Raw genomic sequence first — 57,671 nt, forward strand, 5'->3', positions numbered from 1 at the left:
GCCATGTTCATTGCCGGCTCGGACGCAACACGCAGTCCCTTCTGGTCGCAGTGTTAAACTGTCCCCATTGCGGTCTTCAAAGGTATACATTTCTTTTTCAACAATATCGGTGACTTCACCAATAGAACGTTTAAATAAATCCGTACTTTCAACAATAGGCGTGCGGATTTCTTGATATCCGTAATTAGCCACTACTTGGCGTATATTAGCCTCGACAAATTGCCAAACTCCAGTTTGTGAAGGTAAGCAGTCATTCATACCTCTGATTGCTTGAATATTCTTTGCCACGCTCGTCTCTATTTTGTTGAAATCAGCGCGACATTATAAGGATTTTGTTGGGCGGGGTAAAACATACATAAGGGGTTTTTGCGTGTTTTCACCTTTTTTTTCGTGCAAACACGCATTGATTGAATATATTCGGACTATTTAGCGAGGTTTGTTACCTGAATTCGATTATTCTCATCCAACTGCGCCGCTTTTGCTCGGATACGTTTTTCCAACTGTTCGACTAAATCATCATTAGATAATCGCTCTCTTTGGCGTTTACCATCAAGATAAAAACCACTCATATTGCGAGCGCCAGTTAAACCAAGATCAGACACTTCGGCCTCACCGGGTCCGTTCACCACACAACCGATAATCGATACGTCCATAGGGGTAAGAATATCTTCTACCCGTTCCTCTAAGGCATTCACTGTCGATATCACATCAAACTCTTGACGCGAACAACTAGGACAAGCAATAAAATTGATGCCGCGCGAACGAATGCGCAAAGACTTGAGGATATCGAAACCAACTTTGATTTCTTCAACTGGATCAGCTGCCAAGGAAATACGGATGGTATCACCAATACCATCAGCTAAGAGCATGCCTAAACCTACTGCGCTTTTAACCGCTCCTGCACGGAAGCCACCAGCTTCGGTGATACCGAGATGGAGTGGTTGCTGAATCTGTTTGGCCAATAAGCGATAAGCGCCTACAGCAAGAAAGACATCAGATGCCTTAACACTCACTTTAAATTGGTCGAAATTGAGCTTATCCAGAATATCAACATGTCGCATAGCTGATTCAACAAGTGCTTCTGCTGTTGGTTCTTTATACTTTTCCTGAATTTCTTTCTCTAAAGACCCGCCATTTACGCCAATACGAATTGGAATATTCTTATCTTTTGCGCAGTCTACAACAGACTTCACTCTTTCCATGTTGCCAATATTGCCGGGGTTAATGCGCAAGCAGTCCACCCCATACTCTGCAACCTTTAGCGCAATACGGTAATCAAAATGAATGTCGGCCACTAATGGCACATTCACTTGTTCTCGTATTTTTTTGAAGGCTTCAGCTGCGTCCATCGTAGGTACGGATACACGCACGATTTCACCACCAACGGCCTGAATTCGCTTTATTTGCGCAACTGTTGCAGCAACGTCGGTTGTTTCGGTATTGGTCATAGACTGAACGGCGATAGGAGCGCCGTCGCCAATAGGCACATTGCCTACATTGATTCGAGTAGATTTACGACGAACAATTGGAGAATCAGAAAACATTATTCACCTGTTACAGATAATTCAAACTTAACTGGGACACCACGTCTATATTCACTTAGGTCGACGTCTTTACCAGCAAAATTAATTTTTACGGTTTCTGGCGGGCACATATTCACTGAAATAGGTGGTACGCCGCTGACTGGCATCACTCTGCCTTTTACTTTTACGCCTACAGCCATAACTTCGTCATTTGCGTCAGTCACCTGTAACCAACAGTCTTCTGAGAAAGTAAAAACAAGGTCTACAGTGCCATCGGAGTTCACTTCGTAGTCGCCATAATCGCTTGAGTCAAAAACGGCGATATCACCACTATCTAGTACCGGATCATCATTACTGAAATCATCAGCCACTTTTTCAATTTGATCTTGCGCAGTTTCAACACCCTCGGTCACAAGGGCTGCTGCATCGTCTACTATTGGTTCTGCTATATCTTCAGCTTCAGAAATGAAATCTGACGTTGTTGGACTTGTGTCGGTACTTTGCTGCACAACTTCTTGCTCGGTGACTTCTAACTCATCTGGTAAATCGGCAGGAGGAAGCGCTGGCTCTTGCTCACGACTGAGGACATCCACTAATTCCCCCTCTTGCGCGCTAGCGTCTTCAGAGCTTGCAGACGTGAACCAAGAAAAGCGTTCTAAAAATGGTTTATCCGAGGTTTCAGATTGTTGGAACCACCAAATAACCAAAGATGCTAAAACAAGAAAGATAATCAGGTAGGTGACCATCATCCACCTATCGTCGTTAGCTTGCCTAGCGACACGTTGAGAAAAACTCTGCAGTTTAGCTGGTTGTTTTTCCCCTTGGTGAAGTATATCAAAGGCTTCTAGCAAGGGTTCTGATGGCATACCTAGTAATTTGGCATAAATACGCACGTAGCCTTTCGTAAAGGTGATTGATACGCCGGGTTTGTGAGTATCACTCTCGATATCTTGAATATTGTTTAGACGTAAATGAAGTCTATCGGCAACTTGCTGTTGTGATAGCCCCATGGCTTCTCTGCCTTGGCGCAGTTGCTGACCTGGTGTAGCTTTTGTCGACTCTGTCGCCGCTTCTTGTGTATTGCTATTTTCATCAGTCATTCGATTTTGGGTCCTTTACCCGCAGCTTCGTCCCTATTTGGATAGAAGATGCATCGTCTAGTTTGTTCCATTGCATAAGATACTTCATTTTAACGTTATATCTAAGTGAGATTTGATACAAGTTTTCCTTAGGTTTGACTATATGATAAACAGGTTTGTCTGCATCATCGCTATCACCCCTCTCTACAATTTGCGTACTTTCGCTTGCTGTCTCGTTTTGACTTTCAGCGACATCGGTAATCACCTGCTTTGGTTCACTTTTTTCAAGCTCAGCAAGAGGCTCACTTGGCACCACTTGCGCAGGCTCTTCAACTGCTTGCTCTGCATTATCAAATGCGGCTTCTAATTCGGCTTCACGTTTTGCTACTTCCTCAGCACTTAAGCTTGGCTTAGTCATGGCAGGAGCAGTCTTGGCAGGAACAGTTGCGGCAGGAGTACTTGAAGTGCTTTCCACATTATTTTTAAGATCTTCCTTAGGGCTTTGCGTTGCTTGTGTAGCTACTTGCGCTGCCACTTCTTCTGACTCGGCAGTCTCTTCTGTCGTAATCGGCACCTCAACAACCGCGGTTGGTGCTAATATCATCGCTTTCTTTTTCGGTGGCTCTGGGTTCGACTTTTCTTCTACTTGCACTACTTCAGCGGCGCCATCCTCAGCTTGAGTCACTGCTGCACTTGGCTTATCTTCAACTTGCACTTGATTAGGTACAGGATCTGCCGTTCCTGCTGGGCCTGTTGGCTCAACGCTAACGCGTCTCTTTGACTTTACAGTAGCAACCGGCTGGAATTTACCCATTTGCTTCTTAAATAGTGCTGTATTGGGATGGTCAGGATACATACTCTTCATAATCTCACCGTAAGACAGTGCAGATTTTGTGTCACCTAGGCCTTGCGCAATCTCATAGGCTAACCATAAGGACTGAGGCGAGACTTGTGAAACACGTTCATATTTCCATAAGGTTTTCTTTGCATCACCAAAATTCCCTTCTTGAGCCTGTAATTGGGCTAGCAAATAAAGACTCTTTGAGCGTGTAGGTTGATGGTTTAAGGCAGACTGAAAATAAGTCAGAGCCTCATCAGACCGACCTTGATCTTGGGCGCATATTGCCAGATTCTCATAGGTTTCTGCCGTTGATACATAACTCTTATTATTTACCGCGCGAAGGAAGTAAGACTTGGCTCTTTCGTATTTCCCTTGCTCACATAAAAAAGCACCATAACTGTTAATAATATCAGCGTTCTCCGGGCCATATTTCAGTGCGCGATCGTAATATTCATTGGCCAAACCCAGTTCATCAACTTGCTGGTAGTAAAAAGCCATCGCAAAGTTAGCATTTGCCGATCTGGGAGAGAATTCCAGAGCCTTATCTAGGTTAGCTTTCGCTTGCGCAAAATTCCCGTTATTTAAATAAGTGAGTCCAAGACTGACGCGTGTCTTTGCCGCTTCGTCGTTATTAATTGCTTCGGCGCCCGCAAAGGCAGGGTCACGAGGTTCAGATACACAGCCCGCTAAGGTCGCGCATACAACAAACATTGCGATCAATTTTTTCAACATGTTAATCTCTTTGTTTTCTTATTCAGTCATTTTTACCGAAATTGGCAATCCATTCATCTGTTTTTTCAACAATCTTTTAGTCCGGTCTACAACATCACCCACCAACTGGCCACAAGCTGCATCGATATCATCTCCGCGTGTTTTTCTGACTACAACAGTAAAACCATATTCCATGAGGACTTTAGCAAACCTATCCATTCTTGAATTACTTGAGCAAGTATAAGGTGATCCTGGGTAAGGGTTGAACGGGATCAAATTAATCTTGCTTGGTGTATCTTTTAACACTTTGGCCAACTCGTGCGCTTGGTCAGTACTATCATTAATATGACTCAACATCACATATTCTACTGTGACTTTGCCTTGGTTCGCTTTTGATTTCGCTAAGTAGCGACGAACACCCGCTAAAAACTCCTCAATTGGGTACTTTTTATTTACTGGCACTATTTCGTCACGCAAAGTGTTATCTGGTGCGTGCAAGGATATTGCTAGCGCTACGTCGATTTGGTCACCCAGCATATCTAAAGCAGGAACTACGCCAGAAGTACTTAAGGTCACACGACGTTTTGACAAGCCAAACCCAAAATCGTCCAACATAATACGCATAGCTGGAATAACATTTTTAAGATTGAGCAGCGGCTCTCCCATTCCCATCATAACGACATTCGTAATAGGGCGTTGAGAGGTGTCTTTGGACAAACCAATAAAGGTAGCAACTCGCCACACTTGGCCAATAATTTCCGCTACCGACAGGTTGCGATTAAACCCTTGTTGTGCAGTCGAACAAAAAGTACATTCTAAAGCACAGCCGACTTGTGAAGACACGCACAGTGTGGCGCGGTCAGTCTCTGGGATCCAAACTGTTTCGACCTCTTGCCCACCGTCCAGTAGCAGAGCAAACTTAATTGTTCCGTCAGAGGCTTGTTGATGCTGAGAAATGACAGGCGCTTCAATATGGCAACGACTTTTTAATTTTGCGCGAAGGTCTTTATTAAGGTTCGTCATTTTATCGAAGTCAGATTCACCCGCTTGGTAAATCCACTTCATTAACTGATCGGCCCTGAATGGCTTTTCATTGATAGAAGCAAAAAAGTCACGCAATCCCTGACGATCAAAGTTCAATAAATTGACTTTTTTGTCTGTTGCTTCAATAACTTCATTTTGGGTGCTTGCGGACATTTTATTACCTTGAATTTAATTGCATCACTGTCGAGCTGTATGGCAAAACAAATCACTATGTTTCTACTATGAGCCCTTAATTACCATGATATACGTATTCGACAAAATTTCAGAGTTTAATCGACTATAATTAGCGATAAACTAAAAAAGGGAGCCGAAGCTCCCTTAGTATAACACTTCGTTTGCTTAGCGTGTGCGTGGGCAAATTTCTTCGTCAGAGAAGAAGTAAGCAATTTCGCGGGCTGCAGACTCTGGCGCATCAGAACCGTGACAAGCATTCTCGTCAATTGATTCTGCGTAATCAGCACGTAAAGTACCAGCAGCTGCTTCAGCTGGGTTAGTTGCACCCATTATTTCTCTATTTTTCACAACTGCGTTGTCGCCTTCTAAGACTTGAACCATTACTGGACCAGAAGTCATGAAGCTGACTAAAGCGCCAAAGAAAGGACGTTCGCTATGTTCTGCATAGAAGCCTTCCGCTTGCTCTTTGCTCATATGAACCATTTTTGAAGCAACGATGCGCAAGCCCGCAGATTCGAAACGGTTGTAGATAGCGCCGATAACATTTTTTGCTACTGCGTCAGGTTTAATGATTGAAAAAGTGCGTTCTAAAGCCATGGTTAATTCTTCCAGTTTGCTATATTTTAAAAATTCGCGCGATTATAAAGAAGATAGACGTAAAAACCTACCCCTTCATTTAAATTTCATTTACTTGTTGTAAGCGATAGTGAGCACACTTGGTGACCAAAGCTTGGAAAAAGACAGCGAGAACAGTGTGATAAGACCATACAGTAGATACTGAAACTGAACTAAAATACTTAGCTCGAGTATAAAGTTTTTTAGGGACATTGGGCACTCACAGTGAAATTATTGTTTTTAATCATAATGGCCGGTGCGCTTGCGTTTGATAGCAATGCGAAGAACACTCGCGCAGAAAACACGTTGCAAGGGGAAACTTCGAGTATGGAAACATCTAAGACCACAAAAAGGGTGAGTCAGATATTGTTTCAGAGCGAAAACGACATTGCAGCGTGGCGCAGAGTCAATGACTCGGTGATGGGCGGTGTTTCGCGCTCAAGTATGACAAATGAAGGCCAATATGGGGTATTTTCTGGCACTCTTTCTTTGGATAACAATGGTGGCTTCGCCTCGGTGAGAAGATTATGGACGCCGACTGAAAAGGTGCCTAACACTGAACTTGGAACGAAAGGCAAACTCACTTTAAAAGTGAAGGGTGATGGTCAGTACTATCAACTTCGTTTTAGAACCAACCGATACTTGGATGGCGTTTCATATGCTAGTGGCTTCCAAACTAAAGCTAATGAGGTAACCGAACATAGCTTTGATTTAAACGATTTTGTGCCTGTATGGCGTGGGCGTCAGTTAAGAAATGTAGAAGCGCTAGCATGGGAGGATATTGTTCAAATTGGCATCATGATCACTCAAAAACAGGAAGGTCCTTTTAAGCTGATGATTGATTCTGTGTCACTCGAGCTTCACTAAACTATCAACTTAAAAGCTATAAACCTAAAAGTGATAGTCAACGTTTAATGCGGCTTGAGTGCGCCTAAGCTGGCCGATAGATGAACTCTCTAAGGAAGCGCTTACCGTAAATGGCTGAGCAGATGGACTCCACGAGAACTCTCCTATCATCGTCTGTAAGGGTTTACTATTTTGAGTATCCAACTGATATGTGTATTCAACATGCAATTTGGTATTACTCGCTAAATTAAAAATAGTGCCAATACGAGGTTCAATTGCAAATCGACCTTTATCTAGGTTGAAACCTAACGCCGTATCAAGCATGCCAAAAACCATCACATCACGATGCAGTTTATAGGTTTTACCAAGTCCACCGGCAAGGGTGACAAACCCGCTATCATCTAGATAATCATTATACTCTTGCCTGTAGCCTAAGAAAAAATTGCCTGACAACTCTGAATGCATACTGGTGCTTGGCACAAAAGAAGAGACTGAATACAAGGAGAATGAGCGCAACTCAATGTCACTGTTATCGAGTCCTATTCTTAATGTGGCTTCTGCTATCTTCAACTCAGACTCAGAAAAGAACTGTTTATTTCCAGTTCGCATACGGTGACTGGCTGGTAAATAACTCAAATCAAGATATTTTGTTCTCTCGTTTATTTTCTTATTGTCGATTACAACCAGCGAGCTGGTAAAGACTGAGTCCTGTTTGGCATCAATCGGATTTTTATATTGACTAAAATCAATCGCTAGCTCGGCATCAAGTTCCTGCTCATCTCGATATATTTGTAAGGAGCCTAGCGCACTGCTCGCTTTCTCAGTAGCCATCACTCCTTGGCTTTCTAAATGTGTTATTACACTCTCGGCATATTCCAGTGACAAGGCTTTAAGCCTGGTATCTTGAATATTATCGATAGATGAGATTAATTGTATTTCAGATTGAATATTAGCTGAAACCTCTTGGCTAATCTCGTCACCCAACTCTTGTTGTAAGAGTTTGGCTTCCCATTTATTTGCCAAGGTAACTGTTGTTGATAGCACTAAATCACGCGCATTAATCGCTTTTACCACGTCACTTGGTGTCACAAATAAGCTTTCTGACTGTTTAAGCTGACTATCGCCTAATGAAAGAATGTATAGAGTTAAGGTGGCACAGTTATAGCTTTGAAAAAGGTACTTTATATCAATACCTTTCAACTCCCAGATATGCAGCTGAATTAACTGTTTAGAAAAGGCATCATATTCTATCTTGTACTCAAACACATTTCGCTGCTCTTGTGCTGAATAAATAGCAAGGTCTTGTTCATACTGACGCACAATGAAAAAACCATCCATGCCCCCGATAAGCCCGTCATACACAAGTCGGAGAGGGTTAAATGTGTCATATTGTGTAAAAAACGAAACAGAATGGGCAACCTCATTATTGTTGTCGTTTCGTCCTTCTGCTTTCAAAAATACATGACCCATCATACTAGAGGCTGATGAGAGAACTTCACTAGCATAAATGACAGATAGCTTGTCATAAGGCACCTTATCTAAATACCGCGCAAATTCAGTGCATCGCAACGTGGCATCTTTAGGCGTAGATAAGGAAAAAAATTGTGATAAAAATAAATGACGCGCTGGAAAACGGCAGTAAGACTCTAGTGGCGCTGAGCGAAAGTAGCGCAAGCTTTCCTGCATTTCGTTTTGGAGACTAAAGTTTTGGTAGCTCAATAAAAATGATGGGTCACTTATACGCTGGTGACTATTGCTAACATGTAACAAAGTAGCCCAAGTGTCGCTTTCCGCTACTTGATTTATAAGGTCTTGTGAATCGATAGGCTCTTTTGTTGCCGACTGTGTCTTAAATGAAACGAAAAACAGGAAGACTAGAAAACAGAAAGCTGGCAAAAGCCAGCTTTCAGGGTGCAATATCTTAGGCACGTATTATTCAGCGCAAGAAATTTCTACTGAATCTGCGTAGTCCCACATTTTGCCAGTTACGCCGTCAGTCGTTGAACCGAGAAGTCCACCGATTACGATGTTACCGAAAAATACAGGTGTTACGCTCTTTTCTACAACTGTTGCGTTATCACAACCAGCAGTTTTAGTTTTTACAACCTTGTCTTTACCATCGCGCAATACAACAACCATTCCTGGTGCAGTAACAGTCTTATCATCAATAGTTACTTCAGCAGGCTTATTGTTTGAAGTAGTTACGTTGATTGATTGTGATTCTGCAGTCATGACGCTTGCACAGCCTGAAGCCATCATTGTGGCACAAGCTAAAACTAATAATTTTTTCATTCTATTCCTTGAGTATGTATATCGTCGAGAACTTCGACCCACAGGAAAATAATAGTTATGTAAAATTATGTCAAGATGATTTGTAAGATTAGTATGGCCTTGTGCAGTTAGCGCCTACTTATTGTACGAAAACGCTAACAACGTAAAGTGCACCTTTGGGTTCTTGCAAACCTAATGGTCTTCGCTTGCGTGATTAATAGTGTATTTCGGAATTTCAACCACTAGGTCTTCGTCTCGAATGATTGCTTGGCAACCTAAGCGAGAATCTGGCTCCAAGCCCCATGCTTTGTCGAGCAGGTCATCTTCCAGTTCATCCGTTTCACCTAAAGAGTCAAATCCTTCACGAATGATTACGTGGCAGGTTGTGCACGCACATACTTTTTCGCAGGCATGCTCGATGCCAATACCATTCTTCAGTGCAACATCAAGAACAGATGTTCCTTTGTCACCCTCAAGTACTGCACCATCTGGGCATAATTCGGCATGAGGTAAAAATATAACTTGTGGCATGTTTTCTTATCCTAATCTAAATATCATCAACTGAGTGACCAGACAGCGCTTTTTGAATCGACTTGTCCATTCTTCTTGCAGCAAAATCTTGGCTAAGCTTGTCAACCTTGGTTATTGCTTGTTTAATCGCTTCAATGTCGCCAGCTTTGGCGGTATCAACTAGCGCGAACAAAGAAGCTTCAATCGCGCTGCGTTCTTCGTCATTGAGTAATTCGTCTCCGTCTTCTGCCAAAGCGCCTTGCATCGCTTCAAGCACTCTACTCGCTTCTACCTGCTGCTCTTTGAGCATACGCGCTTGCATGTCATGCTTAGCATTCTGCATGCTTGACTGAAGCATGCTCAAAATTTCTGACTCTTCCAAGCCATAGGAAGGTTTAACTTGAATCTCTGCTTGTACACCGGTCGATTTTTCCATCGCTGTGACGTTAAGCAAACCATCCGCATCAACTTGAAAGGTAACGCGGATATGCGCTCCACCAGCGACCATCGGTGGAATACCAGTAAGCGTAAACTTGGCGAGGGAGCGACAATCTTCAACTAATTCTCGTTCACCTTGTAACACATGCACCATCATAGCCGTTTGGCCATCTTTAAACGTAGTAAATTCTTGTGCTTTTGCTACTGGGATTGTGGTATTTCTTGGAATAATTTTCTCAACTAAACCGCCCATAGTTTCAATACCTAAGGATAATGGCAAAACGTCCAGTAGCAACATGTCACTATCGGGTTTGTTTCCAACCAAGATATCGGCTTGTATACCAGCACCTATCGCAACGACCTTATCTGGGTCAATAGAAGTCAATGGAACTCTCCCGAAGAAGTCAGCAACCTGAGTTCTCACAAGAGGAACACGAGTAGAGCCACCCACCATGACCACATTATTAACGTCATCTATCGACACATCTGCGTCTTTCAAAGCACGTTTGCAGGTAGCGATCGTCTTTTTCACTAAGTCTGCAATGAGTTCGTTAAACGTTTCTAGGCTCACCGTGATATTACTCTGAACAGTTCCTCCTGACGCCTGAAGCAGCTGAAGCTCACCATTAAACGTAGTGTTATCGCTCAAGCATTCCTTGGCTTGTTTGGCTATATTCATCAAACGTCTGTGATTTAGCTTTTGGGAAGCGTCGTCTAAGTGCAAAGTATTGGAGACATAATCGGCTACGAGATGATCGAAATCATCCCCACCAAGAGCCGAATCACCGCCGGTTGCGAGTACCTCAAAGACACCTTTGTTCAATCTTAGAATAGATACGTCAAATGTACCGCCACCTAAATCGTAAACTGCAATAACGCCTTCTTCTTCGCTATCTAATCCGTAAGCGATGGCAGCCGCTGTGGGCTCATTCAACAGGCGTAATACGTTCAAGCCGGAAAGCTGCGCGGCATCCTTAGTCCCCTGTCGCTGAGCGTCATCAAAATAGGCAGGAACGGTGATAACCGCACCCGTAATTTCCTCTCCCATACTCGCTTCAGCTCTCGTCTTAAGCGCACTTAGAATATGTGAAGATACTTGGATTGGATTGAACTCACCTTTCGGCGTGATAAAACGAGGAGACGTCGTTTCTGACGAAAACTGATAGGGCAACTGGTGCCAATGCTGAGTCACATCAGCTAAGGTACGCCCCATGAATCGCTTCACAGACATAATGGTATTTGCAGGATCGGCGTTTGAATTATCTCTGGCATGAAAACCGACATCAATAGAATCAGTTGCATAATGTACGACCGAAGGCAGAAGGTGGTGACCTTGTTCGTCAGCAAGCGTCACACACTGACCACTTCTCACTGCGCTGACTAAGGAGTTTGTCGTTCCTAAGTCAATACCAATGCCGATTTTTCGCTCGTGCGGAGCAGCACTTTGCCCGGGCTCCGCGATTTGTAATAAAGCCATGTAAATTAGTACCCTTTACGCTTCTAATGTGTCAATTTTTGCATCGATCTCTGATGCTAGTTTTAGCATGAATTTCATTTTACGCAATTCATCTGCTGCTTGTTTATTATCACTTTCAGTATTTTTTTCTAAGAGAGCGCGAATAGTCGCTTCTTGTGCGTCAACTTCACTCTTATTTTCAACGGCCAATTGATTTAGTGCATCAACGGAGTCAGCATCTTCAAGCGCTTCTCTCCATTCCATTTGTTGCATCAAAAAGTTTACATCACCAACGGTTTCTTGTTCATTCGCCAATTCAATGCCACGTAATCCCAACAAATGCTCACCACGACTAACAGGAGACCGAAGAACGGTATACGCGTCGTTGACCTGTGCGTTTTTGGTTAAATACATACGTTTTTGTTGCTCACTCGCACTAGCGAAGCGGTCTGGATGAGTCAATTTTTGAAGAGTTTGATAGTGTTGTTTGAGCTTGCTTAAATCAATCTCAAACTGTGCTGGAAGATTGTATAACTCAAAGTAATTCATGCGAAAAAGACCTTGATGGTTGGCGTGTTATGTCTTGTTTTCCAGTATCTGTAATATGGTAGATACTGGAAAACAAGCCGGCGATGACGTTTTACTGGGAATGAGTATTCACGCCTTAAACGTTGAAACTTTCTCCACAACCACATTCACCGTTAGCATTCGGATTGTTGAATTGGAAACCTTCATTTAAGCCTTCTTTGGCAAAGTCTAACTCGGTACCGTCTAGGTAGGCTAGACTTTTACCGTCAATAACAATTCTAACACCGTTATCTTCAAATACTTCGTCGTCCGGATTCAATTCATCAACAAACTCAAGAACATAGGCTAAGCCAGAACAACCAGTGGTTTTAACGCCCAAACGCAATCCTAGACCTGTTCCACGCCCGTCCATAAATGCTTTTGCTCTTGATGCTGCTGCATCAGTGACCTTAATACCCACTAAATTGCTCCTCGTGTTAACTTGTTCTTGTGCTTGCAGCATTGCAGCGAAGCCACAATGCTCAATGATATCAACTTACTTCGCGTGCTTCGTTTTATAGTCAGCTACAGCTGCTTTGATCGCATCTTCAGCGAGTATTGAACAGTGAATTTTCACTGGTGGCAAAGCTAGCTCTTCCGCAATGTCAGTGTTTTTAATTGATGTAGCTTCATCAATGCTTTTACCTTTTACCCACTCAGTCACTAATGAGCTAGAAGCGATAGCAGAACCACAACCGTAGGTTTTGAACTTCGCATCTTCAATAATGCCGTTTTCGCCCACTTTCAATTGCAGCTTCATCACATCGCCACACGCTGGTGCGCCAACCATGCCAGTTGCAATACTAGGGTCATTTTTGTCAAAACCGCCCACGTTACGTGGATTTTCATAATGGTCGATTACTTTTTCACTATAAGCCATAACAATTGCCTCTTAATCACTATCAACGAGTTACGTCGTAGTATTTTCGCTAATGTATCTAATGATACCAATTCAACTTAGGTCGAATCCAAGAGATTCAACCCTCAATTTCTAATTTAGTGCGCCGTCCACTCTACTGAGTCTAGGTCGATACCTTCTTTATACATATCCCATAATGGCGACATCTCACGGAGCTTGTCGATTGCATTACGAATCACTTTAATCACGTAATCAATTTCTTCTTCCGTTGTGAAGCGACCAATACTAAAACGGATTGAACTATGTGCTAATTCATCATTTAAGCCAAGTGCACGCAGAACATAGGATGGCTCAAGGCTGGCAGAAGTACACGCAGAACCCGAAGAGACAGCCATGTCTTTTAAGGCCATAATCAAGGACTCGCCCTCAACGTAAGCAAAGCTCACATTTAAGTTGTGCGCAACGCGATGTTCTTCATCACCGTTTAAATAAACAGCTTCAATGTCTTTGACGCCATTGTACAATTTGTCACGTAGCATCTTCACACGTTCATTCTCAGTTGCCATTTCTTCTTTGGCAATTCTAAATGCTTCGCCCATACCTACAATTTGATGAGTTGCTAAGGTACCTGAACGCATACCTCGCTCATGACCGCCACCGTGAATTTGCGCTTCGATACGTACTCGTGGTTTACGTGATACGTACAATGCACCAATACCTTTCGGACCATAGGTTTTATGGGCAGAAAATGACATTAAATCCACCGGTAAAGCTTGCAAATCGATTGGCACTTTGCCTGTACTCTGTGCAGCATCAACGTGGAAAATAATCTTACGTTCGCGACAAATATTACCAATCGCTTCAATATCTTGAATGACGCCGATTTCATTGTTTACATGCATGATGCTGACTAGCACAGTGTCATCGCGCATTTCAGCCTGAAGCTTGTCTAAATCTACCAGTCCGTTCGGCTCAGGCATCATGTAGGTCACTTCGAATCCTTCACGCTCTAACTGACGCGTTGTATCTAATACAGCTTTGTGCTCAGTTTTTAAGGTAATGATGTGTTTACCGCGTTTCTGATAAAACGTTGCTGCACCTTTAATCGCCAAGTTGTTTGACTCTGTAGCACCTGAGGTAAATACAATTTCTCTCGGGTCCGCATTGACTAAGTCTGCGATTTGATTTCTTGCAATGTCCACCGCTTCTTCTGCAACCCAACCAAATTGATGAGAACGTGATGCAGGGTTACCGAAATTACCTTCATTAGTCAGGCACTCTTTCATTTTTTCGGCGACACGAGGATCAACAGGGGTCGTTGATGAATAGTCTAGGTAAATGGGTAATTTGATATTGCTCATTATCGCTCCGCTTACAGTTGCATACTGATTTCTATGTCGCTAACTAAATTTTTAGCTGCCGTTTTGCTTGAATCTTGACGGCCAGCTACTTCTTTTACTTCATTCTTTGTCATCAATTCACCAATGGTTATGCCATTCAAAAATTGACTAATTCGGTCACTTAAGTCTTGCCATAAGGTGTGAGTTAAGCAGCGCTCGCCGCCTTGACAGTCTGACTGTCCTTGACACCGTGTTGCGTCGACCGACTCATCTACTGCCCGAATAACGTCGCCAATTGCAATTTCACTTGGTGCTTTACCTAACTGATAACCACCGCCTGGACCTCGAACACTAGATACTAAGTTCTCTTTACGTAAACGAGAAAATAATTGCTCTAGATAAGACAAAGAAATTTCCTGCCTTTCCGAAATATCTGCCAATGGAACCGGGCCTTTTCTCGAGTGCAAAGCAACATCTAACATTGCTGTTACTGCATAACGCCCTTTAGATGTTAGCTTCATAATGTACCCGCTCCGCTTAAGTGTTCGCGTGTGTCTGAACACTACTGATGGCAATTGATATTTGCTATTGATGATGCGGAGAATTGTATATACCTGAGTAATTTTGTCAAGTATATACCTGAGTAAATTAGTAGGTTATTTATTCCTACCTTATAATCTCAGCTAATATCACCTAAATGTGTGGGTCGAAGGCTTCAACTGCAGCCTTCTTTAACACAGGCGATATGCCGGTTTCAGCAAAATCTTCTATATCCAGTCTAGGAATTGAATCAGTGCAAACGTCACCACCTAACGATTGAATGACTTTACACATTTCTTCGACTTTCGTGTCCATTTGATGCACATGTTCAAGCATAATGCCCATCGCATTTGCTACCGGATCGGGGTTTTCTTCGCTCACCGCATAAGCATCAAAACCATATTTCTTTGCAATTGCTTGTCGTTTTTCACTCACATGTTCGCGTTTATCACTTGATTCTTCTGCGCGCTGTAAGATGATTCGGCCGGGAATACCAACACAGGTTGCGTTTGCCGGTACATCTTTAACGACAACACTGTTAGAACCGACTCTCGCGTTCTTGCCGATCGTAATAGGACCTAGTACCTGTGCACCAGCACCTACTACTGAATTATCTTCCAGCGTTGGATGACGTTTGCCTGCTTGCCAACTCGTTCCGCCCAGCGTAACACCGTGGTATAAAGTAACATCATTGCCCACAATAGCCGTTTCACCAATCACAACGCCCATACCGTGATCAATAAAAACACGACGACCGAGTTGAGCTCCTGGGTGAATCTCAATGCCTGTTAAAAATCTGGAAATATTGGATAGAAAACGGGCCAACCAATTCAACCGCCAAGTCCATAGCTTATGACTAAAGCGATGGATCCACACAGCGTGCAGACCAGGATAATTGAAAATGACCTCAAGGGAGTTTCTCGCCGCAGGATCACGGTGGAAAACACTTTTTATATCTTCGCGAATTCTACTAAACATTCGTTTGCTTTCTCGTTTACTTAACTGTATCTGAACTGTCTGTTGAGCTCTTATCAGTGTCATCGGTGAGCTTTGTATCTCTACCGGTCACTTTATCAATAGAAGATAAAATACCTCTTAGTATGTTCAGCTCTTGCTTTTCAGGCCTGGCTCGATTGAATAGTCGCCTTAACTTCGTCATAACGATGCCTGGGTGATTCGCCACTATAAACTGAGTTTCTTTCAGCGTGGCCTCTAAATGTGTATAAAACCGCTCTAAATCTTCATTGCGAGGGTAATCTGCTTCTTCCGACGGAGGGAATTTTGCCGCCTCAATATCAAGGTGATTCACACGAATTTCGTAGCACAGTGTTTGTACTGCTGCCGCGATATTCAACGAACTATAATCAGGGTTAGCGGGAATACAAACATGAAAATGGCATTGCTGAAGTTCTTCATTACTTAGGCCATTATTTTCGCGTCCAAACACTAAGGCCACAGAATATTTTTCAGATTCTACAACCAGTTTTTCACCGCACTCTCTGGGCGTTAGCATCGGCCATGGTAAAGTGCGTGAACGAGCTGAAGTTCCAACGACTAAACCGCAATCACTCACCGCTTCTTCCAAGGTTTTTGCCGTTGTCGCATTCGCTAAAACATCGCCAGCGCCAGCAGCCAACGCACTCGATTTTCCGTCTGGAGGCGATACCGGGTCAACTAAATACAAAGAGCTTAGGCCCATTGTTTTCATTGCTCTGGCAGCCGAACCAATATTACCTGAATGGCTGGTATTAACGAGGACGATTCGAATGTCAGAAAGCATGCGTTATTAACCTTGATATAAAAAATGTACAGAGTGTCTATTTGCCTTTACTACCCACGGATTCGGATTGTTTATTCCGCTATGTGAGGTGCAAATTTATGGGGCGAGAGTATATCACCATCGAAGTTGCGTGTCTGTTGAAACTAGTTCAAGTTTTCTAGGTGAGTAGCATCGCTTTCGTTTACTTGAGTTGACCTTTCTGTTAGTATGCGCACGTTTTTTAGCCAGTCCATGTATATTCATGGCAACAGGCTTTCCGTTCTTTTTACAAATTGGTGGTTTTAATATGCATCCTATGCTCAATATTGCTGTGCGTGCTGCGCGCTCGGCTGGAAATGTGATTGCTCGTGGTTTCGAAAACGGCGACGATCTTCAGATAGAACAGAAAGGCGAGAACGATTTTGTGACTAAAATCGACAAAGAAGCAGAGCAAGCGATTATCGCGAAAATTCAACAGTCTTACCCAGATCATACCTTTGTGGGTGAAGAAGGCGGTTTAATTGAAGGCGATGCTGATTTTAAATGGATCATCGATCCATTGGACGGAACCACTAATTTCATCAAAGGCATTCCTCATTTTGCCGTTTCAATTGCTCTACAATATAAAGGTCGACTCGACCAAGCTGTTGTATTTGACCCTTTACGTGGCGAATTATTTACTGCAAGCCGAGGCAATGGCGCACAATTAAATGGGCACCGTATTCGTGCCAGCCAAGCGCGCGAGCTTGGTAGCACAATCCTAGCAACCGCATTTCCGTTTAAAGCAAAAGAATCGTATGACGAATACATGAAAAGCTTCACAGCGATATTCGCCAAAAGTGGTGATATCCGTCGTGGTGGTTCTGCAGCCCTAGATATGGCCTATGTTGCTGCTGGACGTTTTGATGGTTATTGGGAGCGTGGCATTAAACCTTGGGATATTGCTGCTGGTGAATTATTGGTGCGTGAATCTGGCGGTTTGGTCACTGACTTTGCTGGCGGAAATGATCCATTACTTAGCGGCGAAATTGTTGCTGGTAGCCCTAGAGTTGTGCAAGCCCTAGTAAAACATCTTAAGTAAACTCAATAAAGTTAAAAAGGGCGGTCAATATGCATTGACCGCCCTTTTTTGTTTCAGATATCTAACGCCTTTATCAGCTTACAAAGGATCTAAATCTTCACCTTCTTTTTCTACTTCTGTCGGCATTAGATCTTCTTTACTAATACCTAAAGCTAAGCCAACGGCACTCGCGATATAAACAGAAGAGTAAGTACCAATAACGACACCAAATAGTAATGCAGTCGCAAAACCATGGATCAACGCACCACCTTTATAGAACAAGGCAACCAATACCAAAATCGTCGTTAAAGACGTAATAATCGTACGATTAAGTGTTTGCGTCAGTGAGATATTGATAATTTCCTCAGGTTCAGCGTTGCGAATCTTTCGGAAGTTTTCGCGAATACGGTCCGACACAACGATAGTATCGTTGAGTGAATAACCGATTACCGCAAGCACAGCCGCGAGTACTGTTAAATCGAACTCTAGTTGCAGAATTGAAAACAAACCCAGCGTCAGAATCACATCGTGCCCTAAAGCAGCAACTGAACCCAAAGCAAAACGATATTCAAAACGCATCGCAACGTAAATCAATATGCAGATCAACGCAACTAACATCGCCAAACCACCTTGCTCGGTGAGCTCTTCACCCACATTAGGTCCAACAAACTCTATTCTGCGCATATCGACTTCAGTACCGTCTTCACGAAGTGTTTTCATGACCTCGTCACCAATCTCAACAGCTTTAACGCCATCTCGTGGTGCTAAACGGATAAGCACATCTTGACTGCTACCAAAGTTTTGTACGACAGCGTCAGAGTAGCCTCCAGCATCCATTTGCGCTCGAATAGCTTCTAAGTCCGCGGCTTCTTTATAGCCCACTTCTATCAGCGTACCACCAGTGAAATCTAAGCCCCAATTTAATTGGTTAATGGCTAATGATGTTATTGAACCGATAATCAATAAAGTCGAGAGTACCATTGCTGGCACTCTGAGCTTCATGAATTGAACAGTACTTTTTAATTTTAATAATTGAAATCCCATGTGACTCTCCTATATCGCTAACTTAGTCACACGTCTACCGCCCCACACGCTATTTACTAGCACACGTGTTACGATAATCGCTGTAAACATTGATGTTGCGATACCAATCATCAATGTAATAGAGAAACCTTTGATAGGTCCGGTACCCACTGCAAACAGAATCATACCGGCAAGGAAGGTCGTTATGTTGGCATCTAAGATGGTCGAGAACGCGCTGTCATAGCCAAAGTGAATTGATTGCTGTGGACTTCGACCTTCTCGCAGCTCCTCTCGGATACGCTCAAATATAAGTACGTTCGCATCAACCGCCATACCGACTGTTAACACAATACCCGCCATACCAGGCAAGGTAAGTGTTGCCCCTGGTATCATCGACATAATACCGACAATCATCACCAAGTTGAGTACTAGGGCAATATTTGCGACGATGCCGAATGCTCTGTAGTAGATCAGCATGAAAACGAGCACTGCGGCTAAGCCCCAAATAATCGCCGTCATACCGAGTTCGATGTTTTCTTTACCCAGACTCGGTCCCACCGTTCTCTCTTCAACTATTTGAATAGGCGCAATAAGTGCACCGGCTCTCAGTAGCAAAGACAGTTCACGCGCTTCGCTAGGTGAATCCAAACCAGTAATTTGGAACGACGCACCTAATTGACCGCGAATAGTCGCAACACTGATAATTTCTTCTTTCTTCTCAAAGATCAATTTGTCATTCGCATCACGCTCACCAGTCGCCTTGTATTCGATGAATACAGTCGCCATCGGTTTACCCACGTTTGCTTTAGTTGCTCGTGACCATTTAGCGCCACCCTTCGAGTCAAGGTCGATGCTGACGTTTGGCACACCATATTCATCAACACCACTATTAGCATCAATAATATGAGAGCCCGTTAACATGACCTGCTTTTTCAGCAAATAAGGACGACCATCTTTGTGTAACAACAATTCCGAGCCTGCTGGCGCTCGGCCGCGCTGGGCATCTCGAACGTCATTTTTATCGTCGACCATTCTAAATTCGAGTGTTGCTGTCGCGTTTAAGATTTCTTTTGCTTTTGCAGTATCTTGAATACCCGGCAACTGCACTACGATTCGTTCTGCACCCTGCTTTTGCACCAAAGGCTCAGCCACACCCAGTTGGTTAATACGGCTACGAATGATAGTAATGTTCTGTTTCACTGCAGCGTCGCGTATCTCAAGCAATCGAGCCTCAGAGAAAGTTGCTCTGAGCATCAAATTATCGCGTTCAGTAATACTAAGGTTACCGAATTGGTTGCGTAAGAAGAATTGCGCTTTATCCAGGGTGTCAGCATCTCTGAAGAAGATATCAACAGAATCTGTATTTTTTGTTATTGAGCGGTAGCGAATGTCTTCTTCACGCAAACGCGTTTTGAAGTCACCTTCAACGTCTTCGTATGCTTTGGTGGTTGCGCTATTCATGTCAACTTCCATCAAGAAGTGAACACCGCCACGCAAATCTAAACCTAATTTGATGGGTTCAGCGTTAAAGGCTTTGAGCCAATCGGGAGTATCTGGTGCAAGGTTCATTGCTACCACATATTCATCATCTAATTTTCTATCGATAAGCTCTTGCGCGATTAACTGAGCATCTGAATCCAAAAGACGAACAAGAAGTTGGTCGTTTTCCATATCGATACGCTTGATTTCGATATTCTCGGCCAGTAATGCGTTTTCAATTCGTAAAGACAACTCTTCATCAATCGGCGCATTTTTGCTAGCGGAAATCTGTATTGCGTGATCTTCGCCGTAAAGGTTCGGGGCTGCATAAAGCGTTGTCAAACCGACAACAAACAGCACTAGTATATATTTCCAAAATGGAGTTTGATTTAACACAACGTTATCCTACAAAATAAAATAGCACCGGAGTGCTATTCTATTTTTTGTTGATGGTTCAAATTGATTTCATTGTGCCTTTTGGCAAAACAGCACTGACCGCTGTTTTTTGTACCACAATGTTATTCCCTTCGTTCAAAGCAACTTCGATGAAATCTTTGTCATCGCTTACCTTCGTGATTTTACCCACTAAGCCGCCTTGAGTTAGCACTTCATCACCTTTTGATAAAGAAGATACCAATGTTTTATGTTCTTTTACGCGCTTCGCCTGTGGGCGATACAGTAAGAAATAGAAAATCAAACCGAACACCGCTAGCATGATCAACATACCAAACTCGCCACCAGGTTGAGCGGCAGCTGCGTCTTGTGCATGTGCACTTGAAATTAAAAAGCTCATATACGTCCTCGTTTACTTTTATATTGTTATTGTTGTTTTAAAACTTTATCTCAGAACTGCTGACTGACGTGGTCAATCGGCCTACTCTTCAAGAGCAGGTACTGGCATTCCTTTTTTCTCATAGAAATCAGCGACAAAAACCTCTAATTCCCCCGCAGCTATCGCGCTACGCAAACCGTCCATCACACTTTGATAGTATCGAAGGTTATGAATCGTATTTAACCTTGAGCCAAGTATCTCATTGCACTTGTCTAAATGATGTAGATATGACCGAGAATAATTTTTACAAGTGTAACAGTCACAATTTTCGTCCAAAGGCCCTGTATCTGTTTTGTGCACTGCGTTGCGAATTTTGACAATGCCTTCGGTCACGAACAGATGTCCATTTCTCGCATTACGTGTTGGCATGACACAATCAAACATGTCGATGCCTCGACGAACTGCTTCAACAATATCTTCCGGTTTACCCACACCCATCAGGTAGCGTGGCTTATTTTCTGGAATTTTAGGCGCCGTATGATTGATGATGCGGATCATGTCCTCTTTCGGTTCGCCTACCGACAAGCCACCAATGGCGTACCCGTCAAAACCGATATCTTCCAAACCCTGCAGTGAAATATCCCGCAGATCTTCGTACATACCACCTTGGATAATACCGAATAACGCAGATGGATTATCACCATGTGCATCTTTGCTGCGTTGTGCCCATCTTAAAGACATTTCCATGGAATCGGCCGCTTCTTTCTCTGTCGCTGGGTAAGGCGTACATTCGTCAAAAATCATGACGATGTCTGAACCAAGGTCGCGCTGAACTTCCATTGACTTTTCAGGTGTGAGAAGAATTTTTTCACCGTTGATCGGAGAGCGGAAAGTGACGCCATTTTCAGTAATTTTGCGCAAATCACCCAAAGAGAAAACTTGAAAGCCGCCTGAATCAGTCAAGATGGGCTTATCCCAGTGCATGAAATCATGTAGATCACCATGCTGTTTGATAATGCTGGTACCAGGACGAAGCATCAAGTGAAAGGTGTTGCCTAAGCAGATATGAGCACCGGAGTCAGAAAGTTCTTCAGGTGTCATCCCCTTCACTGTTCCGTAGGTTCCCACTGGCATGAATGCGGGTGTTTCTACGACACCTCTATCAAATACAAGTTGGCCGCGACGAGCTTTGCCGTCAGTTGCCATGAGATTAAATTTCATTTACTAACCCAATTTCTTGACCCGCGCTTGTTGCCATGCCAATCAGCGGTAGAGTCTACAACGCATTGTTACAGAGGCCTAGTATTAGACCTCATTTCACTCGCGGAAGTTTGAATTCGCGTAGCGGCTAAACATGCGGGCTAGTCGCTACGAATTTTGGCGCGCAGTATAACAAAGTTTATAGCTTGGCTCATAGGTTTTTCGCCTTAGCTAGCGAATATTTAATCGCCTTTAGCCCGCTCAATTAGCATGGCATCGCCATAGCTGAAAAAGCGATACTTTTCGTCAATGGCTTGCTGATATGCCGACATGACATTATCCCTGCCAGCAAATGCGCTAATCAGCATCATTAATGTAGATTCTGGCAAGTGGAAATTGGTTAACATCGCGTCAATGACTTTAAAGTTGTAACCTGGGTAGATAAAGATGTTGGTGTCAGACATAAACTCTTGTATTAACGCATCTTTAGCCGATTGAGCCGCAGACTCAATTGAGCGGACAGAGGTAGTTCCTACTGCAATCACGCGCTTTCCCGCAGCTTTTGTCGCAATCACTTTATCTACGACCTCTTGCGGCACCTCAGCATATTCAGCATGCATTTGATGTTCCTCAATATTGTCCACCCTAACTGGCTGAAATGTCCCCGCACCGACATGCAAAGTAACAAAGGCAAAATCAACACCTTTGGCTTTGATTTTATTAAGAATTTCATCATCAAAATGTAAGCCTGCCGTGGGTGCTGCAACGGCACCTGGCTTTGCATTGTATACTGTTTGATACCGTTCCTTATCGGCTTCGTCATCTGGCCTGTCGATATATGGAGGGAGCGGCATATGCCCAAATTCCTCTAATAATTCAAAGACATTACGCTCATTTAAAAATTTAATATGAAAAAGCGCGTTCTCACGACCCAGCATTTCAACTTCAAGTCCGCCCTCCATAATCATGATCGCACCTGACTTTGGTGACTTACTGGAGCGAATATGTGCCATTGCACTGCCATCAATTAAAATCCGCTCAATTAAAATTTCGACTTTTCCGCCAGAACTCTTTTGACCGTGCAATCTGGCAGGTATCACCCTGGTATTATTAAAAATAACTAAGTCACCAGACTCAAAGAAATCCAAAATATCAACAAAGCTTTTATGCTCTACGCTACCCGTAGCGCCATTTAGGTGCAGCAGCCGACTTTGTGTTCTTTGTTCAGCGGGATGTTTAGCAATTAATGCCTCTGGTAACTCAAAATAAAAATCTGATAACTTCATACAATCTCAATAATAATAACAAGTCAATAATGATAAGGCTTAACAAGGAGGCCATACCAGTCATCGTATATTTCACGATACGATCAAGTAGGCTTTAATACTTTATTGTGCAAAAAATGGCGTAATCTTAACTCAAGTTAAAGATTAAGTGACGTTCTCCCAAACTTGCTTGTTGCCCGGTTCAACCGGGTATTTTTTTGCCTAAAATTCGTTAAATAACCCACGTTGATACTGAATCAATTCGATTCTATATCACTTAACATCTCAGAAATGTCTTCATGACGAATCTGCTTGATGTTCAACACAAACATAATCTGTAAGAGCAAATCAGCCCCTAAAATCCCTTTATTTATTTTATTTCGCAAATTGTCAGCACTTTGCTCTACGCCAACTGCCTTCAGTTTATCACTTAAGTCTTGATATTTGACGCCTTTCTTTGACAATTCCGTTTTTAATACACGCTGTACTAAGTTGCGCCAATCACTTGCTTTGGGTTGCATAAACACACCTACTCATGAGTTACTTTCGTAAATTATAATTCACATTTAAACATTATTTGAAACAAATGTGAAAATATTATTTGACTTATTTTATTGCCTATGACTATACTAATCTCAAATAGCAGGTCAGCCAAGTTGTTCATATTATAGTAAGGGTCTATTATAGATGACGACATGGTAAAACACACTTTTAGGAGAAGATGAATGACGTGGGAGCTATCACAATTAGCAGAAATCGTTTCTGCCCAAGATGGATATGTAGTTACACACGAAAAGGATTGTTTATTAATCGCGAACGAAGACGGCATTGACGCTTGGCTCGCAATTAGCGGAGAACAGATTTTAGTTGAATCATTATTGTTTTCTATTGATGAAGTGAAAGATCCAAGCGCCTTAAATGAAGAGATTTTGCGTACACACATGGTTTTCCCACTAACAACTATCGGGATTTCTAATGTAGCAGGCTCGCAATATTACACGGCATTTGGCTCACTGAGCTCACAGTCAAAAGAAGAAAGTGTGTTGATAGAGATTTCAACATTATTTCAAAACGTAGAAGCATTTTTAGATGCTTACCAAGATTTTTTAAAAACCAATTAGTTTAGATTGTTAATAACCGGAGATTACCATGTCAGTTTGGAAAAAATTATTTACTGCCGTTAAAGGTACCGCTACAGAAGCAGCGCAAGCGGTTGTTGATACTCAAGCAATTAAGATTCTTGAGCAAGAGATCCGTGAAGCGAAAGATGAATTGAGAAAATCAGATCATGCTCGCACACAGATTTTAGCAAAGTGTAAACTGTCTCAGCAGAAAGTTGACGGCTTTAATAAATCAATTGCAGAGTACGAAGACCACGCTAGAAAAGCGGCTGATACTGACCGCCAACTAGCCCTTGATTGTGCACATAGAGTAGCAGAGTTAAAAGGTCAGCTTGAAACTGAGCAAACGTACTTAGATCAGTTCACAAAATCGGAAAAGCAGCTTGCTGGTAACATAACTACAGCGAAGAACAACTTACGCCGTTTGGAGCAACAAGTGGACATGATTAAAGCAACTGAGTCAGTGCAACGTGCCCAAGTTGCGGTTTCGTCAAGCCACTTAGGTGCTAACAGTAAAATGAAAACAGCAACTGAGTCTTTGTCTCGCATCCAAGAGAAGCAAAATCTGCGTAACGCGGAATTGGAAGCAGCTGAAGAGTTAGCTCAAAGCGAATCGACTGATGATTTGGAGAAACGCTTGGCTGGTGCAGGAATTAAAGGCGGCGCAAGCTCAGCTGATGATGAACTGGCTAGAATCTTAGGTAAATAAAATACAAAAAACGGCAATCTTTGATTGCCGTTTTTTTCTGCCTTGAATATTATCAACGATACAACAATCAAAAAGGGAAATTTTCATACATGTTAAATTGGGTCAAGCTCAAAAAACTATGCATGAAATACTTTTCCGAGATGCGCTGGTATACCCTATTACTGGCACTCTTATTCTATACCGTCACCAGTTGGGTATTTTTGTTTCTTGCCGAAGAACATGCTTTGCTAGAAGCGAATGACTATTTTTACTGGCTGATTGTAACGGGATCTACTGTTGGCTACGGTGATATGTCGCCTTCAACAAGCGCCGGTAAATTAATTGTTGCGCTTTACGTTATCCCGGTTGGATTGAGTATATTTGCATTGGTCATTGGCCGAATCGCATCTTGGGTAAGTGATCAATGGAAAAGAGGAGCAAGAGGTTTGAAACCGTTAAATGTCTCTAATCATATTTTAATCATCGGTTGGAACGAAAAACGTACTGACCAACTATTAAAACTGCTAATAAAAGAAAAGCTAGATACGCCGGAAAACCCGGATATCGTGCTTTGCGTTCGCGCTGAAATTGAAAACCCTCGCCCAAGTGAAATTGAGTTTGTGCGTGTTGCCTCTTTCAATCAAGACGAAGATATGGACAGAGCTTGTATCGAAACAGCATCAACCATTTTGATTGATAATCCTTATGACGACGTCACCATGACGACAGCGCTTTACTGCTCGAAACGCAACCCTTCGGCTCATAAAGTGGCTTACTTTGAAGATGAAAGCCTAGTTGGCTTACTCCAAAAGCACTGCCCTGAAGTAGAGTGTACACCGAGCGTTGCTGTTGAAATGCTAGCAAAATCAGCTTTCGATCCAGGTTCAAGTCTATTGCATCACGACTTACTTGATGTTGAAGAAGGCCAAGCCCAGTTCTCAGTCGACTTACCCTTAATGGTAAATCCAGTTAGCGTTGAAGCATTATTTTTAGGCTTGAAAAAACAATACAACGCAACATTTATAGGTTATGCAGCAGCGGAAGATGCAAACCAAATTACCGTCAATCCTGACTTTTCAGCGGTCGTTACGCCGGGTGATAAAATTTTCTATATCGCCGACCAACGCATTAACGACGTGGATTGGAATTCACTTCACGCCTAAACTACGTACCAAGGAGTCAACTATGTTTGGAAAGCTATTTGGCAAAAAAGACGAGGACACCTCGCACAAACCCGATGCTCCAGAAATCATGGGGCTATACTTAGGTGGTTCATTCGAACTTGATGCCTTGAAGTTACGACTTTTACAACCACACTTAAAAATCGACGGTGCTGCAAGTAAACATTTAATACAAGCGGTTGGAAAAGTCGCTTTAGATTCGGGTGGTAATGTTTTCCGATTCTATACTGATGATGATGCGTTTCTGCAAGTCATTACCGACGGTGGTGACACAGAAAACCACATTACCGATGTTAAACTATGGTATTTCTACGATACCATGACCGTTGGCTCGGATAGTCAGTGGCAAGATTTACTCAACAATGGCATTTCACAACCCGTTTATGAACTTGATGGTGATGTTTATGAGCGTGTATGGGATGCTGTCGGTGAAATATCTCCCCCCGTGGCGATGACTGAAACCACTTTCGAGGAAGATGGTGACGTTAGCACAACCGATCAATTCATCATGCTTTATGAAAAATCAATTTCAGAAGATGATGTTGAAGCAGTTTTAGTCTCTGGCGAAGAAAAAATCGTTGGAAATAATCATGATAGATGCCTAGTCATTAGTACAGGTTTCAATCTAAGTCCCTCTGATATAACAATAAATGGTTAAGGAACACACATGGAAGCAGCACTCGACTCTATTGCGGGATTACAGAATTTCGCACTTTATTTTGCAATCTCTATCGCCCTATTTTTCGTTTTCAAAATCGTCTACGCGTTCGTGACGCCACATGACGAATGGAAACTCGTAAAAGAAGAAAAAAGTACTGCTGCTGCCATTGGTTTCGGTGGTGCGATGATCGGTTTTAGTATTGCTTTGGCTGGCGCAGTATCAAATAGCGAATTTTTACTCGACTATGCGATTTGGGGACTAGTAGCACTGGTTGCACAATTAGTTGCCTTCGCCCTACTGCGCTTTACTTTTATGCCGAAAATTGCAGAACGTATCCAAAACAATGAAGTATCCGCAGGTATCATGCTAGGCGCGATGTCTGTGGCAGTAGGTATGTTAAACGCTGCATGCATGAGTTACTAAGGAGTCGAATATTATGACGACGAGTAAACCCAACAACCTGACGCAAAAACGGACGAGTTATATTAATTTGTCGAAGATGCGTAAATCCTTCTCAATCAAACCATTAGCCGTTGGTATTGCGGGTATTCTAGTGAGTGCTTGCTCTGGTGGAAAAGAAGAGGCCTTGGTCTTCAAGAATGTAGAAGACTGCGTCAATCAATTGCCTGACATGGCACAAAAATGTCAAACGGCATATCAAGGTGCACTTGAAGAGGCTGCGCGCACTGCCCCTAAGTATAATACTAAAAATGATTGCGAGTATGAATTCGGTACCAATCAATGTGTTGTTTATAAAGAGTCTGGTAGCTCTATATTTATGCCACTCATGGCAGGATATATGATTGGCAATATGCTTTCGCCAAGGCCTTATTACCAACCTATGTTTACGTCATATTCGCGCTATTCTCCTTATCGTTACAATTGGATAAGTGCAGATGGTTACGATTTCGGCGACAGCAGAAAACGTAAACTAAGAGTCAAACCCAGTGCGTTTGAAAAGAAACCTGCGGTCACCCGCACAATTAAACGAGGTGGCTTTGGCAGCTCAGTTCGTGCCAAATCATCTTGGGGTAGTAAAAGTAGTGGTAAGGGTTGGGGCGGTTAAATGCTTCGATTTCCTATTGAACCGCGCCAACACTGGCAACAAATGGCGCGGGATTATGGATTTCATTTCCATACGATGTATGGACAAGCTTACTGGGATGAAAGTGCGTATTATCAGTTTACTTTAGAACAAATCGAGCGTGACTTAGAGGCACCTACTGAAGAAATTCATCAGATGTGCTTGCACGTTGTCAACAAGGTCGTAAAAAGTGATGAGCTGATGACAATGTTCGCCATTCCCGAGCACTACTGGCAAGCTATTAGCGATTCATGGCAAGCACAAGAACCCTCTCTATATTCTAGATTAGATTTTGTATATAACGGAAAGTCTCCCGCAAAACTGCTAGAAAACAACGCAGACACTCCCACTAGTTTGTATGAGTCTGGCTTTTGGCAATGGCTTTGGCTAGAAAACAATGTCGATAACCATAAGCTTAGCCAACGCGCTGACCAGTTTAATTCTTTACAAGAAAAGCTGGTGAACCAATTTAAAGTGATTGCGCAATATTATGGCTTACAACATATGCACTTTGCCTGTTGTAAAGACACAGATGAAGATAGAGGTACGGTTCAATATCTTCAAGACTGCGCCAAAGAAGCGGGTATCGACGATTATTTCGTCTTCATTGAAGATATTGGTTTAGGTGAAGGCGGTGATCTCACTGATCGACAAAACCAAATTATTTCCCACTGTTTTAAGCTCTACCCATGGGAATTTATGCAACGAGAAGAATTCGGGCCTCATGCATTGTCATCAAATGTGGGGTGGCTTGAGCCAATTTGGAAGTCACTCATATCAAACAAAGCTCTACTACCCGCGCTTTGGAAAGAATTTGAAGGCCACCCGAACTTGCTACCTGCATTTTTTGAGCATGATAAACATAGAATGAATGATGTCGACACGCATCAAAAGTGGGTTAGAAAGCCTATTTTTTCTCGCGAAGGTGCCAATATAGATATAGTTGAAAATGGTAAAATGCATCTTTCTTCTGATGGGCCGTATGGTGAGGAAGGCTTTATTTATCAAGCGTTCACACCATTGCCTAAATTTGGCAATAGCTATACCTTAATCGGTTCTTGGTTGGTCAATGATCAAGCTGCTGGCATTTCCATTAGAGAAGATGAATCCCCTATTACACAAGATATGTCTCGTTATTTACCACATATTATTTTGTGATCTATCTTTAATTCACTCACTTATTTACTGTACATATTTAGCAAGGTAATGAATTCATGACGAAGTCCCCTACAACGCTCAGACAACAACTTATGTGGGTTAGCTACATTGTGGGTGTATTGTTAGTCATTGAAGCGGTGAACATGCTCACCGGCCGCTTTTTCAATCAATATAGTATTTACCCTCGTGAACTCGAATATGTAGGCTTTATCTTTACCGCACCATTCTTACACGCTAATTTTTCTCATTTTTTTTCAAACGCAGTCACACTGTCTATCTTCTCTGTTCTGTTGCTGCAATTTGGCGGAAAGCGATTTATTGAAGTTACCCTCTGGTTAATGGTTGCAACGGGCCTGCTCGTTTGGGTATTTGGACGCCCCTCATTCCATTTAGGAGCAAGTGGCATCATCTATGGGTATTTTGGTTACCTCTTATTAGCGGGCTTTCTGAGCAAGCGCATATTCTTGATGACTATTTCTGTTGTTGTCGTCTTCTTCTATGGCGGGATGGTATGGGGCGTGTTGCCTAGTCACCCCTATATTAGTTGGGAATCGCATTTATTTGGCTTCCTAGCAGGGCTGGTGCTTGCGTATCTATTACGCAGCAAAGCCTAATTGCTTTAAAGAACCGTTGATTTATATACGCTTTGGTTTATTCATCACAATTAGATACAAATACAAGGTGACATTCTTGGCGTTTTTTTCGTACAATCACCGGCCTTATTGTTAATAGGCAAGCAGCGTTTAATGTCAACAACCGAAGTAGAAAAACCACCACAAACAGGCTTTTTTGGCAATCTAATCTTTAACATTGCCGTACCAGTGTTAGTGATGACCTACCTGAGTTCTGACGAATACTTGGGCCCCATGTGGAGCATAGCGTTTGCCCTATCCTTCCCACTAGCATTTGGATTTTATGATCTAAAACTGACAAAGAAAATTAATCCATTTTCTGTTTTAGGCATTGTAAGTGTCATACTGACTGGTGGCATTAGCCTGTTAAAATTACCCGCTGAATACATCGCTATAAAGGAAGCCGCGATTCCAGGGCTTATTGGCCTTGCTGTATTGATTACGCAATTTAGTAAAAAGCCCCTAGTCAAAGCGCTTATTCTGAATGACCAGTTGGTGAATTGGCCAAAGCTCAATAACACTCTGGAAGAAAAAAAGCTGACAGAGACCTTTAATAACAAAGTTGCTGTCAGCTCCTATATCGTTGCTAGTTCATTCTTCTTGTCGTCGGTGCTCAACTACCTGTTAGCAAAATGGATATTAGTTTCTGAGCCGGGCACAACGGCTTATACCGAGGAACTAGGCCGAATGACTGCGCTCAGTTATCCGGTCATAGTCATACCGAGTATGATCTTGTTGATAATTGCCTTGATGTACCTGTTCAAACAGATATCAGCAGTCACGGGTGAGCCAGTCGAGAGCTTTCTTCAGCAGTAAATCCGAGAGGTATGTGCTGCAAATGATAAACATAGAAAACATTTCAAAAAGCTATACTGACGCAGGTGAAAAACGCCTTATTCTAGACAAGCTGAGTTTGTCCTTTGAACGCGGCGAATCCTTGAGTATTCAAGGCGCTTCAGGGTCTGGAAAGTCCACATTACTTCATCTATTGGCTGCATTAGACAAACCTGATAGTGGCAAGATAACGCTTTCTACGAGTTCCGGCTTTGAAGATCTTGTTTCTTTTACTGAAGCTCAAGCAGATGAGTATCGAAAGCGTCAGGTCGGTCTTATTTTCCAAAAGTTTAATTTGATTGACTGCATTTCAGTCTGGGAGAATGTGAAGCTACCCATTCAAATTAGTGCTCTCAACCGAGCATCACAGAATAGTCCCGACAATACTGACCTTCTTATTAAAGAGTTGCTGATATCTCTTGATGTATATAAACACCGAGACAAGTTGCCCCATCAACTTTCCGGTGGCGAGCAACAGCGCGTTGCGATCGCTAGAGGCCTTGCTCACAAACCGCCCCTTTTATTAGCAGATGAACCAACCGGTAACCTAGATAGCAAAAACTCGGATATCGTGAGCCAACTGTTAGTTGAGACCTGCAAAGCACAAAATACGGCTCTGTTGATGGTGACTCACAGCGAGAAAGTCGCGCAGCTTACAGAACAACAATGGTACTTAGAAAACGCAGTACTAAGGTCGATATAAGCGCATGCCTTGGCCCTTTATCGGAGTTCTATTCGCAAGTTACCGTCACAGCAAATTTAGCTTGGCAATGCTAATGAGCTCTCTGTTGATTGCGGCTGCAGGACTGAGTGCCGTGCTCATTATCAATGACAGCGCTAAGCAAAGCTACCAATCCAATGAGCAGTTCCTCATTGCAAATGTGCAAAACCAAATAGTGAGTGTTGATAATACGAAAGCACTCAGCCGCGCCGACTATGCAAGTTTACGCCGAGCTGGGTTTACAGAGTTGGTCGCGGTGGCTCAAACGAGACGACATATTTATGCTGATGGCAAGCGACTCACTCGGCGCAGTATCGATCATACAGGTATTGATACTTTTGCCCTTTATAGTCAGCTCTCTAGCCCTGTCGCCTTGTCCGCTTCAAAAGAACACCAGCTGGCTTATGAAAAACAAGATGAAAACGCGGTTCTTTTAGCACTGGACTTTGGAAACGTAGGATCTCAAAACCAAGCTATTATTCACCCTACGCTCTTAGATTCATTAAGCGCTGAAGCTGAAGAGCTAAGCGGCCCTCGCCCCATATTCACAAGTGCTGACGGACGTTTACTGCCAAAGCTATATGCACATAAAAATGCCTCTTTAGGTAATGACATTATTATGAGCATGGCAGCCTTATACGGCCTCTATCCAGAAACTGAACTATCTGCTTTACTGTTGATTGGCGATGCTCCTGCCAATCGACTAGATGCGTTAAAAGCAGCCTTGCCTTCGCACCTTAATCTGCAGTCTTTGAATAATAGTGAGCAAGATAGTGAACTCACTTCTAGTTTTCACCTGAACTTAATGGCCATGGCCCTACTGATGTTCGTGGTCTGTTTATTTATCGTGGTAAATGCGATTAATTTATTGATGCATACACGTATGCCTTGGTTGAAAATATGTCGGCAACTGGGGATTGGACGAAAGCAATTAATGTTGGTGCAATTAGCTGAAGTTGGTTTTCTTACCTTAATTGCCTGTTTAATAGGCATTGTATTGGGATTAGAGCTGGCGAAACTGGCTTCGCCGACTGTGCAGGCAACCTTAGAAAACTTATATCAAGTTGAAGTAGGTTACGGTCAGATATCTCTTATCACTTTGTTTTTACAGGTGTTTGGTATCAGCCTTGTCGGTTGCATAACAGCCAGCTTATTACCCTTGCAAAAATTGAATCAAAACTTAAGTTCAACCAAGGCAGTTGATGAAGCCAAAAGCCAAGCCTTCTGGCACAAAATGACGTGGGCATGCTTCGTAGTATTCGCGGTAATTGGCATCATACTGTTGAACTTTGTTCAAGCGCTCTGGCTATTACTCATTGCAACTGCCTGCGTGATACTTGCAGGGTGCTGCATCTTGCTAATTAATTACCCATTAGCACTGCGACAGATTGTGAAGCTTATTCCAAAATCTCTGCCTTTACTGCGAGTAAGCACGAAACAAAGTGTCTCACTCTCTGGTAAAACTAAGATCGCTTGCTGTGCATTCTTCATTGCTGCCACCAGCAATATTGGTATGAACCTGATGGTCGATAGTTTTCGGGGGGCTACTTTTAGTTGGCTAGAGCAGCGGCTTGCAGCTGATTATTATATTTATTCAAACACAGCTCTAGAACTCGACGATATTGCAAAAGCATCAGATCTTGTCATTCATCAACGGTTTGAAAACTACACTCAATTTGGCAAACGAGAAATACAACAGTTCAGTTACCCATCTACCCAGCGATTTCAAAAAGCCATGTCTTTCTATGAACTCGCTCCACAGTATTCACAAGAAAATATCAGTGAGCTATGGCATGCATTTGAAAATGCGAACGGTATTTTGGTTAATCAGCAATTTGCTTTTGGTATGGGTTACGAGGTAAATGATAAGGTCAGTATTCCTCACCCCAGCACTGGTAAGCTCAGCGAATATAATATACTGGGTATCATCTATGATTTTGGAAATCCCTCAGCGCAAGTTTTAATGCCAATAAGGCTATTTGATCCGTCTACCACCTCTTATTTTATTTACTCAATTCAAGGTAGCGAAGCGTCTATTGACCGCTTTACTCAATCCTTGTTGCAAAATGATATTGATATCGAAAAACAAATAATAGAAACCAGTGAGCTTCTGCGTCTTTCGATGCAAGCATTCGACGATACCTTTGTTATTACCGATGGCTTAAATATTGTTACCTTGTTAGTCGCTGCTCTTTCACTTGCTTGCGCTATTGTAGTAATAATGAATGATGTTCGCCCACAGAATATGTTGATTCGTAGCTTGGGAGTATCTGCTTTTAAAACACAATTCCTAGCACTGTTTCAATATGTATTGCTATGTTTAGTCGCCCTTATTTTTGCGACACCATTCGGCATTTTATTAGCGTGGGTATTGATCACTGATATTAATTATCAAGCATTCTCTTGGACGTACCCCTTACTTATTAGCTTAACGAAAATTGCGAAAGTGTATGCATTAAGCTTGTGCGTGGTTATCTTAGTCATCATTGTTCCTCTAATACGAGCAGGTAAACGTCCTTTGATTAACGACATAAGACAGGTAAATTAGGCCCACTATGACTGAGAATCACAATCCTAGAAGGACAACAAGAAACGCGGAAAAGTCAGCCCGCTTTATTATCCCTATCGCAATTTTTGTTTCAGTTTTGATTGTCGGTTCAGCGCTCTATTTTATCTATCCATCTGCATTAGAGAGGGATAACACCAAGCTAACAGAGCCTATTTACAAGGCAGAGCAAACACCTCTTTTTGGACGAGCAGTGCAAACAGAAATTCCCTCTCAATCGCTAGGGAAGAAAGCTAATCCTGATTACAAGATTGTGTTTCCTCAAGATCACGGCTCACACAATGACTTTGACATTGAATGGTGGTATTTGACTGCGAATTTAGACGGTGACAATGGTCTTGAATATGATATTCAATGGACATTGTTCCGCTTCAGAATCCCCTCGGAAGAAGGCAAAGCTTGGGGAAATGAACACACTTTTATGGCTCATGCCTCTGTCCACTCTGGTGAGCAGCACTGGTTTACTGAAAAGTTTGCACGTGGTGGCATAGGCATCGCTGGAGTCACCAAAGAAAGTCCTTTTGCATTGTATATAGATGACTGGCTTTGGCAGAACAATCTTGGGCAGCGTGGTTTACTTCCAGCAGATTTAGACTTCTCCCTTAGACGAGTAGACCCAGGTAAAATAAATCAGAACGTGAGCCCATCAGGCAGCAGCACTTTGTCGCTTTCTCTTCAACTGAAAAACAAAGGGCCCTATATTCTTCAAGGAGATGAGGGCTACAGCATAAAATCAGGTTCAGCTTCACATGCATCACATTATTATAGTGCGCCTTTTATAGATGTTGAAGGCTATGTACAAATGAGTGGTATTGACGCAGCAGCAGTCCGCGTGAAAGGTCAAGCTTGGTTTGATCAGGAGTGGACCTCACAACTATTAGACCAGAACACCTTAGGTTGGGATTGGATGTCTTTGCATTTGGATGATGGCAGTAAAATAATGGCGTTTCAGATGCGTTTGGCAAATCAGAGTGACTACATCACTGGCACCTTTATAGAAGCAGATGGGTCGTCGCAAACATTGGAAGGAAGTGACATTTCACTAGTAGCACTCAACAACACAAGCGTTGGCAATAAAACGTTTCCACTTTCTTGGCACCTTCGTATACCACAGAGAGACATCGACATTACTGTAGAAAGTAAAAAACAGGACCAATGGAATCCGGCTTTATTCCCTTATTATGAAGGCGCCGTAAACATTTCTGGCTCTCATAGCGGCGAGGGTTTTTTAGAACTAACTGGCTACTGAAAGGTGGCGTTTACCGTTCAACCGACCGAGGCACTCATTGGGAACAGATCTCCGATACCATATGAGAGCGGCTATAGTTTTTAGCTTGGTTAATTGCGTTCAAGTGGAATAGTTTTTATTGAGCCACTTTCTTATGTCGTCAAGTGGTAGCGGTCTACAAGTCAAAAAGCCTTGATAAGTATCACAATTGTATTCTTTCAAATATTCTCTAGTTTCCTCATCCTCGACCCCTTCTGCAACAATTGCATAACCGAGTGCTTGTGCCATATTGATAGAAGCTTTCACAATAATGGCTGCGCTGTCAGAAGACCGAATTTCTCCGATTAGTGAGCGATCTAGTTTAACTTCTTTCGCCGGTAGTCTCTGCAGATATGACAATGAAGAATAGCCTGTACCAAAGTCATCTACGGAAATATTTACTCCCATTTCCGCTAAAGCGGTCAAGCTAGCTATACTTACTTTTGGATCTTCCATAGCCGCGGTTTCAGTCAGTTCGAGGTAAATGGATTCAGCGGCTACCGAGTGTCTGTTGAGTATTTTTTTAACGTCTTCAACGAAACTCATTTTTGATATATCTCTTGCCGAGACATTGATTGACACTGTACCAGAGTATGCTGCTTGTTTAATCGAGTTCATATCGACAATCGCCCTATCAATTGCCCACAAGGTTAACTGATTGATGAGTCCAGATTCCTCTGCCAGTGGAATAAACTCATCAGGAGGAATAAGCCCTCTAGTAGGATGAATCCAGCGAACCAGTGCTTCCATACCAACGACCTGATTGCTGTTCACATTTAGCTTTGGTTGGTAATACAGTACCAGTTGTTCTTGATCTAGCGCTTCTCTAAGGTGAGTCAGTAATGTGAGACGATCCTCATCATAAATGTCTAGCTCTTCATGAAAAACGCCCATCATCTCTTTTGAATTTGGCGCTTCCCCCAAAGCAATAAGAGCATTTCTGATCAGTTGAGCAGGATTGTCACCATGTTGCGGGTAGAGAGCACTTCCGTAGATAGGTGCTAAATCGATAAGTAAGCCTTGTACCTCTATCGGTTCTGCTGTTCGACGTAGTACCTCATAGAAGGCCTTGGGATTTTTTTCGAAAGCATCTTGGTACATTAACGAACCAAATAGGTCACGAGAAAGTTGGTAAACACACTCTTTTTGGCCTTTGTCATTAATAAAAGACACCACTCCTTCCAATTCAGCATGTTGTGTATTTAGTGACTCAGCGATGCTACAAATAATGCGCTCTGTACTAGATAAGCCCAGGGTTCTTGTAATGTCATCCAAACGAGTGATTTGTGCTACCGCGAGTATGTAACGCTCATCGGGATTGGCATCAATGCTTTTTTGGACCAACCATTCAAAGCGATTACGATTGGAAAGCTTACTTATGGGATCTTTAGATAAGGTTTCAGTCAGCAAGGTTTGTGCAATATTACGCTGCTTTTCTTGCTCTATACTTTCAGCCTGTGCTTTAATTTTTTGTGAGCGTTCTATAAATAAGCGGCTGGCGAGAGCAAGAGTCAAGATGACCGCCTCAATAACTGAGCCTATTTGCATTGCATATTCAGTAAAGAATGTATTAGGCAGAAAGCCCGATGTACGGCCAGAGGTAGCAAAGAAACCGATGGTCAAAGAGGACCAAGCGATTGTAAAAAATATACCAGGTCCCTTTCGTACCATACTAGTGATGGGGCCCGCCAGTAAGAGCACACTAAATAAAAAGACAGCGCCGACAGCGGATACTCTTACAACGAGATCGTAAGGAGCAAAAAACGCAACTAGTAGATTAAAGATTTCAAAGACCCTCATGCTCCTCAGAGCGATATCAAGCTTAGGACTGTACTTCGCAGATTGAAGAAACTCTCTAGCAAAAAGAACTGAAAACAATGCTAATAATGGCATTGAAATTAAAAATAATCGGCTATTTAACTCAGGCCAATCACTCAGTAAAAGTTGTCGAATATGACCGCTGCTTGTAGCGAAAAAAAGTAAATAGCCGGAAATAGCAAGGGTATAATAAAAATACAACCTTTCTCTCAGCGTGACGAACACGGCAAAGTTAATCAAAATAATGAAAACCATTGCACCAAAATAAAAGAAATGAAAATTCTGAGCTGCGGCGGCAGCTTCAAAGAAGTATTGTTCCTCCCATACTTTAACAGGAATGATCAATGAGCCTTGTGTCTGAACACGCGCAAAAATTTGCAAACTCTCGCCTGGGACAAGTTGGAATTTGAAAAGATTACTTGGGTGATCAATATCTCGCGGATAGAAAGGCAGCATATCGCCAGTAGATAATTGTGCCACGAGCTTACTGTCTTTGAGAGCATAGAAATTGACGGAATCAAGCTGAGAGTAGTCTATCTCAAAAATGAAGTTTTTAACGCTTTGGGACTGATTCAACACTGAACTTCTAATCCAATAAGCGGATGAATTAAAACCGAAACTAGCTTGCTTTGATGAAGTTCCCTGCCACTCAGTATTTTCTAAGATTAGAATATCATCCAATGCCTTCGTGTTCTGAATATCTTCATAATACTCAAAGTAAACTTCAATTGGATAAACTGACGCCTCATCTACTTGGGTCGTTTTAAAATCGGCAGAAGAAGCTAGCAAGTTCAATGAGAAAAAGCATAAGAATAAAAAAAGAAATATGCGCTTACTTGTCAAAAATATCTTATTGAACATAAAACGGATTTAAACCATACACTAACCCTTTTGACAGCGTCCTTACTGAACTGGTAGCTCCTTAAAAAGAAAATACGCGTTGTTTTCTTACACTAATAATCGACGACGAATCAAGCTGACTTTGAGCAGTAAAGTGCTGTGTTGCCAAGATTTCATTCGAGTAGTAGCGCCTATTCAGGCGCTTTTCCGAGAAATTCAAAGATACGCTCTGCAATATCTGTATTGTTTAAATTGCCTTCGAAAGCGTCGGCGCCTGCGCCAAATGCATAAATCTCTACATCAACGCCAGTATGGCCTGACGTTGTCCAACCGGTATTAGTACGATTATCTAAGATTGTTTTTAATACGCCTTCACGAGCTCGTTGATCTAACGCGGAAGTTATCACACTGACCGCATTCTTTTCCTCGTCATTTAATTCAAAACCAAATTGTTCAGATACATATATTGCCATGTCTTCTTTTTCTAATATGACTTTCGCGATGGCTTCAACAGATGACTTCATGTTTTGAATGAACTCTGGACTCCAGCGGTATTCGCCTTTGGCACCAATAGTTAAACCGCCGGTGCTGTGGTCAGCGGTTAACACAACCAAGGTGTCAGGATTAGCTAATACGTACTGTTTTAGCAGCATCATCGTATGCTCTAAGTCCTGCATTTCACCCATCGCAGAAGCGATATCATTAGCGTGACCCGCCCAGTCAACTTGGCTAGCTTCTACTAGTAAAAAATAACCGTTTACATTTTCCAAGTGCGCAATCGCAGCCTCTGTCATTACCGACAAACGCTGTCTGTTGGTATCGTCCAAGGCCTTTGGCAAGCCTACATCAGCAAACAGACCTAAGGTTGGTTTGCCTTTTGGCAAAGCAAGTAAATCGGTATAGGAATCCGCATATTGATAGCCTAAGGCTTTGAATTCATCGACTAAATTGCGGTCATCACGAATGAAGTAACGCCAGCCACCGCCAAGCATCACGTCGGTAACTAGGTCATTGCCGATGCGGTCGTCGAGAAAAGAATCGGCGATTTGATCATAGTTTCGTCTCGATTCATTGTGCGCAATATAAGATGCTGGCGTTGCATGAACGATTTGTGATGTTACTGCTACGCCCGTTTTCATTCCTAGTTTTTTAGCACGATGAAGGACGGTTTCTAAAGGTTTTTTATCGAGGTCAACCGCAATTGCACCGTTGTAGGTTTTTTGCCCAGTCGACAGTGCTGTTGCACTCGCAGCGGAGTCAGTCACATAACCGGAAATCTGCGCGGGATATGTTCGAGCAGTCCCAACAAGAAACTCATCAAGAGCTGTCGGTTCTATTTCAGCAGTATCAGGGTTGTCTTTATATAAACGATATGCGGTTGTGTACGCGGGACCCATGCCATCGGCAACCACCATAATAATATTTCTCGGTGTTTGAACCTGACTTGAAGCATCAGACACACTGCTTGTAGAAGTGCATGCTGCAGAGAAAAGTGCTGCACTTAACACTATTGTTAATAAGGGAAACTTGAAACTCGTCATTATATCTCTTCAAACCTTATAAAGCTGAAGTGCTAGCTCACATAGCACCTTGATTAAAAGAAGCGTCATTCACCACTTTGCAGAGAAAAGCGCCACATCGGGCCGGTATGCCCAGAGTATTACTCAAAATTATACACATTATATGCAAGAGTAAATACAAAGATTAAGCATCTAAGCTTAATGATGGGTCTATTTTTCAAATAACTCATTTATTCAACAACTTAGAGAAAATTATCAAGCGCTTGATATTTCAATGCCAAGCCACATTCACAAAATAAATACCGAGAATCATTTTCATACTGTTTTTTTATTCACAATTGCAGCATAGGATGAATGCGTCGCTAGCAAAAATGCAAACAACCATTTTTGCCAAATAATTAGAAATGAATGACAGCGTTCGCAATAAGCAGCGAAACTAACATTAAATATCTGCTCACTCGCAACAACGCAGGTAGCACAACAAGAGGAATACAAGATGTCACAGTATCAACAAGACTTAGCAGCAATGACTGAATTGAAAAATGCACAAGGGACACCTTGGAATGCCATCAGCCCTGAATATGCGGCGCGCATGAAAGCACAAAATCGATTCAAAACGGGTTTGGACATAGCCAAATATACTGCTGGCATTATGCGCGCTGACATGGCGGAATACGATGCTGACAGCTCGAAGTACACTCAATCACTCGGTTGCTGGCACGGCTTCATCGGTCAACAAAAAATGTTGGCTGTGAAAAAGCACCAAGGCACAACGAGCAAGAGCTATTTATATTTGTCTGGCTGGATGGTTGCTGCGCTTCGTTCTGAATTCGGTCCTCTTCCAGACCAATCAATGCATGAAAAAACAACAGTACCCGCCTTGATTGAGGAACTCTATACGTTCTTAAGACAGGCTGATGCCCGAGAGCTTGGTAAGTTATTTGATGCGTTGGATGATGCTCGCGAAAAAGGACTCAATACCAAGGACATTCAATCTCAAATTGATAACTTTGAAACGCATGTTGTGCCTATCATTGCTGATATCGACGCCGGTTTCGGTAACGAAGAAGCAACCTATTTACTTGCTAAGAAAATGATTGAAGCTGGCGCATGCTGCATTCAAATTGAAAACCAAGTTTCTGACGCTAAGCAATGTGGCCACCAGGACGGAAAAGTAACTGTGCCACATGAAGATTTTCTAGCTAAAATTAATGCTGTGCGTTACGCCTTCCTTGAGCTCGGCGTAGATGACGGAGTCATTGTAGCTCGTACAGACTCATTGGGTGCAGGCCTGACACAAAAAATTCCAGTATCACAGTCTGAGGGTGATCTAGCAGATCAGTATAATGCCTTCCTTGAAACAACACCTGTTAATTCAATCGATGATTTAAGTAACGGCGATTCAGTGATGAAACTTAATGGTGAGTTGGTGAAACCAGTACGCTTACCGAACGGTTTATACAAATTTAAAGACGACACTGGCTTCGATCGTGTAGTGCTTGACTGTGTAACCTCCTTACAAAACGGTGCTGACTTGCTATGGATAGAGACCGAGAAGCCTCATGTTGGTCAAATTGGTGACATGGTTAGAGCCATTCGAGAGCAAGCGCCAAACGCTAAATTAGTCTACAACAACAGCCCTTCATTCAACTGGACCTTGAACTTCCGCCAGCAAGTATTTGATACTTGGGCTGAAGAAGGGAAAGACTTAAGTAATTACGACCGCTCAGCATTAATGTCAGCAAGCTATGACCAGTCAGAACTTGCACTTGAAGCGGATGAGAAGGTACGTACCTTCCAAGCAGATGCAGCTCGTGAAGCCGGTATTTTCCACCATTTGATTACATTACCAACCTACCACACAGCGGCATTGTCTACGGACAATCTAGCCAAAGGTTACTTTGGTGAAGAAGGAATGTTGGCATATGTTAAAGGCGTGCAACGTCAGGAGCTGCGCCAAGGCTTAGCTTGTGTTAAACACCAAGCGATGGCAGGTTCAGACTTGGGTGACACTCACAAAGAATACTTCTCCGGCGAACAAGCTTTAAAAGCTTCTGGTGAAGACAACACAATGAACCAGTTTGATGTTGTAACTTAATATCAAAAACAACAATCAAGATTATCTTGATGATCCAACTCTTGTTCAGGCGCCCTTCGGGGCGTTTTTTTCATTTCGACTTAATTCTATGATGTAAATCAAGTGATTAGCTTCTTACACTACCAAGGTATTATCAATTTTCTCCGCGCTATGGTTATATACTAGCCAAAGTAAATTGTGTTTACCTCCTCTGAGTTTTGTTAAACTCTCATGCAGTGGAGCGCAAGCGCGCTGATCACATCTCATATAGGAAATGGAAGAGTATTTTGAATATCGCAAAAGTTGATTTAAACCTATTAGTATATTTGGATGTGTTGTTACGAGAAGGCAGTGTCACGAAAGCGGCAAATCAACTGAGTATCACCCAACCAGCAATGAGTAATGGCTTAAAAAGGCTACGAGATCTTTTTAAAGATCCTCTTTTGGTGCGAACAAGTGATGGTATGACCCCAACCAAACGTGCGCTTGAATTACAGCCAGTGATCAGAGATGTTCTCAGTAAATTAGAGTCATCTATTCAACCAGAAGTTGAATTCAGTCCAGAAACTAGCGTACGTACCTTTCGCATTATGACCAGTGATTATGCCGAATCGACTTTACTGCTAGAGCTAATTGGTCGTCTAGCGACCTTGGCGCCAAATATTACCCTTGATCTCATCACGCCAAGCGACGTGACTTTCCACGATGTAGAGCAAGGTAAAGTGGATATGGCTATTAACCGCTTCGATGAGTTGCCATTGTCATTTCACCAGAAAGTTATTTGGTATGACTCATTTTCATGCGTCATCGGTAGTGACCACCCAATGAAGCACAACTTTGATTTAAACGCTTATTTGAAAGGCCAGCATATTTGGGTCAGTAAAACCGGTTTTGGTGTGGGCGTGGGCATCGACCCAAATGAGGTTCAAAAACTGGGTTGGGTTGACGCTGAATTAACTAAGATAGGTAAACAACGAGATATTCGAGTATTTACTCGCCACTACCATGCTGCGTTACAGTTAGCTAAAACGCAAAATTTGATAGCAACACTCCCCAGTAAAGCAGCAAAAATATTTAAAGACGACCCTACTATTACGGTTGTGGAGCCTCCTTTTGATATTCCACCTATTGCATTAAAAATGGCCTGGAGTGCACTCCTGCACCATGATGCTGGGCATATTTGGTTACGCCGTCTTATCACCGATGTCGCCAATGGAATGAATAATGAAGTTGAGCCAACATAAGCAACATTCATCATATTTATAGCAAACATATATTACATAAACTAAAAGTTACTCTTTTCTTTCCTTACACTGGTAAAAAGAAAGGAGAACGACGCCGTCGACATCATCTCCAGCCACCCAACTAAAGAAGGCTGTCACAATGACTTTATCAACTAAAGAAGCAACGCAACTCAATGACTATGTGACAAAAGGGCAATTATCCATCGCCAGGGTGCTGCTTGACTTCGTGGAAAGTAGCGCACTGCCAAACTCACAAACATCGTCCGAAGCATTCTGGAATGGCTTTGAGTCTGTTTTAGGCGATCTCATGCCATTGAATAAGGCTTTGCTCGCTGAAAGAGAGGAACTTCAACGACAAATTGATAAGTTTCATACCAGCAACAGCGATGCTAGTCCCACAGAATATAAAGCATTTCTAACAGAAATCGGTTATTTGAAAGCAGCGCCGAAAGCAGAGGCAATAAAAACAGGTAATGTGGACCCTGAAATTGCAACAATGGCAGGTCCACAGCTGGTTGTACCGATAAACAACGCGCGTTATGCCCTGAACGCTGTGAATTCGCGTTGGGGAAGTTTATACGATGCACTCTATGGTACAGATGTAATTAGTAACGACGACGGTGCTGAAGCAGGGAAAACTTACAATCCCGTGCGCGGATCAAAAGTTATCCAAAAAGCACGTGAATATTTAGACACGATCTTGCCTCTAAAAGTCGGCTCACATAGTGGTTCTACACAGTATTCTTTCAGTGATGATGCCCTGTGCGTCACCTTAGCCAGCGGCGAACAGAGCCAACTAGCTGAGCCTGAGCAACTCATTGGGTTCACTGGCAGTAAATTAAACCCAGACAGCATCTTAGTTTGCCACAATGGTTTACATGCTGAATTACAATTTGATAACCAGCATCCAATTGGTAAAACAGATCCTAGCGGCCTAAAAGACGTGCTATTAGAGTCTGCGTTAACCACCATAATGGATTGCGAGGATAGCGTTGCGGCAGTAGATGCTGAAGATAAAACCTTGGTATATCAGAATTGGCTGGGATTAATGCAAGGAAACCTCAGCGTTGATGTTAATAAAGGTGAGCAAACATTCACACGTAAGATGAATAACAATCGCACCTATCGCTCACTCAACAATGAAAAAGTCACATTGTCTGGTCGCAGCTTAATGTTCGTTAGAAACGTAGGGCACTTAATGACTAACGATGCGATTTTGTTCAATGGTGAGGAAATCCCTGAAGGCATCATGGACGCAATGATTACCTGCTTAGTCGCGAAGCATGACATTCTAGGAAATAGTCCATTCAAAAATTCACAACATGGCAGCATATATATTGTAAAACCGAAAATGCACGGTGCCGATGAAGTGGCGTTTACTAACACTTTGTTTGGTCGCGTAGAGCAAGTGCTAAACCTCCCGAAAAATACGATTAAAATGGGGATCATGGACGAAGAGCGTCGAACAAGTTTGAATTTAGCTGCCTGTATTCATGCCGCAAACGAACGTGTTGTGTTCATTAATACTGGTTTTTTAGACCGCACTGGCGACGAAATTCACACATCCATGCTGAAAGGTTGTTTTGCGCCGAAAGCAGAGCTTAAAGCTCGTCCATGGATTGCCGCATATGAGTTAGCCAACGTAGCTACAGGGTTAAATTTTGGACTATCAGGAAGAGCACAGATTGGTAAAGGCATGTGGCCGATTCCAGATCAAATGGCAAATATGATGGAAGCAAAAACTGTCCACCCTGAAGCCGGAGCAAATACGGCATGGGTACCTTCGCCCACCGCAGCAACGTTGCATGCACTGCACTATCATCAAATTAATGTATTTGAAGTTCAGAAAGGTATTCAATCAGATACGAAAAACACGCATTTGGAGTACATTGATACCATACTCGATATTCCTTTAATGGCAACAGATGCACAATTAAGTTCACAACAAGTCACACGTGAACTCGACAACAATGTACAGGGTATTTTGGGATACGTTGTACGTTGGGTCCATCAAGGTATCGGTTGCTCAAAAGTTCCTGACATTAACAATGTGGGCTTAATGGAAGATCGCGCCACTTTACGCATTAGCAGTCAGCATATTGCGAATTGGTTACACCATGGGATCGTAACTACTGAGCAAGTGAATGAGTCACTCGAAAGAATGGCGGTTTTGGTAGATGAGCAAAACCAAAATGACGCTGAATACATTCCCATGATGCCAGATTTAGGTAAGTCTATTGGATTCCAAGCCGCAAAAGATTTGATATTTTTAGGTAAAGAGCAACCTTCAGGCTATACCGAACCGCTATTGCATCAGCGTCGTAAAGAAATGAAAGGTAGCCTTAAAGCGCATTAACCGCCGGTCATCCCCGCATTAATCCCTGGTCATCCCCGCGCAGGCGGGGACCTAGATTCCTGCCTAACTACCCGTCATCACCGCATTAACCGCCGGTCTTCCCCGCGAAGGCGGGGACCTAGATTCCTGCCTTCGCAGGAATGACGTAGCTTTAGGAGTGACTTAGTTTTAGGTGGACGTAGTTTTAGGTGGACGTAGTTTTAGGTGGACGTAGTTTTAGGTGGACGTAGCTTTAGGAGTGACGTAGTTTTAGGTGGACGTAGTTTAAGGAATGACGCAGTTTTAGGAATGGCGCAGTTTTAGGAATGACATAGTTATAGGAATGGCAGGATCTGTTATAAGACACACCTTTTTCTTATATTTAAATCGAAGTTTTCTTTAGAATTCTCGCTTTGAGCTGTTGACCCCGTTGCTTTGGCGAAGTACAGTGACGATATCGAAATAAAAACTACCAAAAAGGCGCAGATATGAAAATTTTATCATCAAAAAATGCATTTTCACTCATTTCTATTCTGCTGCTATCACTACTGGCGAAGATAGTGCACGGGTAAATAAGTTTAAGAAATTAAAAAAACCCGTGCAAAGCACGGGTTTTTTGTATCTCTAAAGAAAACATCGGCAAGTAACGCCAAATGAAAGGGCAAGAATAATGAGCAGTGTTAACAAGCAAGTCAAAATCTTTGACACAACATTACGCGATGGTGAGCAAGCATTACCAGCAAGCCTTAATAAAAGAGATAAACTACAGATTGCGCTGATGCTCGAAAAACTTGGGGTGGATATTATAGAGGCAGGCTTTCCTGTCTCTTCTCCTGGTGATTTCGAATCTGTTCGTATGATTGCTAAAGAAGTAAAAAATGCAACAGTTTGTGGCTTATCGCGAGCACTTGAAAAAGATATCGACGCTTGCGGCCAAGCACTGAATATAGCTGACCAGTTTCGTATTCACACCTTTATTGCTACCTCCGACATTCATGTAGATACCAAACTACGCAAGTCACAAGATGAAGTTGTTGAAATGGCTGTAAAAGCAATAAAACATGCTAGAAGCTACACTGATGATGTCGAGTTCAGCTGTGAGGATGCTGGGCGAACTCATATCGATTATCTTTGCCGTATGGTAGAAGCTGCAATTGCTGCAGGTGCTACCACGGTAAATATCCCAGACACGGTCGGGTACACCACGCCTAGTGAGTTCGGTGGCATTATCCACAACTTATTTAACCGTGTACCCAATATCGACAAAGCTATCATATCAGTACATTGCCACAATGACCTTGGCCTTGCTGTTGCTAACTCTTTAGCTGCCGTAGAGCAAGGCGCCCGTCAAGTAGAATGCACCGTCAATGGTATCGGTGAACGCGCTGGCAACTGTTCCCTTGAAGAAATTGCTATGATCTTACAAACACGCTACGCGATGCTAGGCCTTGAAACCAACATACAGTCACAGGAAATATCAAAGGCGTCAAAGCTTGTAAGCAACCTTTGCAACATGCCTGTACAATCTAATAAAGCGATTGTTGGGGCTAATGCCTTTTCTCATTCCTCTGGTATTCACCAAGATGGTGTGTTGAAAGGACAGAATACTTACGAAATAATGACTCCTGAAAGCGTTGGTATAAACAAGAACAATTTAAACCTGACCTCTCGCTCAGGTCGACATGTCATAAAGCATCGTCTAGGCGAACTCGGTTATCAAGCAGATGAATATGACTTAGACGCTATTTACGATGCATTTTTGCGCCTTGCAGACAAAAAAGGGCAAGTGTTTGACTACGATCTTGAAGCTCTTCTATTTTTCGACCAGCAGAAACATGACCACGCTCACTATCAATTGGAATATTTACAAGCAAACTCGGGAAGAAACATTATTCCTAGCGCGACAGTGAAGTTGTCAGTAGGCGACCAAAGTATTACTGAATCTGCTACAGGAAACGGTCCTGTTGATGCTGCTTATAATGCTATTATGCGCGTAGTAAAAGATAGAATAATTAACATCGTCGATTTCAAACTTGATTCGAAAGGTGAAGGTGCCGATGCCCTGGCCCAAGTAAGTGTGGTCGCGGAGTATAATGGCCGTCGTTTTAATGGTATTGGACTTGCAACTGATATTGTTGAATCTGGAGTTAGAGCCCTAATTTTTGTGCTTAACAACACCCACCTTGCCGATCAAATTGACGAACAAAAACAACAAATATCAGGAGTTTAGAATGGCCAAATACCAAATTGCAGTGTTACCCGGGGACGGTATTGGCCCAGAAGTAATGGATCAAGCAAATAGAGTGCTCGATGCAGTCTGTAGTAAATTTGATATTCAATTAGAACGCACCGTCTACCCTGTCGGCGGTTACGCTATTGATCATCATGGAGAGGCATTACCGGAATCTACCTTAAAAGGTTGTGAGCAAGCTGATGCTATCTTATTCGGCTCTATCGGGGGGCCTAAGTGGGATTCATTACCACTCGACAAGCGTCCAGAACGAGCAGCTCTGTTAACGCTTAGGAGCCATTTCGACCTATTCAGTAATTTAAGACCCGCTAAAATCTACGAGGGTTTAGCTCACTTGTCGCCATTGCGCGTAGACATTGCACAATCTGGCGTTGACGTATTGGTTGTTAGAGAATTAACCTCCGGTATTTACTTTGGACAACCCAAAGGCTTAGAGGGTGAAGGCGAAGAGCAATATGCTTTTGATACCATGCGTTATTCAAAACGTGAAATTCGCCGTATCGCTATTAGTGCCTTTGACGCCGCGATGAAGCGCGGTAAAAAAGTCACTTCAGTTGATAAAGCTAATGTTTTGGTTTGCAGTCGACTGTGGCGCGAAGTTGTTGAGGAGGTTGCTAAAGACTATACAGAGGTCACTTTAGAGCATATATACATCGACAATGCCACCATGCAATTACTGTGCGACCCCGCTCAATTCGATGTGATGCTTTGTTCTAACCTATTTGGTGACATTATTAGTGACGAATGCGCTATGCTGACTGGATCAATGGGACTGCTTCCGTCAGCCAGTATCAACGGTGACGGTTTTGGCATGTATGAACCCGCAGGCGGTTCAGCGCCAGACATTGCAGGGAAAGGTATAGCCAATCCTATTGCTCAAATTTTAAGTGCTTCCATGATGTTACGCTATAGCTTAGGAGAAGAGGCTGCAGCCGATGCTATTGATGCAGCTGTGATGAAAACTCTCAGCGACGGTGTGCTAACTGGCGAACTGATGCCAAAAGAGCAACGCGATAAAGCTTGCACAACTGAGCAAGTTGGCACTTACCTTATTCAACAAATTTCTTAAGAGGGGACTTATTATCATGGCTCAAACCCTTTATGACAAAATAGTGAATGATCATGTTGTTGAACAGCTTGGTGAAGATACTTTGTTGTATATCGACCGACACCTAATTCACGAAGTGACTTCGCCACAGGCTTTTGCTGGCCTAAACGAAAAAGACCGTAAAGTGCGTCGTCCAGACCTTACTTTCGGTACTATGGATCACAGTATTTCTACGCGCTCACTCGCCCTAGACGCGTGTGGTCCACAAAACAAACTTCAATTACAAACATTAGCTATCAATTGCGAACAACACAATATACAACTCTATCCTGTGGGTCATAAGAATCAAGGGATAGTGCATGTCATTGGGCCGCAACTCGGTTTGATACAACCAGGGATGACTGTTGTTTGCGGAGACAGCCATACTGCAACTCATGGTGCGTTTGGCGCCTTAGCTTTTGGTATTGGTACATCTCAAGTTGAGCATGTTCTTGCCACACAAACTCTCAAGCAAAGTAAAGCAAGGAGCATGAAAGTGGATGTCGTTGGCAAACTTCCTCTTGGTGTCACAGCTAAAGATATTATTCTTGCGATTATTGGCGAAATTGGCCATGCAGGGGCAACGGGACATGTCATCGAATATACAGGTCAAGCGATCAGTGACTTATCGATGGAAGAAAGAATGACTATCTGTAACATGAGCATTGAAGCGGGCGCAAAAGCCGGTTTGATTGCTCCAGATGAGAAAACGATTGCTTATTTGAAAGGCAAAGAGTTCGCACCGAAGGGGGAGCTATTTGACGCAGCTGTTGATTACTGGAATACCTTGTATTCTGACGACGGCGCTATTTTCGATACGGTAGTCACTTTACAAGCAAAAGACATTCAACCACAAATCACTTGGGGAACTAATCCAGGGCAAGTTGTTGGTGTCAATCAAGCCATTCCATCACCGGATGATTTTAGCGACCCGATTGAAAAAGAATCAGCTATTAAAGCACTCAAATATATGGGGCTTGCACCAGGTCAAACATGGGATCAAGTGGCAGTATCACATGTATTCATTGGCTCTTGTACTAACAGCCGCATAGAAGACTTAAGGGCAGCAGCAAAGCTCGCAGCTAAAGGCAAAGTCAAAAGCGATATTACTGCCATTGTGGTGCCTGGTTCAGTAGAAGTTAAAAAACAGGCGGAAGAGGAAGCCTTAGATAAAATATTCATTGATGCTGGTTTCGAGTGGCGTCTACCTGGTTGTTCCATGTGTTTGGGCATGAACGACGACATTCTGCAGCCAGGCGATCGTTGCGCATCGACCAGTAATCGCAACTTTGAAGGGCGACAAGGTCGCGGTGCAAGAACGCACTTGGTCAGTCCAGAAATGGCAGTCACTGCTGCAATCACTGGTTGTTTCGCTGATGCGCGACAATTTGAAGGATAACTTGGGAGGCTTCGGAGAAATACTATGACAGGATTAACAACATTGAGCGGCACTGCTGCTCCACTTGACCAAGCCAATATTGACACAGACCAAATAATTCCAAAGCAGTTTTTAACTGGCGTGACTCGTGCCGGCTATGGCAAACACTTGTTTCATGATTGGCGTTATTTAGATTTACACGAACAAGACCCCAACCCTGAGTTCGCCTTAAATAAAGCTGAGTATCAAGGTGCAAGTGTGCTTCTTTCACGAGAAAATTTCGGTTGTGGTTCAAGCCGTGAACACGCTCCCTGGGCACTCGCTGACTTTGGCTTTAAATGTATTATAGCGACCAGCTTCGCAGATATTTTTTATGGAAACTGCATAAATAACCAATTGCTGCCGATAACGTTATCAAGTGAACAAATGGATAGCTTGTTTAATCTGGTTCACGAAGACGCTACTATTGAGTTTCATATTGATTTGCCGGCACAAAAAGTTATGGCTGGTAGTGAGGAGTTCCACTTTGATATTGCTGAGCACCATAAACAAAACATGATCAAAGGCTTAGATGCAATTGGTCAAACTTTGGAGTTTGACGCCTCGATAAAGGCTTTTGAAAACAAAAGAAGCGCTTGGTTATAAAACATTATTTATACTCATATATAAATGTGAATACCTTAAATTATCTGCATGTTTTGCGATAGTTCAGTCATATGATGTGTATACTACGGACTAATTTTTTGGATTACTTTACTATTTGTCACCATTGTCGAGCTAACTAGTATTTTATGATTAAGTCTATCCCCATTACTGAACTTACCATTGGCATGTACGTCGAAAACGTCGTCAAGCAAAAAGGTAACGTTCGGATAAAAAGCAGAGGCCTGATAAAGACTCAGGCCATTGTTGATGCCCTCACCAAAAAAGGGATATTAGAGCTCGAAATAAACATAGATAAGTCAAAAATAGAAATCCCTATAGCGTCAGAGGAAAAGGTTCCAGAACCTGCGCCTCAAATTCAGCCCTCATCTAACGTAATTGAGGATGCTGCGCACAGTGAAAACATTAATGCGCCCGCTGATATCTCAAATGACAACCCCACACTAGTACATGACAACGAAGCACATATAACAGAAAAAGCCATCGCTGCAGAGGCTCATCAAGCTGCCTTGGCTAAAGCAGACAAGCTATATGGCCAGGCAAAGAACGTTCAACAAGAATTTGTAAATAAACTTCGCAGCGGGGCAGCGCCAAATGTGCAGGAACTCAATAATCTGTCCCAAGATATTATTGATTCGGTGTTCGATAATGTAGACGCCCTATCCTGCTTAATTATGCTGAAAGATTCTGATGACTATCTGGTTGAACATGCAATTAATTGTTCAATTCTGTTAGCTGTTTTTGCAAAGTACAAAGGTTTGTCACAGGCCGAAGTTGAAGACCTTACCATGGCTGGTTTATTGATGGACATTGGTATGGCAACCCTGCCCCGTGAATTACTGGGCAAAACAGACGACTTCAGTGAAGCAGATTGGACCGTAATCCGCAGTCATGTAGATATTGGCATCGAACTCGTGGAGCGTTTAGATGACGTCGCTCCGATCGTCCTAGACGTAATTGCTAATCATCATGAGCGTGTCAACGGCAGTGGTTACCCGAAAGCGAAAACAGCCTCCGATATCAGTTTATATGCCCAAATGGCGTCTATTGTAGATAGTTATGATGCAATGATCTCAAATCGAGGTTACAAGCGCTCTGATAATGCATCCATTGCCTTACTGAAGCTTGAAAAAGATGAAACACTTGACCGCGACTTGGTCATGGAATTTATCAATGCGATTGGCCTACACCCCGTTGGTTCACTCGTTCAACTTGAAAGTCAGAAGCTAGCCATTGTTAGTCAACGACAGGTCGCGCATCCACTTGAACCTGTAGTAATGGTATTCTATAGCTTACAAACGCAATTACATACAGAAATCGTGCGCTTAGATTTGAGTAGAGCGGACGATGCCATCGTTGCAGGAGTGAGGCCCGAAGAATTCAGTATGAAGCTAAGTAAATTCTTTAAAAAAGCGTTTATGCCAGAAGCTTCGTAATTCCTGATTTAACTACCGTTCGTTTTACCAATCAGTCATTGCATTCATCGTAAACACCTCATCCTTGAATGACAAGATAACTGTTTGTGGTTCAATGTTGATTATCTGCAATTCTTCTGCGATAAAGTCGCCTTCAACAAGCTTACGACCATTGACTCTTACCCAACGGTTTACTCTTTGTGAAGAATAAAAGTGCGCACTAAATTGCATCGAAGGTATTTCTGTTTGCATTGCAATGGATAATTGGTCAATGCGAGGAAGATCGGAATAATCCGGCAACTCACTGCTCACATCGTTATCGTCAGGCGCTTTGTCTATTTCCACAATAGCTGAGTTTACCCTCTTCAATAAATCAGAGGATACTTCAACAGGTCTGTCGGCACTTGGTTGAGCTAGTATCTCACCTGCATCACTGGAGGCTAGGTCTTGTAAGTCATTACTGTCTAAATCTTGTTCCGGACGATAGCCAAGTATCATTGGCGGAGGCTCTTCAGCCATGGCTGCGCTAGCAAGCTCATCAGCATTATCTTGCATGTTTGCTTTGTTTGCAGCTGTTTGAACATCACTTGGCTCAATGTCGGATTGCGCCTTGCCCTTGGATTCTCGTTCTTTAGCCGCAATAGGTGTAAAGGGTATATTTGGTACATCCACCCGAACATAGTCTTTCGTTTGCGCAAGCGAGATCCATTGCCCGATATGCGCAATATTCCAGCCTAAACAAATTCCACCAACAATTAGCAACATGAGAATCGAAACATTCTTACCATATAAACGCCACGGGCTCGGCAATGTTTCGACCGATGGCATGAACAATGAGCGATGATAATGCTGACTTGAATCTGGATTGGCTTGAGCTGTTTGTCGTTCATCTCGCAGTAATTGTTGCGTCGGCGTAATTGTCGGCTTTTCGTCTTCTGCAATGTCAGGATTATCTATACCGATACTTTGCTCTAAGTCGACTTCAAGCTCAGAGACCCCCATTTCTTTAAGCCCTTTAATCATTTCAGGGGAACGGATCATACCCACTTTTCGAATTTTCACTGGGCCATTTTGCGTGACAACCTTGCTTACCATCATTCCTGGCTGCAATTCTGAAATGGAATACACCTTATGCATAAAGACCTCCCACCACAGCACCTAAGACAATAGAGGCGACAAAACCTGTGACGAAGATGCGCTTCCACATTTCTTTCTGGCCTTGTTCTACAATATCTTCACCCAATACTTGATGACTTGCCGCGATCACTAACTGATGATTAATAATGGGTTTCTGTAGTGTGTAAGCCAGACTCATAGCCCTATCGCACAATAAGTTGATTACACGAGGGATGCCACCGCTAATAGCAAACAGGGTATTTAAGGAAGTCGATGTGAAAATACTTGGGTTGCCATTGGCCACTTGCAACCTGTGAGCTACATATAGTGCGACCTCAGCCTTTGTTAGTGGCAATAGGTGATAACGAGCGGTGACACGCTGTGCCAATTGACGCAATTCATTTCTTCGTAAGAGTTGCTGTAATTCTGGTTGGCCTATAAGTACCACTTTGAGGAGCTTTTCACGAGTCGTTTCAAGATTAGTCAACAAACGTAATTGCTCTAATACTTCCGGCATTAAATGCTGAGCTTCATCAATGATCAGAACCGTATTCACGCCTTTGTTATGATTATCAGCTAATTTTTGCAGTATTTTATCAGTGAACGTCTTCAAACTTGTCGTTTGTTCAGTATAGCTTATACCAAGTTCGTCGCAGACTGTGGCCAACAGCTCCAAAGCGGACAATGTTGGGTTAAGAATGACCGCCGTTTGCGTATCATCAGATAGATCTTGTAATAGCTTTCGAGACACCGTCGTTTTACCGGTACCAACTTCCCCAGTCAGCATCACAAAACCACCCGACTCTTTCAAGCCGAACGTCAGGTGTGCGAGAGCCTCCCGATGCCTCGGGCTCATAAATAAATATTTGGGATTTGGAGCAATTGAAAAAGGGTTGTCCGATAACCCGAAGTAGCTTAAATACACGTTTTCTGCGCTTTGATAATTATCCTGCAGATAAACTAACGAGCTTTGGTTTTTAAGTCAACGACTAGGCGCATATTGTGTCTCCATTTACATCCTCAAATTCACAAATAATGACACTTGAGAGGAATTTATAAACAAACATACTCCAAAGCACGCATTTAAGGTAGAATGCGCCCAATTAACACCATATTTAAGTTACTCATGTTTGACCAATTAGATTTAGACGACGAACTCTGCAAAGCCGTCGCCGATATGGGCTACGAAAGCCCCACAAGCATCCAAACTCTGGTTATTCCGCATGCAATGGATGGCAAAGATATTTTAGCAGAAGCACCAACAGGCACAGGAAAAACCGCGGCGTTTTTACTACCAGCTTGTCAGTTTCTACTTGATTACCCTCGTCGCGAGCCAGGTTCGTCTCGCGTGTTGGTGTTAGTCCCTACGCGCGAATTGGCAAATCAAGTGTTTGAGCAGGCCAAAGCAATTACTAAGTACACTCATCTCACTTGTGGTGTCATCACGGGTGGTATCAATTACGGAACGGATCGTGAAACCCTCGATGGACATTGTGATATTTTGGTCGCTACGCCGGGCCGTTTGTTCGAACATATTGAACAAGAAAGCTTTGACTGCAGAGATATCGAATCGCTGATTTTAGATGAAGCAGACCGAATGTTGGATATGGGCTTTTCTTCTATCGTGCATCAAATTGCCGGCGAGGCAAGGTGGCGAAAGCAAAGCATGCTCTTCTCCGCCACATTAGAAGGTAGGGGCGTCAGACAGTTTGCAGAAGAACTGCTGAAAGAACCTGAGACTATTTCAGCTAATCCTTCACGCAAAGAAAAGAACAAAATCATTCAGTGGTATCACTTAGCAGACGACGCAACTCACAAAAATGCGATCCTAATGCACCACCTGAACAACACTATCGAATCTTGTGTGGTGTTTGTGAAAACACGTGAGCGCTTGCAAAACTTAAAGGACTACTTAGCCAGTCAGGGTTTAAAAGCTAGCTATCTGCAGGGCGAAATGCCGCAAGACAAGCGTAACGCGGCAATGGAAAGTTTCAAGTCGGGAGATACTAATATCCTGATTGCCACCGACGTAGCCGCCAGAGGTATCGATGTGCAGAATATCAGTCACGTGATCAATTATGACATGCCGCGTACAGCCGATGTGTATGTTCATAGAATAGGTCGTACGGGTCGTGCCGGCGCTAAAGGTACTGCCATTTCAATCGTAGAAGCACATGACTTTGAAATGGTTGGAAAAGTGGAACGCTATACAAAAGAAGTTTTTAAAGCAAGATTTTTAGAAGGCTTACGGCCTAAGAATAAAGCGCCTACGATCACCAAAAAGAAAAAGGTGAAAACCAACAAAAAAGTGAAAACCAAAGCTAAAGTGAAAACGCGAGCCAAGAAAAAATGAAGATAGATCAAATCGTCTTAGCCACCGGCAATAAAGGCAAAGTCGCTGAGTTTGCAAGCTTGTTCGAAGGTTTCTCGATTTCAGTGAAACCGCAATCACATTTTAATGTAGAAGACGTTCCTGAAACCGGCACAACCTTTGTTGAAAATGCAATTATTAAAGCGCGCCATGCGGCTGAGGTGACTGGCTTGCCAGCGATTGCAGATGATAGTGGCTTGGCGGTTAACGCGCTAGGCGGTGCACCTGGCATCTATTCCTCACGCTATGCAGGTCCAGACGCAACGGATGCGAGCAATATTGATAAACTGCTTGATGCATTAAAGAGTGAACCACAGCAAAACCGAGACGCTCGTTTTCTGTGTGTATTGGTTTTCATGCGTCATCACCTAGATCCAACTCCGATTATTTGTCAGGGCGAATGGCTGGGTGAAATCAGCACAGAACGCCACGGTGACGGTGGTTTCGGATATGATCCTGTCTTCTGGTTACCCGAGCAACAATGTAGTGCAGCTCAACTCGACAAAACAACGAAAAACGCACAAAGTCATCGTGGTAAAGCCCTCGTTTCACTAATGAAAGAAATGCGAGAGTTACTCGCACAGTCATGAGTGTAAACCCAACACCTGAAGCACCACTGGGCATGTATGTACATATTCCATGGTGCGTCCAAAAGTGCCCCTATTGCGATTTTAATTCTCACAACTTAAAAGGTGGCTTGCCAGAGACCGAATACGTAAGCCACCTACTAGACGATTTAGTGGCGGACCTCCCATTTGTTACTAATCCCGATGGTTCACTACGCGAAGTGACTAGCATATTCATTGGTGGCGGTACGCCTAGCTTACTGTCAATCAGCGCAATGGCGCGTTTGCTAGAAGGAATAAAAGAGCGCATTCCCTTAGCAAGTAACGCAGAAATCACCATGGAAGCCAATCCAGGAACTGTGGAAAGCGATAAATTCGTTGGGTTTCAAAAGGTTGGTATTACTCGTATTTCGGTTGGCGTGCAAAGTTTTCACACTGAACATTTGCAATCTTTAGGTAGGATCCATGACGCTCAACAAGCAATTGACGCAATAAAGCTTGCTTCTATTCTTAAGCTTAAAAGCTTTAACTTAGACCTTATGCATGGTTTGCCGGGGCAATCTGTTGAAGATGCAATGCAAGACCTAAAAACAGCGATAGCGCTCAACCCTCCTCATTTGTCTTGGTACCAACTAACCATTGAACCAAATACAGCGTTTCACTCCAAACCACCAACGCTTCCAGATGACGATGTTCTTTGGGAAATCCAAGAACAAGGCCATGCCCTGCTAAGCGCTGCGGGCTATGAACAATATGAAATTAGTGCTTATGCCAAACCCGGTCATCAATGCCAACACAACCTTAACTACTGGCGATTCGGCGATTATCTCGGTATCGGTTGCGGAGCTCATGGCAAAATAACCAAAGCTCATCCGAATATAAACAGTTTAGATAAGCAGACGTGCGAATTACATCGCACAGTCAAGGTAAAGCATCCGAAAGGTTATATGGACTTGACCCGCTCTTATCTGGATCAAAAAAATCCAGTTGATGACGACGACTTAGCGTTTGAATTTTTTATGAATCGTTTTAGAATTTTTGAGATGTGTCCAAAAACAGAATTTCAATGCACAACTGGGCGCTCATTGACACAGGACGAGCGTGCAAAACTCAACAAAGCGCTGTCTTTAGGACTCATACAAGAAACACCAACTAGTTGGCAATTAACAGCCTTAGGCAAACGTTACTTGAATAGTTTGCTTGACCTGTTTGTATAGCGCTGATTATTCAGTTTCTATTTCTAGCGCTGTTGGCGTTCGAACTAAGCGAACAAACACTGCGCGATTTTTTTCTTTGATTGAATTACTACTGTTGAAAAACGCCACAACCCATGCCCTTTCCGGATCGGTCATTGAGGGCGTTGAGGTCCAAAAATCATCAGGTCGAGTGTTTGGAAATAGCTCTTCATTTATCGAAGGTCGTGTGCACGAGCGTTCAGTGATTGAGCTGAGCTCTTTGATGTTTGGTAAACGCCAATTGCTTGAGCCATTAAATTCATAACTCACACTTCTATCCAAAGCTTCTTTCCACGTATACGGATTGGCTTCTCCTAAGCAGGTCTCGCCGTCCCAAGTTTGACCCAGAGCACAACGCATCCACATTAAATTCGTACTAAGATGCAATACTTGCCCACTTTCAAACGCTCTAAACTGTTCCGTCGATGCACTCATAGGAGCTGTAGACAAACAAAATTGTTCTTCCTGTG

At 42.9% G+C, this 57,671-nt stretch carries 53 protein-coding genes (2 of these 53 cut by a window edge); 25 read left to right on the forward strand and 28 right to left on the reverse strand.

What is annotated here, in order from left to right:
- The 6 genes from hisS to ndk form a co-directional block, all read right to left on the reverse strand.
- Positions 1-288, reverse strand: partial view of a histidine--tRNA ligase gene (hisS, locus tag RM544_RS15690; protein WP_311362761.1) — the beginning only. Its footprint begins 984 nt before the window's first position; 288 of the gene's 1,272 nt are visible here — the first part of the coding sequence; the start codon lies at positions 286-288; its stop codon lies off the left edge, out of view.
- 134 nt (positions 289-422) lie between these two features.
- Positions 423-1,544 carry a flavodoxin-dependent (E)-4-hydroxy-3-methylbut-2-enyl-diphosphate synthase gene (gene ispG / locus RM544_RS15695; protein ID WP_311362762.1) on the reverse strand — a complete coding sequence of 374 codons (1,122 nt, stop codon included), beginning with the start codon at positions 1,542-1,544 and terminating at the stop codon, positions 423-425.
- Complete coding sequence (locus RM544_RS15700; RefSeq protein WP_311362763.1) at positions 1,544-2,623, reverse strand: RodZ domain-containing protein; 1,080 nt, start codon at positions 2,621-2,623, stop codon at positions 1,544-1,546. Before RM544_RS15700 ends, ispG begins: the two co-directional genes overlap by 1 nt.
- The gene (gene pilW, locus RM544_RS15705; RefSeq protein WP_311362764.1) at positions 2,616-4,175 is read right to left on the reverse strand and encodes a type IV pilus biogenesis/stability protein PilW; all 1,560 of its coding nucleotides are present in this window, start codon (positions 4,173-4,175) and stop codon (positions 2,616-2,618) included. Before pilW ends, RM544_RS15700 begins: the two co-directional genes overlap by 8 nt.
- Positions 4,176-4,193: 18 nt before the next feature.
- A complete protein-coding gene (gene rlmN / locus RM544_RS15710) occupies positions 4,194-5,351 on the reverse strand; it encodes a dual-specificity RNA methyltransferase RlmN (RefSeq protein ID WP_311362765.1) in 1,158 nt (385 codons plus the stop codon).
- Positions 5,352-5,537: 186 nt separating this feature from the next.
- Entirely contained in the window at positions 5,538-5,969 is a 432-nt protein-coding gene (gene ndk / locus RM544_RS15715; RefSeq protein WP_195734533.1) for a nucleoside-diphosphate kinase, read from the reverse strand.
- A gap of 243 nt (positions 5,970-6,212) precedes the next feature.
- Between ndk and RM544_RS15720 the strand changes: the two genes are divergently transcribed.
- Positions 6,213-6,854 carry a CIA30 family protein gene (locus RM544_RS15720; protein WP_311362766.1) on the forward strand — a complete coding sequence of 214 codons (642 nt, stop codon included), beginning with the start codon at positions 6,213-6,215 and terminating at the stop codon, positions 6,852-6,854.
- Positions 6,855-6,878: 24 nt separating this feature from the next.
- Here RM544_RS15720 and RM544_RS15725 read toward each other — a convergent pair whose 3' ends face one another.
- From RM544_RS15725 to trmJ, 11 genes are all read right to left on the reverse strand, one after another.
- Positions 6,879-8,762: a lipoprotein N-acyltransferase Lnb domain-containing protein gene (locus RM544_RS15725; protein ID WP_311362767.1), complete on the reverse strand. Its 1,884-nt coding sequence runs from the start codon at positions 8,760-8,762 to the stop codon at positions 6,879-6,881.
- A gap of 3 nt (positions 8,763-8,765) precedes the next feature.
- Complete coding sequence (locus RM544_RS15730) at positions 8,766-9,125, reverse strand: putative periplasmic lipoprotein (RefSeq protein ID WP_311362768.1); 360 nt, start codon at positions 9,123-9,125, stop codon at positions 8,766-8,768.
- Between the two features lie 171 nt (positions 9,126-9,296).
- On the reverse strand, positions 9,297-9,635 hold the full coding sequence (fdx, locus tag RM544_RS15735) for an ISC system 2Fe-2S type ferredoxin (protein ID WP_311362769.1): 339 nt from the start codon (positions 9,633-9,635) through the stop codon (positions 9,297-9,299).
- Between the two features lie 16 nt (positions 9,636-9,651).
- Positions 9,652-11,529: a Fe-S protein assembly chaperone HscA gene (gene hscA, locus RM544_RS15740; RefSeq protein ID WP_311362770.1), complete on the reverse strand. Its 1,878-nt coding sequence runs from the start codon at positions 11,527-11,529 to the stop codon at positions 9,652-9,654.
- 15 nt (positions 11,530-11,544) lie between these two features.
- The gene (gene hscB / locus RM544_RS15745; protein WP_311362771.1) at positions 11,545-12,057 is read right to left on the reverse strand and encodes a Fe-S protein assembly co-chaperone HscB; all 513 of its coding nucleotides are present in this window, start codon (positions 12,055-12,057) and stop codon (positions 11,545-11,547) included.
- 115 nt (positions 12,058-12,172) lie between these two features.
- Positions 12,173-12,496, reverse strand: coding sequence for an iron-sulfur cluster assembly protein IscA (gene iscA, locus RM544_RS15750; RefSeq protein ID WP_311362925.1), 324 nt, complete (start codon positions 12,494-12,496; stop codon positions 12,173-12,175).
- A 75-nt stretch (positions 12,497-12,571) separates the two neighbouring features.
- Positions 12,572-12,955 (reverse strand): Fe-S cluster assembly scaffold IscU, encoded by a 384-nt coding sequence (iscU, locus tag RM544_RS15755; protein WP_311362772.1) that lies wholly within the window; start codon positions 12,953-12,955, stop codon positions 12,572-12,574.
- Positions 12,956-13,071: 116 nt separating this feature from the next.
- Positions 13,072-14,295: an IscS subfamily cysteine desulfurase gene (locus tag RM544_RS15760; RefSeq protein WP_311362773.1), complete on the reverse strand. Its 1,224-nt coding sequence runs from the start codon at positions 14,293-14,295 to the stop codon at positions 13,072-13,074.
- Positions 14,296-14,306: 11 nt separating this feature from the next.
- Positions 14,307-14,795, reverse strand: a complete 489-nt coding sequence (gene iscR / locus RM544_RS15765; protein ID WP_311362774.1) for a Fe-S cluster assembly transcriptional regulator IscR — start codon at positions 14,793-14,795, stop codon at positions 14,307-14,309.
- 172 nt (positions 14,796-14,967) lie between these two features.
- Positions 14,968-15,855, reverse strand: coding sequence for a serine O-acetyltransferase (gene cysE / locus RM544_RS15770; protein ID WP_311362775.1), 888 nt, complete (start codon positions 15,853-15,855; stop codon positions 14,968-14,970).
- Entirely contained in the window at positions 15,809-16,594 is a 786-nt protein-coding gene (gene trmJ / locus RM544_RS15775; RefSeq protein ID WP_311362776.1) for a tRNA (cytosine(32)/uridine(32)-2'-O)-methyltransferase TrmJ, read from the reverse strand. The genes cysE and trmJ overlap by 47 nt, the downstream gene beginning before the upstream one ends.
- A 286-nt stretch (positions 16,595-16,880) precedes the next feature.
- On the opposite strand from trmJ, the gene suhB reads away from it, so the two are divergent.
- On the forward strand, positions 16,881-17,654 hold the full coding sequence (gene suhB / locus RM544_RS15780; protein WP_311362926.1) for an inositol-1-monophosphatase: 774 nt from the start codon (positions 16,881-16,883) through the stop codon (positions 17,652-17,654).
- Positions 17,655-17,732: 78 nt separating this feature from the next.
- Here suhB and secF read toward each other — a convergent pair whose 3' ends face one another.
- The 6 genes from secF to RM544_RS15810 all read right to left on the reverse strand — a co-directional run bounded on the left by secF (position 17,733) and on the right by RM544_RS15810 (position 23,893).
- On the reverse strand, positions 17,733-18,677 hold the full coding sequence (gene secF / locus RM544_RS15785) for a protein translocase subunit SecF (protein ID WP_311362777.1): 945 nt from the start codon (positions 18,675-18,677) through the stop codon (positions 17,733-17,735).
- Between the two features lie 9 nt (positions 18,678-18,686).
- Complete coding sequence (gene secD / locus RM544_RS15790) at positions 18,687-20,531, reverse strand: protein translocase subunit SecD (RefSeq protein WP_311362778.1); 1,845 nt, start codon at positions 20,529-20,531, stop codon at positions 18,687-18,689.
- A gap of 58 nt (positions 20,532-20,589) precedes the next feature.
- The gene (gene yajC / locus RM544_RS15795; protein WP_311362779.1) at positions 20,590-20,928 is read right to left on the reverse strand and encodes a preprotein translocase subunit YajC; all 339 of its coding nucleotides are present in this window, start codon (positions 20,926-20,928) and stop codon (positions 20,590-20,592) included.
- A gap of 81 nt (positions 20,929-21,009) precedes the next feature.
- Positions 21,010-22,128 (reverse strand): tRNA guanosine(34) transglycosylase Tgt, encoded by a 1,119-nt coding sequence (gene tgt / locus RM544_RS15800; RefSeq protein WP_311362780.1) that lies wholly within the window; start codon positions 22,126-22,128, stop codon positions 21,010-21,012.
- Between the two features lie 221 nt (positions 22,129-22,349).
- Positions 22,350-23,393, reverse strand: coding sequence for a tRNA preQ1(34) S-adenosylmethionine ribosyltransferase-isomerase QueA (gene queA / locus RM544_RS15805; RefSeq protein WP_311362781.1), 1,044 nt, complete (start codon positions 23,391-23,393; stop codon positions 22,350-22,352).
- Between the two features lie 236 nt (positions 23,394-23,629).
- The gene (locus tag RM544_RS15810; protein ID WP_311362782.1) at positions 23,630-23,893 is read right to left on the reverse strand and encodes a DUF6471 domain-containing protein; all 264 of its coding nucleotides are present in this window, start codon (positions 23,891-23,893) and stop codon (positions 23,630-23,632) included.
- A 204-nt stretch (positions 23,894-24,097) separates the two neighbouring features.
- Here RM544_RS15810 and RM544_RS15815 point away from each other — a divergent pair, with 204 nt between their 5' ends.
- The 12 genes from RM544_RS15815 (at position 24,098) to RM544_RS15870 (ending at position 35,267) form a co-directional block, all read left to right on the forward strand.
- Positions 24,098-24,493 (forward strand): DUF2170 family protein, encoded by a 396-nt coding sequence (locus RM544_RS15815; RefSeq protein ID WP_311362783.1) that lies wholly within the window; start codon positions 24,098-24,100, stop codon positions 24,491-24,493.
- Between the two features lie 28 nt (positions 24,494-24,521).
- Positions 24,522-25,202, forward strand: a complete 681-nt coding sequence (locus RM544_RS15820) for a PspA/IM30 family protein (RefSeq protein WP_311362784.1) — start codon at positions 24,522-24,524, stop codon at positions 25,200-25,202.
- Between the two features lie 89 nt (positions 25,203-25,291).
- A complete protein-coding gene (locus RM544_RS15825) occupies positions 25,292-26,344 on the forward strand; it encodes a potassium channel family protein (protein WP_311362785.1) in 1,053 nt (350 codons plus the stop codon).
- 22 nt (positions 26,345-26,366) lie between these two features.
- Positions 26,367-27,020 carry a YjfK family protein gene (locus RM544_RS15830; RefSeq protein ID WP_311362786.1) on the forward strand — a complete coding sequence of 218 codons (654 nt, stop codon included), beginning with the start codon at positions 26,367-26,369 and terminating at the stop codon, positions 27,018-27,020.
- A 9-nt stretch (positions 27,021-27,029) separates the two neighbouring features.
- Entirely contained in the window at positions 27,030-27,446 is a 417-nt protein-coding gene (locus RM544_RS15835; RefSeq protein ID WP_311362787.1) for a DUF350 domain-containing protein, read from the forward strand.
- Between the two features lie 13 nt (positions 27,447-27,459).
- On the forward strand, positions 27,460-28,089 hold the full coding sequence (locus RM544_RS15840) for a DUF1190 domain-containing protein (RefSeq protein ID WP_311362788.1): 630 nt from the start codon (positions 27,460-27,462) through the stop codon (positions 28,087-28,089).
- Positions 28,090-29,265, forward strand: coding sequence for a glutathionylspermidine synthase family protein (locus RM544_RS15845; protein WP_311362789.1), 1,176 nt, complete (start codon positions 28,090-28,092; stop codon positions 29,263-29,265).
- Between the two features lie 56 nt (positions 29,266-29,321).
- Positions 29,322-29,879, forward strand: a complete 558-nt coding sequence (locus RM544_RS15850) for a rhomboid family intramembrane serine protease (protein ID WP_311362790.1) — start codon at positions 29,322-29,324, stop codon at positions 29,877-29,879.
- Positions 29,880-30,011: 132 nt separating this feature from the next.
- The gene (locus RM544_RS15855; RefSeq protein ID WP_311362791.1) at positions 30,012-30,713 is read left to right on the forward strand and encodes a VC0807 family protein; all 702 of its coding nucleotides are present in this window, start codon (positions 30,012-30,014) and stop codon (positions 30,711-30,713) included.
- A 22-nt stretch (positions 30,714-30,735) separates the two neighbouring features.
- Complete coding sequence (locus RM544_RS15860; RefSeq protein ID WP_311362792.1) at positions 30,736-31,434, forward strand: ABC transporter ATP-binding protein; 699 nt, start codon at positions 30,736-30,738, stop codon at positions 31,432-31,434.
- Between the two features lie 73 nt (positions 31,435-31,507).
- Positions 31,508-34,000 carry an ABC transporter permease gene (locus RM544_RS15865; protein WP_311362793.1) on the forward strand — a complete coding sequence of 831 codons (2,493 nt, stop codon included), beginning with the start codon at positions 31,508-31,510 and terminating at the stop codon, positions 33,998-34,000.
- 7 nt (positions 34,001-34,007) lie between these two features.
- Complete coding sequence (locus tag RM544_RS15870) at positions 34,008-35,267, forward strand: lipocalin-like domain-containing protein (RefSeq protein ID WP_311362794.1); 1,260 nt, start codon at positions 34,008-34,010, stop codon at positions 35,265-35,267.
- Positions 35,268-35,366: 99 nt separating this feature from the next.
- Here the strand turns inward: RM544_RS15870 and RM544_RS15875 are convergent, their stop codons facing one another.
- Both RM544_RS15875 and RM544_RS15880 read right to left on the reverse strand, forming a co-directional pair.
- Entirely contained in the window at positions 35,367-37,898 is a 2,532-nt protein-coding gene (locus tag RM544_RS15875) for an EAL domain-containing protein (protein ID WP_311362795.1), read from the reverse strand.
- Between the two features lie 236 nt (positions 37,899-38,134).
- Positions 38,135-39,484, reverse strand: coding sequence for an alkaline phosphatase (locus RM544_RS15880; RefSeq protein ID WP_311362796.1), 1,350 nt, complete (start codon positions 39,482-39,484; stop codon positions 38,135-38,137).
- A 475-nt stretch (positions 39,485-39,959) separates the two neighbouring features.
- On the opposite strand from RM544_RS15880, the gene RM544_RS15885 reads away from it, so the two are divergent.
- The 8 genes from RM544_RS15885 (at position 39,960) to RM544_RS15920 (ending at position 51,934) form a co-directional block, all read left to right on the forward strand.
- On the forward strand, positions 39,960-41,561 hold the full coding sequence (locus tag RM544_RS15885) for an isocitrate lyase (RefSeq protein ID WP_311362797.1): 1,602 nt from the start codon (positions 39,960-39,962) through the stop codon (positions 41,559-41,561).
- A 266-nt stretch (positions 41,562-41,827) separates the two neighbouring features.
- Entirely contained in the window at positions 41,828-42,784 is a 957-nt protein-coding gene (locus RM544_RS15890) for a LysR family transcriptional regulator (protein ID WP_311362798.1), read from the forward strand.
- Between the two features lie 139 nt (positions 42,785-42,923).
- Positions 42,924-45,140, forward strand: coding sequence for a malate synthase G (locus tag RM544_RS15895; RefSeq protein ID WP_311362799.1), 2,217 nt, complete (start codon positions 42,924-42,926; stop codon positions 45,138-45,140).
- 649 nt (positions 45,141-45,789) lie between these two features.
- Positions 45,790-47,349, forward strand: coding sequence for a 2-isopropylmalate synthase (gene leuA, locus RM544_RS15900; protein WP_311362800.1), 1,560 nt, complete (start codon positions 45,790-45,792; stop codon positions 47,347-47,349).
- A gap of 1 nt (position 47,350) precedes the next feature.
- Positions 47,351-48,439 carry a 3-isopropylmalate dehydrogenase gene (leuB, locus tag RM544_RS15905; protein ID WP_311362801.1) on the forward strand — a complete coding sequence of 363 codons (1,089 nt, stop codon included), beginning with the start codon at positions 47,351-47,353 and terminating at the stop codon, positions 48,437-48,439.
- Positions 48,440-48,455: 16 nt separating this feature from the next.
- Complete coding sequence (gene leuC / locus RM544_RS15910) at positions 48,456-49,856, forward strand: 3-isopropylmalate dehydratase large subunit (RefSeq protein WP_311362802.1); 1,401 nt, start codon at positions 48,456-48,458, stop codon at positions 49,854-49,856.
- A 24-nt stretch (positions 49,857-49,880) separates the two neighbouring features.
- On the forward strand, positions 49,881-50,480 hold the full coding sequence (gene leuD / locus RM544_RS15915; protein ID WP_311362803.1) for a 3-isopropylmalate dehydratase small subunit: 600 nt from the start codon (positions 49,881-49,883) through the stop codon (positions 50,478-50,480).
- A 146-nt stretch (positions 50,481-50,626) separates the two neighbouring features.
- Complete coding sequence (locus RM544_RS15920) at positions 50,627-51,934, forward strand: HD-GYP domain-containing protein (protein ID WP_311362804.1); 1,308 nt, start codon at positions 50,627-50,629, stop codon at positions 51,932-51,934.
- 24 nt (positions 51,935-51,958) lie between these two features.
- On the opposite strand, the gene RM544_RS15925 is transcribed toward RM544_RS15920, so the two are convergent.
- Positions 51,959-53,050: a general secretion pathway protein GspB gene (locus RM544_RS15925; protein WP_311362805.1), complete on the reverse strand. Its 1,092-nt coding sequence runs from the start codon at positions 53,048-53,050 to the stop codon at positions 51,959-51,961.
- The gene (locus RM544_RS15930) at positions 53,043-53,954 is read right to left on the reverse strand and encodes an ExeA family protein (protein ID WP_311362806.1); all 912 of its coding nucleotides are present in this window, start codon (positions 53,952-53,954) and stop codon (positions 53,043-53,045) included. Before RM544_RS15930 ends, RM544_RS15925 begins: the two co-directional genes overlap by 8 nt.
- 201 nt (positions 53,955-54,155) lie before the next feature.
- Between RM544_RS15930 and srmB the strand changes: the two genes are divergently transcribed.
- Genes srmB through hemW form a run of 3 tightly spaced genes read left to right on the forward strand, consistent with a single transcriptional unit; the run spans position 54,156 to position 57,183 of the window.
- The gene (srmB, locus tag RM544_RS15935) at positions 54,156-55,382 is read left to right on the forward strand and encodes an ATP-dependent RNA helicase SrmB (protein ID WP_311362927.1); all 1,227 of its coding nucleotides are present in this window, start codon (positions 54,156-54,158) and stop codon (positions 55,380-55,382) included.
- Positions 55,379-55,990: an RdgB/HAM1 family non-canonical purine NTP pyrophosphatase gene (gene rdgB, locus RM544_RS15940; protein ID WP_311362807.1), complete on the forward strand. Its 612-nt coding sequence runs from the start codon at positions 55,379-55,381 to the stop codon at positions 55,988-55,990. Before srmB ends, rdgB begins: the two co-directional genes overlap by 4 nt.
- On the forward strand, positions 55,987-57,183 hold the full coding sequence (gene hemW, locus RM544_RS15945) for a radical SAM family heme chaperone HemW (RefSeq protein WP_311362808.1): 1,197 nt from the start codon (positions 55,987-55,989) through the stop codon (positions 57,181-57,183). The genes rdgB and hemW overlap by 4 nt, the downstream gene beginning before the upstream one ends.
- Positions 57,184-57,189: 6 nt before the next feature.
- Here hemW and RM544_RS15950 read toward each other — a convergent pair whose 3' ends face one another.
- Positions 57,190-57,671, reverse strand: the 3' portion of a protein-coding gene (locus RM544_RS15950) for an Lcl C-terminal domain-containing protein (RefSeq protein WP_311362809.1). It continues 73 nt past the right edge of the window; 482 of the gene's 555 nt are visible here — the last part of the coding sequence; its start codon lies off the right edge, out of view; its stop codon occupies positions 57,190-57,192.

The sequence above is a fragment of the Brumicola blandensis genome (genome assembly GCF_031846165.1).
GTDB lineage: Bacteria > Pseudomonadota > Gammaproteobacteria > Enterobacterales > Alteromonadaceae > Glaciecola > Glaciecola blandensis.

Coding starts and splice junctions, on each gene's coding strand:
- RM544_RS15860 (WP_311362792.1), top strand. CDS start 30,736: ATGATAAACATAGAAAACATTTCAAAAAGCTATACTGACGCAGGTGAA.
- RM544_RS15920 (WP_311362804.1), top strand. CDS start 50,627: ATGATTAAGTCTATCCCCATTACTGAACTTACCATTGGCATGTACGTC.
- RM544_RS15830 (WP_311362786.1), top strand. CDS start 26,367: ATGTTTGGAAAGCTATTTGGCAAAAAAGACGAGGACACCTCGCACAAA.
- iscR (WP_311362774.1), bottom strand. CDS start 14,795: ATGAAGCTAACATCTAAAGGGCGTTATGCAGTAACAGCAATGTTAGAT.
- leuB (WP_311362801.1), top strand. CDS start 47,351: ATGGCCAAATACCAAATTGCAGTGTTACCCGGGGACGGTATTGGCCCA.
- secF (WP_311362777.1), bottom strand. CDS start 18,677: ATGGGATTTCAATTATTAAAATTAAAAAGTACTGTTCAATTCATGAAG.
- queA (WP_311362781.1), bottom strand. CDS start 23,393: ATGAAGTTATCAGATTTTTATTTTGAGTTACCAGAGGCATTAATTGCT.
- hscA (WP_311362770.1), bottom strand. CDS start 11,529: ATGGCTTTATTACAAATCGCGGAGCCCGGGCAAAGTGCTGCTCCGCAC.
- RM544_RS15815 (WP_311362783.1), top strand. CDS start 24,098: ATGACGTGGGAGCTATCACAATTAGCAGAAATCGTTTCTGCCCAAGAT.
- ndk (WP_195734533.1), bottom strand. CDS start 5,969: ATGGCTTTAGAACGCACTTTTTCAATCATTAAACCTGACGCAGTAGCA.
- cysE (WP_311362775.1), bottom strand. CDS start 15,855: ATGACACTGATAAGAGCTCAACAGACAGTTCAGATACAGTTAAGTAAA.
- RM544_RS15885 (WP_311362797.1), top strand. CDS start 39,960: ATGTCACAGTATCAACAAGACTTAGCAGCAATGACTGAATTGAAAAAT.
- RM544_RS15825 (WP_311362785.1), top strand. CDS start 25,292: ATGTTAAATTGGGTCAAGCTCAAAAAACTATGCATGAAATACTTTTCC.
- hemW (WP_311362808.1), top strand. CDS start 55,987: ATGAGTGTAAACCCAACACCTGAAGCACCACTGGGCATGTATGTACAT.
- suhB (WP_311362926.1), top strand. CDS start 16,881: ATGCATCCTATGCTCAATATTGCTGTGCGTGCTGCGCGCTCGGCTGGA.
- RM544_RS15730 (WP_311362768.1), bottom strand. CDS start 9,125: ATGAAAAAATTATTAGTTTTAGCTTGTGCCACAATGATGGCTTCAGGC.
- leuC (WP_311362802.1), top strand. CDS start 48,456: ATGGCTCAAACCCTTTATGACAAAATAGTGAATGATCATGTTGTTGAA.
- yajC (WP_311362779.1), bottom strand. CDS start 20,928: ATGAGCTTTTTAATTTCAAGTGCACATGCACAAGACGCAGCTGCCGCT.
- RM544_RS15835 (WP_311362787.1), top strand. CDS start 27,030: ATGGAAGCAGCACTCGACTCTATTGCGGGATTACAGAATTTCGCACTT.
- RM544_RS15840 (WP_311362788.1), top strand. CDS start 27,460: ATGACGACGAGTAAACCCAACAACCTGACGCAAAAACGGACGAGTTAT.
- RM544_RS15810 (WP_311362782.1), bottom strand. CDS start 23,893: ATGCAACCCAAAGCAAGTGATTGGCGCAACTTAGTACAGCGTGTATTA.
- rdgB (WP_311362807.1), top strand. CDS start 55,379: ATGAAGATAGATCAAATCGTCTTAGCCACCGGCAATAAAGGCAAAGTC.
- trmJ (WP_311362776.1), bottom strand. CDS start 16,594: ATGCTTTCTGACATTCGAATCGTCCTCGTTAATACCAGCCATTCAGGT.
- pilW (WP_311362764.1), bottom strand. CDS start 4,175: ATGTTGAAAAAATTGATCGCAATGTTTGTTGTATGCGCGACCTTAGCG.
- fdx (WP_311362769.1), bottom strand. CDS start 9,635: ATGCCACAAGTTATATTTTTACCTCATGCCGAATTATGCCCAGATGGT.
- rlmN (WP_311362765.1), bottom strand. CDS start 5,351: ATGTCCGCAAGCACCCAAAATGAAGTTATTGAAGCAACAGACAAAAAA.
- RM544_RS15880 (WP_311362796.1), bottom strand. CDS start 39,484: ATGACGAGTTTCAAGTTTCCCTTATTAACAATAGTGTTAAGTGCAGCA.
- RM544_RS15855 (WP_311362791.1), top strand. CDS start 30,012: ATGTCAACAACCGAAGTAGAAAAACCACCACAAACAGGCTTTTTTGGC.
- RM544_RS15820 (WP_311362784.1), top strand. CDS start 24,522: ATGTCAGTTTGGAAAAAATTATTTACTGCCGTTAAAGGTACCGCTACA.
- leuD (WP_311362803.1), top strand. CDS start 49,881: ATGACAGGATTAACAACATTGAGCGGCACTGCTGCTCCACTTGACCAA.
- RM544_RS15760 (WP_311362773.1), bottom strand. CDS start 14,295: ATGAGCAATATCAAATTACCCATTTACCTAGACTATTCATCAACGACC.
- RM544_RS15895 (WP_311362799.1), top strand. CDS start 42,924: ATGACTTTATCAACTAAAGAAGCAACGCAACTCAATGACTATGTGACA.
- tgt (WP_311362780.1), bottom strand. CDS start 22,128: ATGAAATTTAATCTCATGGCAACTGACGGCAAAGCTCGTCGCGGCCAA.
- RM544_RS15865 (WP_311362793.1), top strand. CDS start 31,508: ATGAGCTCTCTGTTGATTGCGGCTGCAGGACTGAGTGCCGTGCTCATT.
- ispG (WP_311362762.1), bottom strand. CDS start 1,544: ATGTTTTCTGATTCTCCAATTGTTCGTCGTAAATCTACTCGAATCAAT.
- srmB (WP_311362927.1), top strand. CDS start 54,156: ATGTTTGACCAATTAGATTTAGACGACGAACTCTGCAAAGCCGTCGCC.
- RM544_RS15850 (WP_311362790.1), top strand. CDS start 29,322: ATGACGAAGTCCCCTACAACGCTCAGACAACAACTTATGTGGGTTAGC.
- RM544_RS15845 (WP_311362789.1), top strand. CDS start 28,090: ATGCTTCGATTTCCTATTGAACCGCGCCAACACTGGCAACAAATGGCG.
- RM544_RS15925 (WP_311362805.1), bottom strand. CDS start 53,050: ATGCATAAGGTGTATTCCATTTCAGAATTGCAGCCAGGAATGATGGTA.
- RM544_RS15700 (WP_311362763.1), bottom strand. CDS start 2,623: ATGACTGATGAAAATAGCAATACACAAGAAGCGGCGACAGAGTCGACA.
- hscB (WP_311362771.1), bottom strand. CDS start 12,057: ATGAATTACTTTGAGTTATACAATCTTCCAGCACAGTTTGAGATTGAT.
- RM544_RS15870 (WP_311362794.1), top strand. CDS start 34,008: ATGACTGAGAATCACAATCCTAGAAGGACAACAAGAAACGCGGAAAAG.
- iscU (WP_311362772.1), bottom strand. CDS start 12,955: ATGGCTTATAGTGAAAAAGTAATCGACCATTATGAAAATCCACGTAAC.
- leuA (WP_311362800.1), top strand. CDS start 45,790: ATGAGCAGTGTTAACAAGCAAGTCAAAATCTTTGACACAACATTACGC.